This is a genomic window from Streptomyces sp. NPDC101151 (assembly GCF_044768335.1).
GTDB lineage: Bacteria > Actinomycetota > Actinomycetes > Streptomycetales > Streptomycetaceae > Streptomyces.
The window spans coordinates 375,760-422,249 of record NZ_JBIWPP010000006.1 but is presented as its reverse complement, the minus strand read 5'-3'; the positions used below and the strand labels follow the sequence as shown (position 1 = coordinate 422,249).

At 70.2% G+C, this 46,490-nt stretch carries 45 protein-coding genes and 1 pseudogene (1 of these 46 running past the window's edge); 20 read left to right on the top strand and 26 right to left on the bottom strand.

The genetic code is table 11. The annotated features are described in order from the left end of the window. Nucleotides 1-354: 354 nt before the first annotated feature. Nucleotides 355-1,005, bottom strand: coding sequence for a DNA-3-methyladenine glycosylase (locus tag ACIRU3_RS15190; RefSeq protein WP_404056221.1), 651 nt, complete (start codon nt 1,003-1,005; stop codon nt 355-357). Nucleotides 1,006-1,143: 138 nt separating this feature from the next. On the opposite strand from ACIRU3_RS15190, the gene ACIRU3_RS15185 reads away from it, so the two are divergent. From ACIRU3_RS15185 to ACIRU3_RS15175, 3 genes are all read left to right on the top strand, one after another. Continuing rightward, entirely contained in the window at nt 1,144-1,926 is a 783-nt protein-coding gene (locus tag ACIRU3_RS15185) for a sporulation protein (protein ID WP_404056219.1), read from the top strand. A 40-nt stretch (nt 1,927-1,966) separates the two neighbouring features. Beyond that, entirely contained in the window at nt 1,967-2,506 is a 540-nt protein-coding gene (locus ACIRU3_RS15180; protein ID WP_404056217.1) for a YbhB/YbcL family Raf kinase inhibitor-like protein, read from the top strand. A gap of 166 nt (nt 2,507-2,672) precedes the next feature. After that, complete coding sequence (locus tag ACIRU3_RS15175; protein ID WP_404056215.1) at nt 2,673-3,179, top strand: HNH endonuclease; 507 nt, start codon at nt 2,673-2,675, stop codon at nt 3,177-3,179. A 60-nt stretch (nt 3,180-3,239) separates the two neighbouring features. Here ACIRU3_RS15175 and ACIRU3_RS15170 read toward each other — a convergent pair whose 3' ends face one another. The 3 genes from ACIRU3_RS15170 to ACIRU3_RS15160 form a co-directional block, all read right to left on the bottom strand. Next, the gene (locus ACIRU3_RS15170; RefSeq protein WP_404056213.1) at nt 3,240-4,184 is read right to left on the bottom strand and encodes an SPFH domain-containing protein; all 945 of its coding nucleotides are present in this window, start codon (nt 4,182-4,184) and stop codon (nt 3,240-3,242) included. Between the two features lie 111 nt (nt 4,185-4,295). Beyond that, nucleotides 4,296-4,727 (bottom strand): NfeD family protein, encoded by a 432-nt coding sequence (locus tag ACIRU3_RS15165; RefSeq protein ID WP_404056212.1) that lies wholly within the window; start codon nt 4,725-4,727, stop codon nt 4,296-4,298. 59 nt (nt 4,728-4,786) lie between these two features. Then, the gene (locus ACIRU3_RS15160) at nt 4,787-5,578 is read right to left on the bottom strand and encodes an ABC transporter ATP-binding protein (protein WP_404056210.1); all 792 of its coding nucleotides are present in this window, start codon (nt 5,576-5,578) and stop codon (nt 4,787-4,789) included. Between the two features lie 149 nt (nt 5,579-5,727). On the opposite strand from ACIRU3_RS15160, the gene ACIRU3_RS15155 reads away from it, so the two are divergent. Then, the gene (locus ACIRU3_RS15155) at nt 5,728-6,516 is read left to right on the top strand and encodes a hypothetical protein (RefSeq protein WP_404056208.1); all 789 of its coding nucleotides are present in this window, start codon (nt 5,728-5,730) and stop codon (nt 6,514-6,516) included. A gap of 119 nt (nt 6,517-6,635) precedes the next feature. Here ACIRU3_RS15155 and chpE read toward each other — a convergent pair whose 3' ends face one another. The 3 genes from chpE to ACIRU3_RS15140 all read right to left on the bottom strand — a co-directional run bounded on the left by chpE (nt 6,636) and on the right by ACIRU3_RS15140 (nt 8,832). After that, complete coding sequence (gene chpE / locus ACIRU3_RS15150) at nt 6,636-6,881, bottom strand: chaplin ChpE (RefSeq protein WP_404056207.1); 246 nt, start codon at nt 6,879-6,881, stop codon at nt 6,636-6,638. Nucleotides 6,882-7,052: 171 nt separating this feature from the next. Further along, nucleotides 7,053-7,694, bottom strand: a complete 642-nt coding sequence (locus tag ACIRU3_RS15145; protein WP_404056205.1) for a response regulator — start codon at nt 7,692-7,694, stop codon at nt 7,053-7,055. After that, nucleotides 7,687-8,832, bottom strand: coding sequence for a GAF domain-containing sensor histidine kinase (locus ACIRU3_RS15140; RefSeq protein ID WP_404056203.1), 1,146 nt, complete (start codon nt 8,830-8,832; stop codon nt 7,687-7,689). The genes ACIRU3_RS15145 and ACIRU3_RS15140 overlap by 8 nt, the downstream gene beginning before the upstream one ends. A 227-nt stretch (nt 8,833-9,059) precedes the next feature. Here ACIRU3_RS15140 and ACIRU3_RS15135 point away from each other — a divergent pair, with 227 nt between their 5' ends. The 3 genes from ACIRU3_RS15135 (at nt 9,060) to ACIRU3_RS15125 (ending at nt 11,941) form a co-directional block, all read left to right on the top strand. After that, the gene (locus ACIRU3_RS15135) at nt 9,060-9,755 is read left to right on the top strand and encodes an SDR family NAD(P)-dependent oxidoreductase (protein ID WP_404056201.1); all 696 of its coding nucleotides are present in this window, start codon (nt 9,060-9,062) and stop codon (nt 9,753-9,755) included. Next, nucleotides 9,752-10,846 carry an S-adenosylmethionine:tRNA ribosyltransferase-isomerase gene (locus ACIRU3_RS15130; protein ID WP_404056199.1) on the top strand — a complete coding sequence of 365 codons (1,095 nt, stop codon included), beginning with the start codon at nt 9,752-9,754 and terminating at the stop codon, nt 10,844-10,846. Before ACIRU3_RS15135 ends, ACIRU3_RS15130 begins: the two co-directional genes overlap by 4 nt. Nucleotides 10,847-11,188: 342 nt before the next feature. After that, a complete protein-coding gene (locus ACIRU3_RS15125; protein WP_404056197.1) occupies nt 11,189-11,941 on the top strand; it encodes a transglycosylase SLT domain-containing protein in 753 nt (250 codons plus the stop codon). 80 nt (nt 11,942-12,021) lie between these two features. On the opposite strand, the gene ACIRU3_RS15120 is transcribed toward ACIRU3_RS15125, so the two are convergent. After that, on the bottom strand, nt 12,022-14,562 hold the full coding sequence (locus tag ACIRU3_RS15120; RefSeq protein WP_404056195.1) for an FHA domain-containing protein: 2,541 nt from the start codon (nt 14,560-14,562) through the stop codon (nt 12,022-12,024). Between the two features lie 240 nt (nt 14,563-14,802). Here ACIRU3_RS15120 and ACIRU3_RS15115 point away from each other — a divergent pair, with 240 nt between their 5' ends. Beyond that, nucleotides 14,803-16,563 (top strand): streptophobe family protein, encoded by a 1,761-nt coding sequence (locus tag ACIRU3_RS15115; protein ID WP_404056193.1) that lies wholly within the window; start codon nt 14,803-14,805, stop codon nt 16,561-16,563. Between the two features lie 412 nt (nt 16,564-16,975). Next, a complete protein-coding gene (serB, locus tag ACIRU3_RS15110) occupies nt 16,976-18,184 on the top strand; it encodes a phosphoserine phosphatase SerB (protein ID WP_404056191.1) in 1,209 nt (402 codons plus the stop codon). 81 nt (nt 18,185-18,265) lie between these two features. Here the strand turns inward: serB and ACIRU3_RS15105 are convergent, their stop codons facing one another. From ACIRU3_RS15105 to ACIRU3_RS15090, 4 genes are all read right to left on the bottom strand, one after another. Continuing rightward, nucleotides 18,266-18,784 (bottom strand): SixA phosphatase family protein, encoded by a 519-nt coding sequence (locus tag ACIRU3_RS15105; protein WP_404056189.1) that lies wholly within the window; start codon nt 18,782-18,784, stop codon nt 18,266-18,268. Nucleotides 18,785-18,861: 77 nt separating this feature from the next. Further along, nucleotides 18,862-19,068, bottom strand: a complete 207-nt coding sequence (locus tag ACIRU3_RS15100; protein ID WP_404056187.1) for a hypothetical protein — start codon at nt 19,066-19,068, stop codon at nt 18,862-18,864. A 201-nt stretch (nt 19,069-19,269) separates the two neighbouring features. Beyond that, nucleotides 19,270-19,386, bottom strand: coding sequence for an SGM_5486 family transporter-associated protein (locus ACIRU3_RS15095; RefSeq protein WP_404056185.1), 117 nt, complete (start codon nt 19,384-19,386; stop codon nt 19,270-19,272). A 51-nt stretch (nt 19,387-19,437) separates the two neighbouring features. After that, nucleotides 19,438-20,766, bottom strand: a complete 1,329-nt coding sequence (locus tag ACIRU3_RS15090; protein WP_404056183.1) for a CynX/NimT family MFS transporter — start codon at nt 20,764-20,766, stop codon at nt 19,438-19,440. Between the two features lie 82 nt (nt 20,767-20,848). Between ACIRU3_RS15090 and ACIRU3_RS15085 the strand changes: the two genes are divergently transcribed. Continuing rightward, complete coding sequence (locus ACIRU3_RS15085; protein WP_404056181.1) at nt 20,849-21,541, top strand: FadR/GntR family transcriptional regulator; 693 nt, start codon at nt 20,849-20,851, stop codon at nt 21,539-21,541. Here ACIRU3_RS15085 and ACIRU3_RS15080 read toward each other — a convergent pair. The 3 genes from ACIRU3_RS15080 to fabG form a co-directional block, all read right to left on the bottom strand. After that, nucleotides 21,519-21,869, bottom strand: coding sequence for a hypothetical protein (locus tag ACIRU3_RS15080; protein WP_404056179.1), 351 nt, complete (start codon nt 21,867-21,869; stop codon nt 21,519-21,521). The two genes, ACIRU3_RS15085 and ACIRU3_RS15080, sit on opposite strands and share 23 nt — an antisense overlap. 159 nt (nt 21,870-22,028) lie before the next feature. Continuing rightward, entirely contained in the window at nt 22,029-22,796 is a 768-nt protein-coding gene (fabI, locus tag ACIRU3_RS15075) for an enoyl-ACP reductase FabI (RefSeq protein ID WP_359070075.1), read from the bottom strand. Nucleotides 22,797-22,801: 5 nt separating this feature from the next. Next, nucleotides 22,802-23,506: a 3-oxoacyl-[acyl-carrier-protein] reductase gene (gene fabG, locus ACIRU3_RS15070; protein WP_359070074.1), complete on the bottom strand. Its 705-nt coding sequence runs from the start codon at nt 23,504-23,506 to the stop codon at nt 22,802-22,804. Between the two features lie 248 nt (nt 23,507-23,754). Between fabG and ACIRU3_RS15065 the strand changes: the two genes are divergently transcribed. Beyond that, complete coding sequence (locus ACIRU3_RS15065; RefSeq protein WP_404056176.1) at nt 23,755-25,281, top strand: TldD/PmbA family protein; 1,527 nt, start codon at nt 23,755-23,757, stop codon at nt 25,279-25,281. Between the two features lie 60 nt (nt 25,282-25,341). On the opposite strand, the gene ACIRU3_RS15060 is transcribed toward ACIRU3_RS15065, so the two are convergent. From ACIRU3_RS15060 to ACIRU3_RS15040, 5 genes are all read right to left on the bottom strand, one after another. Next, nucleotides 25,342-26,589, bottom strand: coding sequence for a tyrosine-type recombinase/integrase (locus tag ACIRU3_RS15060; RefSeq protein WP_404056174.1), 1,248 nt, complete (start codon nt 26,587-26,589; stop codon nt 25,342-25,344). A 47-nt stretch (nt 26,590-26,636) separates the two neighbouring features. Continuing rightward, a complete protein-coding gene (locus tag ACIRU3_RS15055; protein ID WP_404056172.1) occupies nt 26,637-26,798 on the bottom strand; it encodes a helix-turn-helix domain-containing protein in 162 nt (53 codons plus the stop codon). A 20-nt stretch (nt 26,799-26,818) separates the two neighbouring features. Next, nucleotides 26,819-28,276 carry a replication initiator gene (locus ACIRU3_RS15050; protein WP_404056170.1) on the bottom strand — a complete coding sequence of 486 codons (1,458 nt, stop codon included), beginning with the start codon at nt 28,274-28,276 and terminating at the stop codon, nt 26,819-26,821. 1,094 nt (nt 28,277-29,370) lie between these two features. After that, on the bottom strand, nt 29,371-29,652 hold the full coding sequence (locus ACIRU3_RS15045) for a hypothetical protein (protein WP_404056168.1): 282 nt from the start codon (nt 29,650-29,652) through the stop codon (nt 29,371-29,373). Nucleotides 29,653-30,015: 363 nt separating this feature from the next. Beyond that, nucleotides 30,016-31,197: a helix-turn-helix domain-containing protein gene (locus ACIRU3_RS15040; RefSeq protein ID WP_404056166.1), complete on the bottom strand. Its 1,182-nt coding sequence runs from the start codon at nt 31,195-31,197 to the stop codon at nt 30,016-30,018. Nucleotides 31,198-31,537: 340 nt separating this feature from the next. Between ACIRU3_RS15040 and ACIRU3_RS15035 the strand changes: the two are divergent. From ACIRU3_RS15035 to tyrS, 3 genes and pseudogenes are all read left to right on the top strand, one after another. Next, nucleotides 31,538-31,804, top strand: a pseudogene (locus tag ACIRU3_RS15035) (metallopeptidase TldD-related protein); the annotation flags it as partial. Further along, nucleotides 31,801-33,204, top strand: a complete 1,404-nt coding sequence (locus ACIRU3_RS15030) for a metallopeptidase TldD-related protein (protein WP_404056164.1) — start codon at nt 31,801-31,803, stop codon at nt 33,202-33,204. The pseudogene ACIRU3_RS15035 and the gene ACIRU3_RS15030, both read left to right, overlap by 4 nt. A gap of 56 nt (nt 33,205-33,260) precedes the next feature. Beyond that, nucleotides 33,261-34,529: a tyrosine--tRNA ligase gene (tyrS, locus tag ACIRU3_RS15025; protein ID WP_404056162.1), complete on the top strand. Its 1,269-nt coding sequence runs from the start codon at nt 33,261-33,263 to the stop codon at nt 34,527-34,529. Between the two features lie 54 nt (nt 34,530-34,583). Here tyrS and ACIRU3_RS15020 read toward each other — a convergent pair whose 3' ends face one another. After that, complete coding sequence (locus ACIRU3_RS15020) at nt 34,584-34,862, bottom strand: GlsB/YeaQ/YmgE family stress response membrane protein (RefSeq protein WP_404056160.1); 279 nt, start codon at nt 34,860-34,862, stop codon at nt 34,584-34,586. A 243-nt stretch (nt 34,863-35,105) separates the two neighbouring features. Here ACIRU3_RS15020 and ACIRU3_RS15015 point away from each other — a divergent pair, with 243 nt between their 5' ends. Both ACIRU3_RS15015 and ACIRU3_RS15010 read left to right on the top strand, forming a co-directional pair. Further along, nucleotides 35,106-35,489, top strand: a complete 384-nt coding sequence (locus ACIRU3_RS15015) for a DUF3099 domain-containing protein (RefSeq protein WP_404056159.1) — start codon at nt 35,106-35,108, stop codon at nt 35,487-35,489. A 234-nt stretch (nt 35,490-35,723) separates the two neighbouring features. Continuing rightward, nucleotides 35,724-35,939 (top strand): hypothetical protein, encoded by a 216-nt coding sequence (locus ACIRU3_RS15010; RefSeq protein WP_404056157.1) that lies wholly within the window; start codon nt 35,724-35,726, stop codon nt 35,937-35,939. A 207-nt stretch (nt 35,940-36,146) separates the two neighbouring features. Here ACIRU3_RS15010 and moaA read toward each other — a convergent pair whose 3' ends face one another. From moaA to ACIRU3_RS14995, 3 genes are all read right to left on the bottom strand, one after another. After that, nucleotides 36,147-37,136 (bottom strand): GTP 3',8-cyclase MoaA, encoded by a 990-nt coding sequence (moaA, locus tag ACIRU3_RS15005; RefSeq protein WP_404056156.1) that lies wholly within the window; start codon nt 37,134-37,136, stop codon nt 36,147-36,149. A 155-nt stretch (nt 37,137-37,291) separates the two neighbouring features. After that, complete coding sequence (locus ACIRU3_RS15000) at nt 37,292-38,917, bottom strand: cation acetate symporter (protein WP_404056154.1); 1,626 nt, start codon at nt 38,915-38,917, stop codon at nt 37,292-37,294. Continuing rightward, nucleotides 38,914-39,270 carry a DUF485 domain-containing protein gene (locus tag ACIRU3_RS14995; protein ID WP_404056152.1) on the bottom strand — a complete coding sequence of 119 codons (357 nt, stop codon included), beginning with the start codon at nt 39,268-39,270 and terminating at the stop codon, nt 38,914-38,916. The genes ACIRU3_RS15000 and ACIRU3_RS14995 overlap by 4 nt, the downstream gene beginning before the upstream one ends. 282 nt (nt 39,271-39,552) lie before the next feature. Here ACIRU3_RS14995 and ACIRU3_RS14990 point away from each other — a divergent pair, with 282 nt between their 5' ends. The 4 genes from ACIRU3_RS14990 (at nt 39,553) to ACIRU3_RS14975 (ending at nt 45,262) form a co-directional block, all read left to right on the top strand. Further along, nucleotides 39,553-41,079 carry a S8 family peptidase gene (locus ACIRU3_RS14990; protein WP_404056150.1) on the top strand — a complete coding sequence of 509 codons (1,527 nt, stop codon included), beginning with the start codon at nt 39,553-39,555 and terminating at the stop codon, nt 41,077-41,079. A gap of 64 nt (nt 41,080-41,143) precedes the next feature. Next, nucleotides 41,144-42,670: a S8 family peptidase gene (locus ACIRU3_RS14985; protein WP_404056148.1), complete on the top strand. Its 1,527-nt coding sequence runs from the start codon at nt 41,144-41,146 to the stop codon at nt 42,668-42,670. A 101-nt stretch (nt 42,671-42,771) separates the two neighbouring features. Beyond that, the gene (locus tag ACIRU3_RS14980; RefSeq protein ID WP_404056146.1) at nt 42,772-44,148 is read left to right on the top strand and encodes a CoA transferase; all 1,377 of its coding nucleotides are present in this window, start codon (nt 42,772-42,774) and stop codon (nt 44,146-44,148) included. A 103-nt stretch (nt 44,149-44,251) separates the two neighbouring features. Further along, nucleotides 44,252-45,262, top strand: a complete 1,011-nt coding sequence (locus ACIRU3_RS14975) for a CopD family protein (protein ID WP_404056144.1) — start codon at nt 44,252-44,254, stop codon at nt 45,260-45,262. On the opposite strand, the gene ACIRU3_RS14970 is transcribed toward ACIRU3_RS14975, so the two are convergent. Both ACIRU3_RS14970 and ACIRU3_RS14965 read right to left on the bottom strand, forming a co-directional pair. Continuing rightward, nucleotides 45,259-46,305, bottom strand: coding sequence for a zinc-dependent alcohol dehydrogenase family protein (locus ACIRU3_RS14970; RefSeq protein ID WP_404056142.1), 1,047 nt, complete (start codon nt 46,303-46,305; stop codon nt 45,259-45,261). The genes ACIRU3_RS14975 and ACIRU3_RS14970 overlap by 4 nt on opposite strands. Before the next feature lie 136 nt (nt 46,306-46,441). Next, a protein-coding gene (locus tag ACIRU3_RS14965; protein ID WP_404056140.1) for a VIT family protein crosses the window boundary here: on the bottom strand, nt 46,442-46,490 show its 3' end. The gene runs 662 nt beyond the window's last position; only the last 49 of its 711 coding nucleotides appear in the window; its start codon lies off the right edge, out of view — the gene reads right to left on this strand; it ends in the stop codon at nt 46,442-46,444.

The window sequence follows — 46,490 nt, the reverse complement described above, 5'->3', positions numbered from 1 at the left end:
TATCAGATCTTTTCTCGATCCGATTTCCTCGGTGCTTTCCAGGTTCCCGCTCTCGCGTTTCCCTTTCCGGCGGTTCCGACTCTATCAGATCCTTTTGGCATCCGATTCCCTGTCGGCGGGATTGTCTTGGCTTTTAGACTTTCGCCCGTCGGCCTTTCGACATTCTCTACGTTAGCCGATTCCCTCGGCAACTCATAATCGAGTCTCGCGGGTTCGAATTCGGGCACGCGGGCGCGCCGAAATCGACCCCGGTGAGGGGTTGTAGCTAGGTAGTGGGTTGGCCGCTCCGGCTGCTGGCGATCGCCGTACCCGGTTCAGCGGCTCGGGCTACATTACGCACCTCGCAAGGGCGCGTCAACTTGAGCGGCGCCTCGGCGCATGGGCCCGATAGGGGCTCACCGTCGGGTCGTTGGCCACCCAGAAGCGCCAGGGATGGGCGCCGCCGTTGCCGCCCTCGCCGGCGACTCCGGTCCGCGGACCGCTGCGTACCTGGTCGGGGGCCACGGGATTGCCGGTCAGCATCCTCAGTGGTGTCTCGCCCGAGGCGCACGCGTCCGTGCCACTGAGGGCCCGGTCGACCCCCAGGGCGGTGGCCAGGCGGGCCGGACCCTTGGCCAGTTCCTTGTCATTCCGGGCCGAAAGTCGACGTTTGCGGGCCGGCTCGGCGCCCTCCACGACCTCGCCGGCCCTGAGCAGTACGGCACTCGCCCGGCCCTCGGGGCCACAGACCAGATTCATGCAGTGCCACATGCCGTAGGTGAAGTAGACGTACACATGTCCGGGCGGGCCGAACATCACTTCGTTGCGGGCGGTGCGGCCACGGTAGGCGTGTGAGCCGGGGTCGTTCGGGCCGTCGTACGCCTCGACCTCTGTGAGGCGCACGGCGATCGGGCCGTCGGGGGTCGTGCGGACCAGGATGCGGCCGAGGAGGTCGGGGGCGACGTCGAGGACAGGGCGGTCGAAGAACTCTCGGGGCAGTGGCGTACGGTCCGGAGGCGCGATCATGCCGTCCGAGGGTAGTCCAGAGGGTTCGGGGCCAAGGGGTGGTCAAGGATCGTTCCCCTTGCCAGGGTGTGGCTTCGGAACCAGTCGTGACCGGATCGCGTTTGTACGGGTCGAGGGTCCATTCGTAAAGGGAGAGTCATGGCGTTCAAGAAGCTGCTCGCGAGCCTCGGGGCCGGCGGGGCCTCGGTCGAGACGGTGCTGACCGAGGTCAATGTCGTACCGGGCGGCGTGGTCCAGGGCGAGGTGCGGATCCAGGGCGGGTCCGTGAACCAGGAGATCGAGGGCCTCTCGGTGGGCCTGCAGGCCAAGGTCGAGGTGGAGAGCGGCGACGAGGAGTACAAGCAGAACATCGAGTTCACCAAGGTGCGGCTCGGCGGCGCCTTCGAGCTGCAGTCCGGTGCCGTGCACGCGGTGCCGTTCGGGCTCGAGATCCCCTGGGAGACGCCGGTCACCATGATCGACGGGCAGTCGCTGCGCGGGATGAACATCGGTGTGACCACCGAGCTGGCGATCGCCCGTGCGGTGGACTCCGGCGACCTGGACCCGATCAACGTGCACCCGCTGCCGGCGCAGAAGGCGATCCTGGACGCCTTCATCCAGCTGGGCTTCCGCTTCAAGAACGCGGACATGGAGCGCGGTCACATCCGGGGTACGCGGCAGAGGCTGCCGTTCTACCAGGAGATCGAGTTCTACCCGCCGTCGCAGTACCGCGGGCTGAACCAGGTCGAGCTGAGCTTCGTGGCCGACGAGCACGCCATGGACGTCGTCCTGGAGATGGACAAGAAGCCGGGTCTCTTCAGCGAGGGCTCGGACACCTTCCGCTCCTTCCAGGTGGGTCTGAACGACTTCCACGGGACCGACTGGGCGGCTTACCTCAACCAGTGGCTGTCCGAGGTCGGCAGCAAGCGCAACTGGTTCTAGGCTCTGACCTACTGAACGAGAACGATCAGGAGGTACCGAGGTGACCGAGCTCAAGCGGCGGCCGCTCCCCCACGACTTCCATCCGCCCGTGCCGTCGTTCACGGTGACGAGCGAGGACGTCGAGGAGGGCGCGCCTCTGGGGAGTGCCCAGGTCCACGCGGAGGGGAACCTCTCGCCGCAGCTGCGGTGGGAGGGCTTCCCGGCGAAGACCAAGAGCTTCGCCGTTACCTGCTACGACCCCGACGCGCCGACCGGCAGCGGGTTCTGGCACTGGGTCCTGTTCGACATCCCCGCCTCCGTGACGGAGCTGCCGGTGGGTGCGGGCGGCGGCAAGTTCGAGGGCCTGCCCGAGGGTGCGGTGCATGCGCGCAACGACTACGGGTCGAAGGACTTCGGCGGTGCCGCTCCCCCGCCCGGGGACGGCCCGCACCGGTACGTCTTCACGGTGTACGCGGTGGACCAGGACAAGCTCGGCCCGGACTCGGACGCCTCGCCGGCCGTCGTGGGCTTCAATCTGCGGTTCCACGCGCTCGCGCGTGCCCAGCTCATCGGTGAGTACGAGAACCCCGCCCAGGGCTGACGCACGGCACTGATTCAGCCGAGCGTTCATGGAACGTTTGCCCGCCTCCGGTCTTGGAAGTGATCGGAGGCGGGCATTTTTTATTGCGTTGTCCATCTCGGCGCGCCCGTCCAGAGTTGATCCAAGCCCGCCGGGGGTGGGCAGGTGCGCAAGGGAGGTGGGCTGGATGCACAACACGCTGGTGCTGAACGCGAGCTTCGAGCCGCTGTCGACGGTGACTCTGAACCGGGCCGTGGTTCTGGTGCTGCAGGACAAGGCCGTCGTCGAGCAGGCCCATCCAGAACTGCGGATGCGCGGTGCCGATGTGGACATACCTGCGCCCCGGGTGATCAGGCTGTGCAGGTATGTACGGGTGCCGTTCCGAAGACAAGCCCCGTGGTCGAGGCGGGGGGTGCTGGTCCGGGACCGGCACCGCTGCGCGTACTGCGGGCGCAGGGCGACGACCGTGGACCATGTGCTGCCGCGGTCGCAGGGTGGGCAGGACACGTGGCTGAATACCGTCGCCGCGTGTGCGGAGGACAACCACCGGAAGGCCAACCGGACTCCGGAGGAGGCGGGGATGGCCATGCTCCGGGAGCCGTTCGAGCCGACGCCGGCGGACGCGATGCTGCTGGCGCTGGGCCGGGACGACCTCGACGGCCTGCCGGAGTGGCTGACACAGCCTGCGGCGTAGCACGCGTGCGGCGTGGGGCCCGCCTTCTGCGGAAGGCGGGCCCCACGTCGCATACGGCGGTCAGTCGATCGACGGCTTCTCCCGGCGGTCCGTGCCGTTGTTCTGGGGCGGGACGGAGTTGCCGCCGCCCAGGGAACCGAAGTTGCCCATCGCTCCGGACAGGCCCTTGAGGGCGTCGCCGATTTCGCTGGGGACGATCCACAGCTTGTTGGCGTCGCCCTCGGCGATCTTCGGGAGCATCTGGAGGTACTGGTAGGAGAGGAGTTTCTGGTCCGGGTCGCCGGCGTGGATGGCCTCGAAGACCGTACGGACGGCCTGGGCCTCGCCCTCGGCGCGCAGGGCGGCCGCCTTGGCCTCACCCTCGGCGCGCAGGATCTGGGACTGCTTCTCGCCTTCGGCGGTGAGGATGGCCGCCTGGCGCGTACCTTCCGCGGTGAGGATCGCCGCGCGCTTGTCACGGTCGGCGCGCATCTGCTTCTCCATCGAGTCCTGGATGGAGGTGGGCGGCTCGATGGCCTTCAGCTCGACGCGGTTGACGCGGATGCCCCACTTGCCGGTGGCCTCGTCGAGGACACCGCGCAGGGCCGCGTTGATCTCCTCGCGGGAGGTCAGGGTGCGTTCCAGGTCCATGCCGCCGATGATGTTGCGCAGCGTGGTGACGGTGAGCTGCTCGATCGCCTGGATGTAGCTCGCGACCTCGTAGGTGGCGGCGCGGGCGTCGGTCACCTGGTAGTAGATGACCGTGTCGATGTTCACGACCAGGTTGTCCTGGGTGATCACCGGCTGGGGCGGGAACGGTACGACCTGTTCGCGCAGGTCGATGCGGTTGCGGATGGTGTCTATGAACGGGACCACGATGTTCAGCCCCGCGTTGAGTGTCCGTGTGTAACGGCCGAAGCGCTCGACGATGGCCGCGCTGGCCTGTGGGATGACCTGGATGGTCTTGATCAGGGCGATGAAGACCAACACCACCAGAATGATCAGGACGATGATGACCGGTTCCATCCTGTTCCCCGTACCCCTCTCCGCCTCGGCATCTTCGACAGATCTTATGGCCGTTGAAGATCTTGCTGGTCGAGTCTGACAGACCGTCGCCCAACTCGTGGGCCGGATGGCTCAGATGACGATCGCGGTGGCCCCTTCGATGTCCACGACATCCACCTCCTGGCCCACTTCGTAGGCCCGGCCGGTGTCGAGGGAGCGGGCCGACCAGACTTCTCCGGCGAGCTTGATCCGGCCGCCGGCGCTGTCTACGCGCTCCAGGACGACCGCCTGTTTGCCCTTCAAGGCGTCGATGCCGGTGGCGAGTTGGGGCCGCTGTCTGCCGTGCCGGGCCGCGATGGGGCGGACGACGGCGATGAGGGCGACCGAGACGACCACGAACGCGAGGACCTGGGCCACCGCGTCGAAGCCGAGGCCGGCGACGACCGCTGCCACGACGGCTCCCACCGCGAGCATGCCCAACTCCGGCATCGCGGTGACCACGAGCGCGATTCCGAGCGCCGCCGCGCCGACGAGCCACCACACCCATGCGTCGATGTCGTTCACAGGGTCATGGTAGGACCGCGGTCGGGCGGCGGACAGGGCGCGACGGGGGCGGAACGGGGTCAGGACAGGGGAAGGCCCTGGGCGGTCCAGCGCTCGCCGACCTGCTCGACGACGAGCGGGAGGCCGAAGCAGAGGGAGAGGTTGCGGGAGGTGAGTTCCAGCTCGATCGGACCCGCGGCGAGGACCTTGCCCTGACGGATCATGAGGACGTGGGTGAAGCCGGGGGCGATCTCCTCGACATGGTGGGTGACCATGATCATGGAGGGGGCGATGGGGTCACGGGCGAGCCGGCCGAGGCGGCGGACCAGGTCCTCCCGGCCGCCGAGGTCGAGGCCGGCGGCGGGCTCGTCGAGCAGGAGCATCTCGGGGTCGGTCATCAGGGCGCGGGCGATCAGGGTGCGCTTGCGCTCGCCCTCGGAGAGGGTGCCGAAGCGGCGGTCGAGGTAGTCGCTCATGCCGAGGCGGTCGAGGAAGGCGCGGGCGCGCTGCTCGTCGACCTCGTCGTACTCCTCCTGCCAGCCCGCGGTCATGCCGTAGGCGGCGGTGAGGACGGTCTGGAGCACGGTCTGGCGCTTGGGGAGCTTCTCTGCCATGGCGATACCGGCCACGCCGATGCGCGGGCGCAGCTCGAAGACGTCGACCTTGCCGAGGGTGTCGCCGAGGATGGTGGCGGTGCCCTGGCTGGGGAAGAGGTAGCTGGATGCGACGTTCAGAAGGGTGGTCTTGCCGGCGCCGTTGGGGCCGAGGATGACCCAGCGCTCACCCTCCTTCACCGACCAGGAGACCTGGTCCACCAGAGCCCTGCCCTCGCGGACCACGGATACGTCCTGAAGCTCCAGAACATCGCTCATGAGCGCGTTGTCTCCCCTTGCAGTGTGCCGGTCTCGGCTGTCGCGTACGCCTGTGGCTCGGTCCGCCGCGCCGGTGGGCGCAGCCCATATGAAATCTACGCCACGAGTGCGCCGCCCCATTCCATCGGTCCGGTCCTTAGGGTGGGGGCATGCTCTTGGAACCGCGTTCAGGACGCCTTGCCGCTTGGGGAAATGCCCTTTTGGCCGGACTTGTCTCTCCAGATGACGCCGTACTCGCCGTTGTGGGCGAGGACACGGTGCACCGGGTGGAGGGGCTGCCGGGTGAGCCGGAGCGGGTCGGGCTCACGCTCGCGCTCGGGCGGCTGCGGGCGCTCGGGGTGAGCGGCCTGCGGGTCGCGCTCCCCGCGCCCGGTCATCCGCTGGGGCTGAGCGGGCCGCCCGAGTTCAATGCGCGGGCGCTGGAGGCCGAGGAGGCCGTGGTCTGCTTCGGTGCCGCGCTGGGGCTGGTTCCGGAGATGTACGCGGCCGGGCCCGAGGGTGATGTGCATGTCGAGGTGGTCTGGCATGTGCTGCCGGTGCGGGAGTCGCCGCCCGCCGATGTGCCGTCTCTGGGCGAGGCCGAGCGTGAGCTGGCGGAGGCCCTGCGGGACGCGACCGAGGTGCTGTCGCGGCTGGACGTCGCCGGGTCGGGTCCGGTGGCGGAGGCGGCGATCGACGCGTACCGGGCGCGGGCCGAGCGGGGGCGGGAGGTGCTGGCGCCGGGGTATCCGCCGCGTGCGGTGCGGGTCTTGGAGCTGGCACAGCGGGTGGGGCTGCTGGTGTCCATGGCCTACGACAACGGGCACGGGGGTGCGGTCAGCTCCGCCGAGATGGCGGCGCGGTCCGAGGCGCTGCGGCCGGTGGAGCGGACGGCCCGGCGGGCGCAGGTGGCGGCGTACAACTCCGTCGTGGAGGAGCGGGAGCGGGGGGTTCGCTGACCGTGAGGGAGTTGGTTGAGCGGGGGGCCGGCTGCGAGCCCCCGTTCACGTCGCTCGGATGACAACCTGACAGGCCCCCCGGTGCGCCCGGGAGGCCTGAGGTCGTCTGCGGCGGTGGCTCAGTGGTTGAGGCCGAGGTTGCCGAAGGCCGGGTTCAGCACACCGATGACGCTCACGCTGTTGCCGACCGCGTTCACCGGGATGTGCACCGGGGCCTGGATGACATTGCCCGAGACGACACCCGGAGAGCCCTTGGCCTCACCGCCGGCCCAGGCCCCGCCCGTGGCGGAGGCCATCCCCGCACCGGCGGCCACCAGACCACCGGCCACCATCGTCACGGCCGCTGCCTTCTTCAGGTTCTTCACTGTCTAAGCCCTCCTTGGCGTTTGCCGCGGCGGTTCGCCGCAGCACGCCCTGAAGAACGGCGGAGATCGCCGGAGGATGCGCCGTCCGGGTGACATTCCCACGACGGTATGAATCTCAGCCCGGAACGGAACCATCCGCGTTGCCGCCGGTGAGGCGTTGGGGAGGGCGTTTCAGCCGGTCACGCCATGGCGTACGGCCCACAGGGCCGCCTGCGTGCGGTCCGCGAGGTCCAGTTTCATGAGGATGTTGGAGACGTGCGTCTTGACGGTCTTCTCGGACAGCACGAGGGCGCGGGCGATCTCCCGGTTGGAGCGCCCGTCGGCTATCAGCCCGAGCACCTCCCGCTCCCGTTCGGTGAGCGAACCGCCCCTTCCCTGACCCGAGTTGGCCTCCTCCTGGGAGAGCAGGGCGCCGGCGATCTCGGGCTGGAGCAGGATGTGGCCGGCGTGCACGGAGCGGATGGCGCCGGCGAGCGCGTCGGGGTCCACGTCCTTGTAGACGTACCCGGCGGCGCCCGCGCGCAGGGCCGGGACGACTGTGCGCTGCTCGGTGAAGCTGGTGACGATCAGCACGCGCGCGGGGTTGTCCAGTTCGCGGAGCCTGCGCAGGGCGTCGATGCCGTCCATGCCCGGCATCTTGACGTCCATGAGGACGACGTCGGGCCGCAGCTCCTCGGCGCGGGCGACTCCTTCGGTGCCGTCCGCGGCCTCGCCGACGACCTCGATGTCCTCCTGCACCTCCAGGAAGGTGCGGAGGCCCCGGCGGACGACCTGGTGGTCGTCGACGAGCAGCACCTTGATTGCGTCAGCCACCGGGAACCTCCATCTCGATCGTGGTGCCCTTGCCGGGCGCCGATTCCACGCTCAGCGTGCCGCCGACGCCGCTCGACCGGTCCCGCATCGAGACCAGGCCCAGGTGGCGTCCGGCGCGGCGGACGGTCCTGGGGTCGAAGCCGCTGCCGTCGTCGGTGACGCGCAGCACGGCTCCGCTGCCGCGCCGGTCGACGGTCACGTCGACATGCTCGGCGCCGGAGTGGCGCAGCGCGTTGTGCAGGGCTTCCTGGGCGACCCTCAGCAAGGCCTCCTCCTGGGCCGCGGGCAGGGCGCGGAATCCATTGCCGGTGAAGGTCACGCGCGCGCTGTGGGCGCGGTCGAGGACCTGTATCTGGGTGCGCAGGGTGGCGATCAGGCCGTCCTCGTCCAGGGCTGCGGGGCGCAACTCCACGACGGCGGCGCGCAGTTCGTCGGCCGCTTCCGCGGCGAGCGCGGCGACCTGGTGCAGTTCGCCCTTGGCGCGGGCGGGGTCGCGGTCGATCAGCGCGGCGGCGGCCTGGGCGGTCAGGCGCAGGGAGAAGAGTTTCTGGCTGACCGCGTCGTGCAGTTCATGGGCGAGTCGGGAGCGCTCCTCCGCGATGGTCAACTCGCGGCTGCGTTCGTAGAGGCGGGCGTTGGTGAGGGCGATCGCGGCGTGCTGGGCGAGGATGGCGAGCAGTTCCTCGTCCTCCTCGGTGAAGCCGCAGCTGCCCTCCGGTTTCGGACAGTTCTTGTTGGCGAGGAACAGGGCGCCGATGACCTCGTCGTCGTCGCGGATGGGCAGGCCGAGGAAGTCGACCAGGTCGGGGTGGGCGGACGGCCAGCCCTCGAAGCGCGGGTCCTTGCGCACGTCGGCGAGGCGCTCGGGCCGGGCCTCGTGCAGCATCGCGGCGAGGATGCCGTGCTGGCGGGGCAGCGGGCCGATGGCCTTCCACCGGGCGTCGCTGACGCCGTCGACGACGAACTGGGCGAAGCCGCCGTGGTCGTCGGGGACGCCGAGGGCGGCGTACTGCGCGTCGAGCAGCTCGCGGGCGGAGGCGACGATCGTCTTGAGGACGTCGCGCACCTCCAGGTGCCTGCTCATGGCCAGCAGCGCGGAGCTCACCGCGGCGAGGCCGGACCGGGGGCCTTGACTCATGTCCTCACGGTACCGGCGCGATGTGACAGTGCGGATCGGACCTGTGACGGCCGGGTCCGGGCCGATGGGCCTAGGTCCGGTGGTGTAGGTCCCTGGCCCCCTACCTGCGGCGTACGTCGAAGGACCCCGCCGTGTTGCGGCCCGCGTCCGAGGCGGCGCGGGGGGTGCCGTTCCTACGTTGGGGTCACCGCCCCGACGAGGGCGGCAAGCGACGAGGGGACGTTGTCATGCCGGTAGCGATCATCACGGGGGCCTCCAAGGGGCTGGGGCGGGCGCTGGCCGAGGCGCTGGCCGCGCGGGGCTGGGATCTGGTGCTCGACGCCCGGGGCGCGGAGCCCTTGAAGGAGGCCGCCGAGGCGGTCGCCGGGCACGGCGTGCGGGTGGAGGCGCTGCCCGGGGATGTCACGGAGGCCCGGCACCGGGCCGGGCTGGTGGCCGCCGCGTGGCAGCTGGGCGGTGTCGACCTGGTCGTGAGCAATGCGAGCGCGCTGGGTGCCGAGCCGCTGGTGCGGCTGGCGGAGCTGCCCCTGGAGGGGCTGCGGCGGGCACTGGAGGTGAACGTGGTGGCGGCGCTGGGCCTGGTCCAGGAGGCGCTGCCGCTACTGCGGGAGTCGGCCGCGGGCGCGGTGATCGCGGTCAGCTCGGACGCGGCGGCGGAGGCGTACGAGACATGGGGCGGCTACGGCGCCTCGAAGGCGGCCCTGGACCAGCTCGCCGCGGTGCTCGGCACGGAGGAGCCGGGACTGCGGGTGTGGGCCGTGGACCCCGGGGACATGGCGACGGACCTGTACGCGGCGGCCGTACCGGACGACGACGATCCGCGTCCTGCGCCCGGCAGTGTCGTACCGGCGTTCCTGCGGCTGCTGGACGAGCGGCCGGCGAGCGGGCGGTATACGGCGCCGTCACTGGTGGAGGGGCGATGACCACCTCCGTGAGGGTGCCGGAGGAGCTGTCGGCGCGGGTGCCGGCCGAGCAGCGCGGTCCCGGCCTCGACCGCGATGCCGTGCGGCTGCTGGTGTCGCGCGGCACCGAGGTGTCGCACCACGTCTTCGCCGAGCTGCCGCGGCTGCTGCGGGCGGGGGACTTGCTGGTGGTGAACACCTCGCCCACGTTCGCCGCCGCGGTGGACGGGCGGATCGGGCACGCGCGCGTGGTGGTGCACTTCTCCACGCGCGGGGACGACGGGCGGTGGGCGGTCGAGCTGCGGGAACCCGACGGGCGGGGTACTACGCGCGCGCGTCGGGCATACGGTGCGCGAAGGGGTCCGCGGAAGGGCGATGGCGGGAGAGGGGCGGGAGGGCCCGCGGGGACAGAGGTGTCGCTGCCGGGCGGGGCGCGGCTGGTCCTGGAGGAGCCGCTGAGCGGGGGCGGTGAGCGGCTGTGGTGGGCGCGGGTGTCCGGGGCGGAGGTGCTTTCGGTGCTGCGGGAGCACGGGCGGCCCATTCGCTACTCCTATACGCAGCGCGACCAGCCGCTGTCCGTCTACCAGACGGTGTTCGCGCTGCCCTCGCCGGACGGAGCGGGCAGCGCGGAGATGCCGAGTGCGGCGCGGCCCTTCACCGCACGGCTGGTTGCGGAGCTGGTGAGCCGTGGCGTGCAGTTCGCGCCGATCACGCTGCACACGGGGGTGGCGTCGGCGGAGGCGCACGAGCCGCCGTATCCGGAGCGGTTCGCGGTGCCCGCTGCGTCGGCGCGGCTGATCAACGCCGCCAGGGCGGGTGACGGGCGGGTGATCGCGGTCGGGACGACGGGCGTGCGGGCGGTGGAGTCGGCGTCCGGGCCGGACGGGGTGGTGCGGGCGGCCGACGGCTGGACCGATCTGGTGGTCACGCCCGAGCGCGGGGTGCGCGTGGTCGACGGGCTGCTGACGGGGCTGCACGAGCCCGAGGCCTCGCATCTGCTGATGCTGGAGGCGGTCGCGGGGCGGGCCGCGGTCGACCGCGCGTACGAGGAGGCGCTGCGCGGGCTCTACCTGTGGCACGAGTTCGGGGACGTCCACCTCATCCTCCCGTAGGAGGCCCCTCACACAGTGCGTTGCGACGGCAACTCCGGGTGAAACTGTTTCGCCCCCGATGTGAGCCCGCACATAGGGCGCACATCACGTACGAATGGACATAGGAGATATAGCGTCCCCGCATGAACGGGACAGACGGCCTAGTCTGTCCCGTTTTGCCCATCCCCGATCCACTACCGGGGATCGTACGTCACACCTTTGCCTCGGCATTTTGCGCCCGCTAAGAATGGCTCTCGTCGCTCAGCGCCCCGGGTTCCACACCCCGGCGTTCGTGTGGGAGGAGCCGATTCCCCCGGCGGACGCAGGAGCGACCTCCGCGCTACCTGAAGAGGTCAATCAGCCATGCCGAAGAACATCCTCAACCGTCGCCATAGTCGTACGCTGGCCAAGCAGCACAAGATCGCGATCGCCGGTGTCGGCGCCCTCGGTGCCGCCGCCCTGGCCTTCTCGGCCGTCCCCAGCAGCGCCCAGACCGTCACCACCGGTGCCCCGGCCACGACGGCCCAGCAGGTGCAGTACGCGACCCAGCCGGTCAAGGACGTCAAGGCCACGCTGACCGACCAGCTGGCCACCGAAAAGGTCAAGCTCGACGCCTTCGCCGCCAAGAAGAAGGCCGCGGCCGACGCCGCCGCCAAGGTGCAGGCCGAGGCCGCGGCGAAGAAGAAGGCCGCCGCCGAAGCCGTCAAGAAGGCCGCCCAGGAGCGCGCCGCCAAGGCGGCCGCGAGCCGTTCCGCGCAGCGCCCCCAGGTACAGCTGGTCGCCGCGAAGAGCTACTCCAACAACCTCGACGGCTGGATCCGCGAGGCCCTGGACATCATGAAGTCCAAGGGCATCCCGGGCAGCTACCACGGCCTGCACAAGAACATCATGCGGGAGTCCTCCGGCAACCCGCAGGCCATCAACGACTGGGACATCAACGCCATCAACGGCATCCCGTCCAAGGGCCTGCTGCAGGTGATCCCGCCGACCTTCAGCGCCTACCACGTGGCCGGCACGTCGTGGAACATCTACGACCCGGTAGCCAACATCACCGCCGCCGCCAACTACGCGGCCGACAAGTACGGCACGATCGACAACGTCAACAGCGCGTACTGAGGCCGGCGCGGACCTCTCACGTAACGCGGAAGGGCGGCACCCCCTGGGGGGTGCCGCCCTTGGCGTTCGTACGGATGCGGTTACTTCCGCATGACCTCCGGCTCGTGCCGGCGCAGGAACCGGGCGACGAAGAAGCCGCAGATCACACCGAGGACGATCAGCGCGACCATGTCCACACCCCAGGCCGAGGCCTGGTGGTCCCACAGCGGGTCCGTGCTGCCCGGGTCGTCCGTGTTCGGCGCGATGTTGTTGAAGTCCAGCGTGGCGCCCGCGGCGGCCACCGCCCAGCGCGACGGCATCAGGTACGAGAACTCGTTGACCCCGAGGGTGCCGTGCAGGGTGAAGAGGCAGCCGGTGAAGACGACCTGGATGATCGCGAACATCACCAGCAGCGGCATGGTCTTCTCTGCGGTCTTCACCAGCGAGGAGATCACCAGGCCGAACATCATCGAGGTGAAGCCGAGCGCCATGATCGGCAGGCACAGCTCGAAGAGCGTCGAGTTGCCGAGGACGAGCCCCTCGTCGGGGATCTCCCGGCTGGAGAACCCGATCAGGCCGACCATCAGGCCCTGGAGCACGGTGACGGCACCGAGGACGACCACCTTCGACATCAGGTAGGCCGACCGGGACAGGCCGGTCGCACGCTCCCGCTCGTAGATGACCCGTTCCTTGATCAGCTCACGCACGGAGTTCGCCGCACCGGCGAAGCACGCGCCGACCGCGAGGATCAGCAGCACCGTGGTGGCCGTACCGTTCGGGATGTGCTGGCCCGTGCGCGGGTTGACCGCCTCGTTGACCAGCAGGCCCTTGTCGCTGTCGATCAGCAGGCTGACCGCGCCGAGCACCGCCGGCAGGATCACCGTCAGGGCCAGGAAGCCCTTGTCGGAGACGATGACCGCCACGTACCGCCGGATCAGGGTCATCAGCTGTGAGCCCCAGCCCTGCGGCTTGGGCGGCCTGATGGCCTGCGGCGGAGGCATGTGTACGGACTGCGCGGCGACGGCGTCGATGTCCGCGGCGTACATCTGGTAGTGCTGCGAGCCCTTCCAGCGGCCCGCCCAGTCGTAGTCGCGGTAGTTCTCGAAGGCGGAGAAGACGTCGGCCCAGGTGTCGTAGCCGAAGAAGTTCAGCGCCTCCTCCGGCGGGCCGAAGTAGGCCACGGAGCCGCCCGGCGCCATCACCAGCAGCTTGTCGCAGATCGCCAGCTCGGCCACCGAGTGGGTGACGACGAGGACCGTACGGCCGTCGTCGGCGAGGCCCCGCAGCAGCTGCATGACGTCGCGGTCCATGCCCGGGTCGAGGCCCGAGGTCGGCTCGTCCAGGAAGATCAGCGACGGCTTGGTGAGCAGCTCCAGGGCCACCGAGACACGCTTGCGCTGGCCGCCGGACAGGGAGGTGACCTTCTTGTCCTTGTGGATGTCCAGCTTGAGCTCGCGCAGCACCTCGTCGATGCGGGCGTCGCGCTCCTGCGCGGTGGTGTCGGCCGGGAAGCGCAGCTTGGCCGCGTACTTCAGGGCCTTCTTGACGGTCAGCTCCTTGTGCAGGATGTCGTCCTGCGGGACCAGACCGATGCGCTGGCGCAGCTCGGCGAACTGCTTGTACAGGTTCCGGTTGTCGTACAGCACCTCGCCCTGGTTGGCGGGCCGGTAGCCGGTGAGCGCCTTCAGCAGAGTCGACTTGCCGGAGCCGGACGGGCCGATGACCGCGATCAGGGACTTCTCCGGGACACCGAAGGAGACGTCCTTCAGGATCTGCTTGCCGCCGTCGACCGTGACGGTCAGGTGGCGGGCGGAGAAGGAGACCTCACCGGTGTCGACGAACTCCTCGAGGCGGTCGCCGACGATGCGGAAGGTGGAGTGGCCGACGCCGACGATGTCGTTCGGACCGAGCAGCGCCGAGCCGCCCTTGGCGATCGGCTGGCCGTTGACGTAGGTGCCGTTGTGCGAGCCCAGGTCGCGGATCTCGAAGCGGCCGTCGGGCGTCGAGTGGAACTCGGCGTGGTTGCGGGAGACCTGCAGGTCGGAGACGACCAGCTCGTTCTCCAGGGCACGGCCGATGCGCATCACGCGGCCGACGGCGAACTGGTGGAAGGTGGTCGGGCTGCGGTCGCCGTAGACCGGCGGCGCCCCCGCGCCACCACCGGGCGTTTTCTGCGCGTAGCCCTCGGCCGGACCGCTCTGCTGCGGGAAGGGCGCGGGCTGCTGCGGCTGCTGCCAGTCGGCCTGCGGGGCGGACTGCTGCGGCACCTGCTGCGCCCAGCCGGCCCCCGCGCCCTGGGCGGCATACGGTGCCGCCTGCGGCTGCTGCTGGGGCTGGGCGGCCGGGGCCGCGGCGCCGGAGAGGTTCAGGCGCGGTCCGTCGGTCGCGTTGCCGAGGTGCACCGCCGATCCGGGGCCGATCTCCATCTGGTGGATCCGCTGGCCCTGCACGAAGGTGCCGTTGGTGCTGCCGTGGTCCTCGATGACCCAACTGCGGCCGTTGAAGGTGACCGTGGCGTGACGCCAGGAGACCCTGGCGTCGTCGAAGATGATGTCACCCTGCGGATCGCGTCCGAGGGTGTAGGGCCTGGACGGGTCAAGCGTCCAGGTCCGTCCGTTTGATTCCAGTACGAGTTCCGGCACTCCAGCCCCACTGAGTTGTCCCCCGAGTTACCCCCATCAGAGGGAGTCTAGGGATGTCGAACATCGTGGGGAACTATTTCAGGCTCGGCCCCATGACCGAAAGTCGGGCCTTGTGAAGGGCGCCCGCACGCGCTTCAACTCGCCCCGTTGACGGGGTTGAAACCGGGCCGGAGAGTGGTAATCCCCCGCGAGGGGGACAAGCGCGGCTGCGGTGCCGCGCCGCGGATCGGGGGGTCTGCCATGAACTCTGCCACGGGCGTCGAGACCGGACGGCGCGGCACATCGCTGCCGTGGGTGGACATCCTGCTGTCCGCGATCGCCGCCGTCAGCTGGGCGTTGATAGGGATGGCGGGCACGGCCGCGCTCGGTCTGCATCTGCTGCAGGCGGACTCGGCGGGCTCCCTGGGGCCCATGACGGCGGCTGTCGTGGCGCTCGGGGCGGGTGGTTCGGTCTCCCCGTCAGGAGATGTATCCGCTTTTGGACTGAAAGGCGCCGAGGCTCACACGGCCGTCGAGATCACGCCACTGGGGGTGAGCCTGGTCGGCGCCCTGCTGCTGTCGTGGTTCTTCCTACGGTCCCTGCGCACGGCCGGAGTTGTGATCGCGCCGTCCGAACTCCTCGCGCGCGCGGGGGCGGTGGTCGCCCTGTTCGTGGCGACGCTGGGCGGGCTGGCCTGGGCCGGGCACGACGTCATCACGATCGACGGCGGCTCGCTCGGCCTGGACGATCTGTCCGGCGGAGGCGGCAAGGGGGGCGGTCTGAGCATCCCGGGCCTGGGGGACGTCGGCGGGCTGCTGCCGGACCGGATCGGCGATCTGATCCATGCGAAGGCCGCCGTCGGTTTCACCGTGGACACCGCGCCGACCCTCCTCGGCGGCCTCGGCTGGTCCGCCGGGATCCTGCTGATCGCGCTGCTCGCCTCCCGACGCACTCCCCTGCCGCCCGGCTGGGACGCCGTGCACCGGGTGGTGCGGCCGGCCGTCTCGGCGCTCGTCACCGTGCTGCTGATGGCCGTGGCCGCCGGGCTCGCGGCGGCCGTGTACGCGGCGATCGGCGACGACCATCCGCGCCGGATCGCGGGCGCGGCCCTGCTGGGGGCCCCGAACGGGGTGTGGCTCGGCATCCCGATCGGCCTGTTCGTGCCCTGGGCCGGCAAGGCCACCGGCGCGCTGGGCACCGTGCTGCCGGACCCGCTCGACCGGCTGCTCGCCGCGGATTCCGGCCGGCCCGTCACGGTGGGGCGGCTGGCCGAGCTGGACGGGCGGGTGTGGCTGCTGGCGGTGGCGGCGGCGCTGATGATGCTGCTGGCCGGGGTGCTCACGGCGGTCCGCACACCGGTGTCCGTCCCGGGTGGTGCGGCGGGGTTCGCGGGCCGCTGCGCCCTGCGGCTCGGGATCGCGACCGCGCTCGCCCTGCCCTTCCTCTCCTGGCTGGCGGACGTCTCGGTGGACGCCTCGCTGTCCGTGCTGGGCTTCGACGCCTTCGGCGCGGGGCTCGAACTGCACGGGCACCTGGGCATGGCGCTGCTGCTGGGCGCCGTGTGGGGTGCCGGAGCCGGGGCGGTGGGAGCGCTGCTCGCCCGGACGACCGGGGCGGCGGGGTCGCGGGCGCTGTGGCCGGCCCGGGGTGAGACGCGGGGCGGGGCGGGAACAGGGGACGACGGGGGCGCCGACCGTGGGTACGGCGGTGCGGGCCCGGTGCGGTCCGGGCACGACGGCGGGGCCGGACCGTACGCGCCCAGCAGGCCTCACCGGCCGCCGAACCCGGGCACGAATCCCTATCTCAAGGTGCCCGAGGAACTGCGGGCGGTGCCCGAGGACGCGCGGCCGTCCCCGTCCAGGAACGACGTGTACGGCGCCCCCACCGTCGCCCGGCCCGTGGGCCCGCCTCCGCCCCGGCGACGTCCCAGCGCGGGTCCACGTGGTCGTGCGCCGGACACACCGGACGAGGGGCCGCCGCCTCCTCCGCCACCGCGTCCGCCCGGCGGGCCCAGGAAGTGAGCCTGCGGCGCCCCTGAGGAGGGCGGCACGGCCGTTTCGGTGACGTCGGTCGGGGTCGACGGGTGGCGGGTGGCGGCGCCACGGATGACCGGTGCCCGCGCCACGGAGAGCGGCCGGCGGTCGCGGGCCGGACGGATGGGCACCGGCGGGCCCGAGGGGGCGATCAGCGGCCTGGACGCCGCAGGCGAAGAGCGAGGTTTCGGGAACCTGACCGCTCCCCCGGGGCTGCCCGTCGCAGGCGCCGTCGTGGCACAGTCGTGGTAGCGCCGGAGGCGTACCGCGGGGGTCGAGCCGAGGAGGGCTGTCGCCGGGAGGCAAGATCCCCGACATCGGCCGGACACTCATTGTTCCGTGTCCGTCAGGCGGACCTCTCGGGCGGAAGGCACTGGGTGCCGGATACGGTGGTGACACCATGAGCGCTTCGCAGACCTCCGAGGTCCCTACTCTCCTCGTCAAGATTTTCGGCAAGGACAGGCCGGGCATCACGGCCGGCCTCTTCGACACCCTTGCCGCCTACCTCGTCGACGTGGTCGACATCGAGCAGGTCGTCACCCGGGGCCGCCTGGTGCTGTGCGTGCTGGTCACTCAGCCGCCGGCCGGCCTGGAGGGCGACCTGAGGGCCACCGTCCACAGCTGGGCCGAGTCGATGAAGATGCAGGCGGAGATCATCTCGGGGCACGGCGACAACCGTCCGCGAGGTCTCGGGCGCTCCCTGGTGACCGTCCTCGGTCACCCCCTCACCGCCGAGTCGACGGCCGCCGTCGCCGCCCGGATCGCCAAGGCCGGCGGCAACATCGACCGTATCTTCCGCCTCGCCAAGTACCCGGTGACCGCGGTGGAGTTCGCCGTGTCCGGCGTGGAGACCGAACCGTTGCGCACGGCTCTGGCGTCCGACGCGGCGGCACTGGGTGTCGACATCGCCGTCGTCTCGGCGGGTCTGCACCGGCGCGCCCAGCGGCTGGTGGTCATGGACGTGGACTCCACCCTCATCCAGGACGAGGTCATCGAGCTGTTCGCCGCCCATGCCGGCTGCGAGGACAAGGTCGCCGAGGTGACGGCGGCGGCGATGCGCGGGGAGCTGGACTTCGAGCAGTCGCTGCACGCGCGTGTGGCACTGCTGGAGGGGCTGGACGCCTCGGTGGTGGAAAAGGTGCGCAACGAGGTACGGCTGACGCCGGGCGCGCGCACGCTCATCCGCACGCTGAAGCGTCTGGGCTACCAAGTCGGGGTCGTCTCCGGTGGCTTCACCCAGGTCACGGACGATCTGAAGGAGCGGCTGGGGCTGGACTTCGCGCAGGCCAACACGCTGGAGGTCGTCGACGGGAAGCTGACCGGGCGGGTCACCGGCGAGATCGTGGACCGCGCGGGCAAGGCGCGGCTGCTGCGCCGGTTCGCCGCCGAGGCCGGGGTGCCGCTGTCGCAGACGGTGGCGATCGGCGACGGCGCCAATGACCTGGACATGCTGAACGCGGCCGGTCTCGGTGTCGCCTTCAACGCCAAGCCGGTGGTCCGCGAGGCCGCGCACACGGCGGTGAACTTCCCCTTCCTGGACACGGTCCTCTATCTGCTGGGAATCACCCGCGAAGAGGTCGAGGCGGCCGACACCCACGACGAGGGCTGAGCCGACCCGGAGCCGTCGCGCACCGGACGTGAGGAGGGCCCGGCACCACCGCGGTGCCGGGCCCTCCTCGCGCGTGTGCCGTCACTCGGAGGGTGCCCAGTAGTCCGCCAGGGTGGCCGCGCCCGGCTCCAGGGACTTCCAGATGCCGTCGAAGGTCAGCAGCGCGAAGCCCGCGGCGGGGAAGCCGCGGCGGCTCATCCGATCGCGCGCATCGCCCTCGGACCCGCCGGCCAGGATCTCGGCCAGACCGTGCAGGCCCGGGTTGTGTCCGATCAGGATCACGCTCTGCGCGTCGTCCGGGATCTCGTTGAGCACGGCGATCAGCTCGCCGGGCGAGGCCTCGTAGACCCGCTCCTCATAGATGGTTTTCGGCCGGTGCGCGAGTTCGTGGACGGCGAGCTTCCAGGTCTCGCGGGTCCGGACCGCGGTGGAACACAGGGCCAGATCGAAGGTGATACCGGTGTCGGCCAGCTTGCGCCCGGCGACTGCGGCGTCCATACGGCCCCGCTCGGCGAGCGGGCGCTCATGGTCGGACACCTGGGGCCAGTCGGCTTTCGCATGCCGGAAGAGGACGATCCTGCGGGGTTCTGCGACGCTCATGGGCCCAGCTTCGCACGAAACAGGCCACGTGGCGCAGGGAGTTGACATGCGGATTCACCGCGTGCGGAGGCTCCGCGTCAGCGCGCGAGGAGCTGCCGCACGCGCTCGAAGAACTGCGTGATCGCGGGGTCACCGCTCGCCGCGTGGGCGTCCGACGGGTTCAGTATCAGCGCGAGCAGCGCGATGAAGGCGAGCGCGGGCAGGGCCAGCCCCCACCAGGGCAGCCGGATGTCGACGCTGCCCGAGGTCGCCGGGTGGGGCGGGGTGTGCGTGCGGGCCGGCATGATCGCCTCCGTGGGTCCTCGAGTGGTGCTGGCCGCCTGCCGCGGTCATATCTCGAAGCTACGGAAACCGGGGCCACCAACCCATCCGGAGATCCACCCACTTGACCCTGACCCTGACCCCCTAGGGGATGGTGGGGCCAGCCCCACCATCCGGGCGCGGAGCGGGCCGGATCGAGCCGGGACGGATCGAGCCGGGACGGATCAGGGCGAGGCGATCGTCGCGATGACAGCGATGATCACGAAGATGGCGAAGAACGCGCCGAAGACCACCATCATCTTCTTCTGGCCGTTCTGCGGGTTCGGGTCGAGCACTGGCATGCGGCCAGTCTCGCACCCCGCGCGCGTGTGTCTGCCTCCGGGGTCGGAGCATCAGCGCGGCGCGGCCTCGTCCTCCACGATCCGGTCGCGGCCCGCCAGGCAGCCCACCGCCATCTGGGGCAGCATCAGGCCCGCCATGAGGGCGATCGGCACCCCCCAGCCGCCGCTGTGCTGGTAGAGCACGCCGACCAGCAGCGGGCCGGGGATGGAGATCAGATAGCCGGTGCTCTGGGCGAATGCGGACAGCTGGGCCACGCCCGGCCCGGTCCTGGCCCGCATGCCGACCATCGTCAGGGCCAGCGGGAAGGCACAGTTGGAGATGCCCAGCAGGACGGCCCAGGCCCAGGCGCCGGCGGCCGGCGCGAAGTACAGGCCGGCGTATCCGGCGAGGCCGCAGGCGCCCAGGACCAGCACGATCGGGCCCTGGTGGGGCAGCCGGGTGGCCAGCCGCGGGATGACGAAGGCCAGCGGCACGCCCATCACCATGGTGACGGCGAGGAGCACGCCCGCGGTGCCCGCCGCGACTCCGGCGTCGCGGAAGATCTGGGCCATCCAGCCCATCGTGATGTACGCGGCGGTGGCCTGGAGCCCGAAGAAGACGGCGAGCGCCCAGGCGGTGCGGCTGCGGGTGATGCGCAGCGGGGCCTGCTGCCGCTGCCCGGCCGGCCGCCGCGGCTGGTCCCCCGCCATGGGCACCGGCCCCCGGGCGGGGGCGGCGCCGCGCTCCCGCACCAGCGGCAGCCAGGGCAGTACGGCGACGGCCGCGAGCCCCGCCCAGACGGCGAGCCCGGGCTGCCAACCGCCGCCCAGCGCGTCGGTCATGGGCACGGTCACGGCGGCGGCGAGGGAGGTGCCGAGGGCGAGGGCCATGGAGTAGAGGCCGGTCATGGAGCCGACCCGGTCGGGGAACCAGCGCTTGACGATGACCGGCATCAGCACGTTGCTGACGGCTATGCCCATGAGGGCGAGTGCGCTGGCGGCCAGGAACCCGGCCGTGCCCCCGGCGAAGGGCCGTATCAGCAGGCCCGCGGTGATGGCGGCCATGCCGGCGCAGACCACCGCGGCCGGTCCGAAGCGGCGGGCCAGCCTGGGTGCGGTGACGCCGAAGACGGCGAAGCAGAGCGGGGGCACCGAGGTGAGCAGCCCGGCCACGCTGCCGCTCATGCCGAGTCCGTCGCGGACCTCCTCCAGGAGCGCTCCGAGGCTGGTGATGGCCGGGCGGAGGTTCACCGCGGACAGCACGATGCCGACGACGACCAGCCGGGTCGCCCACGCGCGCGTGCGGGGCGTCCGACGTGCGTCCGCTGCGGTGGTCGCACCTCGTCCGGGCACAGACGGCTCCGTACGGGTTTCCGCGGTCCGGGTTTCTTCGCTAGCCATGCCGCCCATCATAGAATCATGGGATGATTGGTTGTCCATTCCCGGGACGTCACCGTCCGGGCCTCTCGTGCGAAGGTGGGCCATGCCCCTGAGCCACCCGCGCCGTTCGGCGCTCTCCGAGCAGGTCATCGCCGAGCTGCGCAGCCAGATCGCCTCCGGCGAGTGGCCGGTCGGCTCGCGCATTCCGACCGAGCCGGAGCTGGTCGAGCAGCTCGGGGTCGCCCGCAACACCGTCCGCGAGGCCGTACGCGCGCTCGCGCACAACGGTCTGCTGGACATCCGCCAGGGCTCGGGCACCTACGTGGTGGCGACGAGCGAGCTGGCCGGCGTGATGCACCGCCGGTTCGCGGACGCCGACCCCCGGCACATCGCCGAGCTGCGCTCCACGCTGGAGTCGGCGGCGGCCAAGCTGGCCGCCGAGCGGCGCACCGAGAAGGACCTCAAGCAGCTGGACGCGCTTCTGCTGCGGCGCGAGGAGGCCTGGGAGACCGGCGAGGCCGAGGCGTTCGTGACCGCCGACGCGACCTTCCACCTGGCCGTGGTGGCCGCCTCCCACAACGACGTCATGACGGCGATGTACGCCGACCTGGGCGAGGTGCTCCGGGACTGGCTGCGCGCCGACGTCGGGGCCGAGCTGACGCCCGAGGCCCATATGGATCACGCCCGGCTGGTGGACGCGATCCGTGCGGGCGACACGGAAGCCGCCGCCACGGAGGCCGCGAGCTACCCGTTCCTGTGCCGCCCGGGCAGGTTCAGTGCCCCTTCTGGTGGCTGATCCACACCGAGCGGACGTCCTTCCAGCACCGGCCGGTCAGCCGTACCGTCATGGCGGGCCCCGTGTCCACCGGAGCGCTGTCGGTGTCGATGTCCCACCAGCGGGCGCATTCGATGTGCAGCCGCACCCGGTCGGTGTCGACGTAGGGGTTGTGGCAGTACGCAACCACGTGGGAGCCGCTGATGTCCGTACGGCACGCGGCGCCGAACAGCTTCGGTGCGGGCGGCTTGCCGTCGCCCGCGCGCGCGTGGGGCATCGCGTCGTACGGCAGGGAGAGCACGAGGGCTACGGCCACGGTCACCGAGGCCAGGCTGCGGGACAGGCGCACAAGGGGACCTCCTCGGCCGGGCTGCGGAGGGATGCGCGGGGTGGCCGCGTAATCCAGAGTGCGCCGTCGGCACCCGCCCCCGCCCGGCCGGGTACGCCGAACGAGTGACGCCCCGCTCCCGCACAGTGCGGGGAACGGGGCGCCGACGTCAGACGGGGGTCACGCACCGATGGCGTGCAGACCGCCGTCCACGTGGATGATCTCGCCGGTGGTCTTCGGGAACCAGTCGCTCAGCAGGGCGACGACACCCTTGCCGGCCGGCTCCGGGTCCTTGAGGTCCCACTCCAGCGGGGAGCGGCTGTCCCACACGGAGGCCAGCTCGCCGAAGCCCGGGATGGACTTGGCGGCCATGGAGCCGATCGGGCCCGCCGAGACCAGGTTGCAGCGGATGTTCTGCTTGCCCAGGTCGCGCGCCATGTAGCGGCTGGTGGCCTCCAGGGCGGCCTTGGCGGGGCCCATCCAGTCGTACTGCGGCCAGGCGAAGGAGGCGTCGAAGGTGAGACCGACGACCGAGCCGCCGTTCTGCATCAGCGGCAGGCAGGCCATGGTCAGCGACTTCAGGGAGAACGCCGAGACGTGCATGGCGGTGGAGACCGACTCGAACGGCGTGTTGAGGAAGTTGCCGCCGAGCGCGTCCTGCGGGGCGAAGCCGATGGAGTGGACGATGCCGTCGAGGCCGCCCAGCTCCTCGCCGACCACGTCGGCCAGGCGGGCGAGGTGCTCGTCGTTGGTGACGTCCAGCTCGATGACCTTGGTCGGCTTCGGCAGCTTCTTGGCGATGCGCTCGGTCAGCGTGGGCCGCGGGAAGGCGGTCAGGATGATCTCGGCGCCCTGCTCCTGGGCGAGCTTGGCGACGTGGAAGGCGATGGAGGACTCCATCAGCACACCCGTGATCAGGATGCGCTTGCCCTCGAGGATTCCGCTCATGGTGATCAGTGACCCATTCCCAGTCCGCCGTCAACGGGGATGACGGCTCCAGTGATGTACGAAGCGTCGTCCGAGGCGAGGAACCGCACCGTCGCGGCGATCTCCTCCGGCTGCGCATAACGACCGAGCGGGACCTGCGACACGATGCCGGCGCGCTGCTCGTCGCTGAGCACCTTGGTCATGTCGGTGTCGACGAAGCCGGGCGCGACGACGTTGAAAGTGATGTTGCGCGACCCCAGCTCACGGGCGAGGGAGCGCGCGAAGCCGACCAGGGCGGCCTTGGAGGCGGCGTAGTTCGCCTGCCCCGCCGAGCCGAGCAGGCCGACCACGGAGGAGATCAGGACGACGCGGCCCTTCTTGGCCCGCAGCATGCCGCGGTTGGCGCGCTTGACGACCCGGAAGGTGCCGGTGAGGTTGGTGTCTATGACCGAGGTGAAGTCCTCCTCGGACATGCGCATCAGGAGCTGGTCCTTGGTGACGCCGGCGTTGGCGACGAGGACCTCGACCGGACCGTGCTGGTCCTCGATCTCCTTGTAGGCCTGCTCCACCTGCTCGGCGTCGGTGATGTCGCACTTGACGGCGAGGAAGCCGGCCGGCGGCTCACCCGAGCGATATGTGATCGCGACCTTGTCGCCGGCGTCGGCGAATGCGCGGGCGATGGCGAGGCCGATGCCCCGGTTTCCTCCGGTGACGAGAACCGAGCGGCTCAACGGATCACCCTTTCGATAGCGGTGTGATGCGGTCGGACAACCCGCCCGAACACCTGGATGGCAGGCGGCTTCATCGAAAACCTATCGGTAGCGCCCCTTCCGCGGGCAAGCGGGCACCGACAGTGGCGCGTCGGCGTCGCTGTCGGGTCCCTACAGAAACGGCCCGCACCGAACCGAAAGATGTGGTCCGCCGGGCCCCTCCCGCGACATGATCGGATCCGACAGGCCACGACAGCAGGGAGACCTCCGTGCCTCATTCCATCGACGAAGCCTTCACGGCGCTTCCGCTAAGGGCCCTGGCCGACGCCGCGCTGGCACGTGCACGTGCGCTCGGGGCCGAGCACGCGGACTTCCGGTTCGAGCGGGTGCGCAGCGCGTCCTGGCGGCTCAGGGACGCCCGGCCCGCGGGATCGTCGGACACCACCGACCTCGGGTACGCGGTCCGGGTCGTGCACGGTGGTACGTGGGGTTTCGCGTCCGGCGTGGATCTGACCCTGGACGCGGCCGCCAAGGTCGCCTCGCAGGCGGTGGCGATGGCGAAGCTGTCCGCGCAGGTGATCAGGGCGGCGGGGTCCGACGAGCATGTGGAGCTGGCCGGCGAGCCGGTGCACGGAGAGAGGACGTGGGTCTCGTCGTACGAGATCGATCCGTTCTCGGTGCCCGACGAGGAGAAGGCCGGGCTGCTGGCACAGTGGAGCAGGCGGCTCCTGGCGGCGAACGGCGTGAACCACGTGGACGCCTCGCTGCTCACCGTGCACGAGAACAAGTTCTACGCCGACACCGCGGGCACGGTCACCACCCAGCAGCGGGTGCGGCTGTATCCGCAGCTGACGGCCGTGTCGGTGGACGAGTCGAGCGGTGAGTTCGACTCGATGCGGACCATCGCGCCGCCCGTCGGGCGCGGCTGGGAGTACCTGACCGGGACCGGCTGGGACTGGGACAGCGAGCTGGAGCAGATCCCGGAGCTGCTCGCCGAGAAGATGCGGGCGCCGAGCGTGGAGCCGGGCCCGTACGACCTGGTGGTCGACCCGTCCAACCTGTGGCTGACCATCCACGAGTCCATCGGGCACGCCACCGAACTGGACCGGGCGCTCGGCTACGAGGCCGCCTACGCCGGCACCTCCTTCGCCACCTTCGACCAGCTGGGCAAGCTGAAGTACGGCTCCGAGCTGATGAACGTCACCGGTGACCGCACCGCCGAGCACGGCCTGGCGACCATCGGGTACGACGACGAGGGCGTCGAGGCGCAGTCCTGGGACCTGGTGAAGGACGGCACGCTCGTCGGCTACCAGCTGGACCGCAGGATCGCCAAGCTGACCGGTTTCGAGCGGTCCAACGGGTGCGCGTTCGCCGACTCCCCCGGGCATGTGCCGGTGCAGCGCATGGCCAACGTGTCGCTGCGGCCGGATCCCGCCGGGCTGTCCACCGAGGACCTGATCGGGGGCGTCGACCGGGGCATCTACGTTGTGGGCGACCGGTCCTGGTCGATCGACATGCAGAGGTACAACTTCCAATTTACGGGTCAGAGGGCATACATGATCCGGAACGGCCGCCTTGAAGGGCAAGTCAAGGACTTTGCATATCAGGGGGTCACTCCTCAGTTCTGGGGCTCCATGGAAGCAGTCGGAGGCCCCCAGACCTACGTACTAGGAGGGGCCTTTAACTGCGGAAAGGCCCAACCCGGGCAGGTTGCCGCCGTGTCCCACGGATGCCCGTCCGCAATGTTTCGGAGTGTGAATATCCTGAACACTGCGAACGAGTCCGGCCGCGACTGAGAAGGCGACCGTTCCGGCTCGAAGTCTGCACCAGGCCGACACGCGATCACAGTGAACCACTTACGCCACGTCGTCCCAGTCCTCGATGTCATCCTCCGTGGGCGTCAGCGAGGGCGGGACGATGAGGCCCTTGAAAGGCTCCAGCTTCAGCCCCAGACGGTTGTGCATCGTGCGGGCACCCCGGTCCATGGCGCGGCGGACGAGGTGCCCGTAGACCAGCTCAGTCGTCCTGGTGGTCCGGTGCCCAACCCACGCCGCGACCTCGAACAGCGGAATCTGAGCGTGGATGGCCTCCGAGACGAAGAAGTGCCGGAAGCTCTTCGGGGTGTACTGCGGAGTCCCGGCCACCTTGGCCGCCGCCTTGAACTGATCCAGGAACCAGTCATACGACGGGTGGCGATCATTCAGCCGGGGAGACTCGAAGAACCAGCCGCGATCTCCCCATGTCCCGAAGGCGTCGATGTGATCGTTGAAGATCTCGTTGATTGAGTCGGGAACCGGAGTCTTCCGCGCCTGTTCGAAGACGCGATGCTTCGTACCCCGCTTCACGCCGCGCCGGTAACCAGAGATTTCCTGGCAGCCGTAGGCCGAGACTTGGTGGTCCACGGCGAGGATGCTGCGCTCCCATTCCATGGACTCATCGGAGAGCGCCAGGGACTCCCCCGGACGCGTCCCGCAACCCGCCATGGCCCAGAAGCCAGCCCGGATCAGCTTCGGAGTCTCCGCGATGATCCCCAGAACCTCTTCCATGGTCGGGATGTCTTCGTCGGTGACCGGGGTTACTTGCTGCCCCGAGCGCCGACGGGGATTCGCCTTCTTGCACGGATTGCGGCCGATGATCTCAGCTGCTACCGCATAGTTGAAGACAGATGAGAGGACGTTCTTACGTCCGTTGATTCCGGTTTCCTTGTAGCCGCGCTCCTTCTGGTCCGCCTCCCATTCCAGAATGGTTGTCGGCGCGATACTCCCGATGGGCTTGTTCCCGAAGAACGGCCCGTAGTGGTTGTCGTAGACGCTCTGGTAATTCCTTTTTGAGGACTCTTCCAGAGTTCCCGCCTCAACCCACTCATGCCAGACCTGTTGGAACGTCCGCTGTCCCGCCTTGGGGTTGATATAGGTCCCCAAGTCCTTGTCCCGCTCGACCTTGACCGCGAACGCTTCCGCGTCTTCGAGCTTCTTGAAGGACACCTGTCGCGGCTTGCCCGCCCTGCCCCCGGGCTCCCGGTACGTCACCCGGTACGGCTTGTGAGGGCAGGTGGGCTTCTTGCGCCGAGGGCAGGAGCAGTCTTCCTTCTTGATGGTCGCCACGCTTGTTGACCCTCCGCATGTTGATTGGTTAGTGACTGAGCGTCAGCCTAGCCTTGCCGCATGCGGTCCTCAACCCAGTTGTGGAGATCGCGAGTTCGGAACCGGACATGTTTGCCGACCTTCAGGTACGGGATGCCCCAGCGCCGGTACGAGTCCATGAGGACCCGCTTCGTCACGCCAAGCTCCGAGGCCGCCTCGTCCGGCGTCATGAGCAGGTTGCTGCCACCCCTCACAGCTTCCACCCCAGACCCTCGTCCTCTATCGCTTCCCGAGCGAGTTGGCGGCTCATGACGTGGTCTTCAGCGATTCCGGCAGCGACCAGGGCGGCGCCGGCGGTGTAGCCGGAGCCGACGTAGCGCCAGTTCGAGTCCGTGATGACGGCAGGATTGTCAGTCGGCCCTGTATCCCCCCGCCGGTATTCGGCCCGTTCCTCGCGAAGGGCCGTGTACGTGGTGGAGTAGCGGCGGGATTTGGTGAGGATGTGGCCCCGGTAGCCGAGCGTGTGAGCAGAGGAGCGCAGCCGGAGGTGTTCAAGTTCCGGCAGGCCGCCCAGGCGCCAGCACGTAGCCATCAAGGCCCGCGCGTGCGTCGTGACCACGGCCGCATGGATGTCGCCCAGGCTGGTGACGCGGTAGTCCAGTCCGGCGCCGGTTTCGGCCGTTCCCTTGGAGACGTACTTGGCCACGTAGGCAGCGACCGCGTCATCGGTGGGTCCCTCGTCGTCGGCGAAGGACCAGATCGGCCGTACGGCCAACTGTTCGCCGAAGACGAGGAGTTCGGTTCCGTAGGCGTCCGATTCCGGGACGCGCACGTTCGCCGATGCGGCAGCCGTGTGTACGGCGTCAGTGAGCAGTTCGGCCGTGGCCCAGTCGGGGGAAGGGTCGCCGGGACCGGCCGGACCATCCAGGCGCACCACCCCGTGGAAGTGGATGGCTGCCCGCTTCTGGTACTCGGCGACCTTGGCGAAGGACACCACCAGATGGTCACGGAGCTTCGAGCGCGGGATCCCTGCGGCGGAGGCTAGGTGCCGCCGTGCAGCGGTGGTGAACCGATCCCAGAGGCGCCCGGCGTGCGCGTGCCACAGCACATGGGCCACGTGGTCGTAGCAGTGCGGGCACAGCGGACAGCCCAGCGCCGCGTCATCCTCGGCGTGCACCAGGCCGCAGCCGACCGGAAGCCCGTGTTCGCACTCTCCGCCGTCCCGGCGCGGTCGGCATCGCTCACCGTCCAGGAAGCGATGGACCGACCCGAATGAGGGCGCCGTCAGCGTGACGAACAAACGGGGCTGATCGCGCACTACATCGGGCACGTTCTTGCCACCGGACAGTCCCGCACGGATCAGCTGATAGGTGTCGCCTGCATGCAGGTAGGAGCACGGTTGACAGACCGACGACCGGCGGTTACGGCAGCGCACAGCCAGCCGCTCACCCGGCTCCCCGGCAGTCGAATAGGAAGAGATCAGCTCACCCGTCAGCGCATCCCGCGTGACCGTAGAGCCAGACAGATAGATCGGATGGGCACAACCCCCAATGGCCCCGATCTGCTCCAGCCAGCGCGGAAACAGGGGGTCGTTGGCCAAGCGGATGATGTCCCGATCGGCATCGGAGAGCATCCGCAAACGCTTTTCACGTTCCAGCTGAGCGGAGCGAATATTCGGAGTGGTCACCTCGCGCGAGGCGTTAAACACAGAGCACCTCCAAAACGGATGGACAGGGAGGAGCGCGAGCAGAGATGTAGGCGTGAGTCATGTATGAAATCTCCTTGGCTTTGAATTGGCTTTAATAGATGCAGCGTCAGAAATGAGAGCGTATGTCGAGGCAGCGTGAGAGAGAACGAAGACAGAGAAGGCAGAAGAAGGCTGAAGGCGTGATATCTGCTGAAGAAAGTCTGTGTCTATGTCTGTGTCTGAGATTCGCTGAAAGAAGGCTCGTCGCTCGAACGCCCATGATCCCAGAGGCACCCGGGGGCCGCCATCGAATTACCGCCGCAGGCAGACCACTTGCGGCACCGCCGGAGAGAACCCATGGGGACCGTACCGAGTTGCCTGGGGAGCTTGGTCAGCAGGTTGCGCCCCGGACCATGCGCGCGCCGGGAAGCGGGAGCGGGCAGCGGTGCAGGGCAGGTGTCGGAATCTGTCTTCACTTCCTCCAGGCGCGCCTTCGGCGCGCCGCCGGGGCGGCTTGCCGCACCCCGGCCCGGCATGCGGCCTTCGGCCGGTCCGGTCCGGGGCGCCACCGCCCCGGCGCACACCAGGCGACCCCGAAGACGTACGCCAGACCCAGCACGCCCCACCTTGCCCGCCCCGATCCCGAGGACTGTGGCCCGAGACTCACGGCCTCCAGCAGCTCAGCCACCACCCCGGACCACGACACCCCCACCGGCCAGCCCCAGACGCCCCATCCCGCGCGATAGCGGGAAGCTCGACCCCACCCGAGCCGCCGGAGCCGGGTTCCTTCTCTCGGGCTGGGGCCGACGGCCTACGAGGCTTTTAGGCAGCCACCATGGGGCGAGCCTCTAACAACAGGGGGCCGATCGGGCTATTGCGGGCAGGTCCCAAGGACTGCCCGATCCGCTGGCGAGCGTAAGGCCCCCTGTTCACTCGCCCCATGGCAGCTCCCGCCCAAAAGCCTCTACGGCCGGCGGCGTGCCCACAGCGCGCCATCACGGCATCACACGCTCAAACAGCAGAGAACCCCGCCCGTGACCCACCGGGGGGGAAGGTCACAGGCGGGGCAACCGACACGCTGAACCTCTATTCGCCGTCATTCAGCGCGCCGGGGTCTACACCTCGCGAGTCACGCGGGCGAGATCGGCCACGACACGGCCGTCCGGCGCCGCCTGGACGTGCGCAGGTGACGCCATCAGATGCGCCGCTACCTTCTGCACCACGTCAGCGTTCCACGTCCCCACGGCCACCATCGGACGGCCGTCCGGCGCTACGCGCGGAGCCAGCCAGCCAAGGTCCCGGCTCGGAATCCCGATGGCCAGCAGTGCCTGCCGCAGCGCCTCATGCGCGTCAGTAGCGGCCTTTTTGCTGCTCTTATAGACCTCCATCGGAATCACTGCCCCGTCTCCTTCGGCGCGCAAGCCGTGTGCCAGTAGGCCACGACCGGAGACGAGTCCCGGCGAGCCAGCATCCCCCGACGACAACTCTCAAGGCTCTTGATCAGCTTCCCGCACGCCGGGCAGATCTCACCAGCGGGGGCGTAGGTCGTGTATTCCCACTGCCGCGCATCGCTGGCCACGGCTCCCTGTCGGAGCCTGCAGAGTCTGGTTGTAGCTTCGGGCACTGTCGTCCTCCTACCAGTCGGCGGCCACGTCCCCGAGCCGTGGGCTTTGAGTCGCCGTGCCAATGACGCTACGTAGTGACACGAACACGCCTCAATGGCACTTTTGCGCGGCGCCAGCAGGAAGTGCCACACAGGGTCAGACGGGCACCCCGATCGCGTCAGCAAGGTCCCGCATCTCAGGCGTCAGCGTGCGCCTTCGTGCGATCACCCGACCGAAGATGTCCCGCGCGTACCGCTGGTTCGGCAGCCACTGCGGAGCGTCCGCGCGAATGCCCTGCAAGACCTCAACCGTCTTCGCGTAGTCGCGCGAGCGGGCATGCGCCTCCGCTACATCCAGCAGGTGACGGTTTCGATTGTTGGAGGTGGGCCGCATGCCGCCGGTAGGGATGCGCGCCGAGAGCTTGAGCACGAGATCCGGCTTGTCCACGATCATGGCGTTCTCAGCCCGCTTCAGCGCCACCGTGACTGGCCCAAACGCTTGCAAGAAGTCGTCGCGCGGAGCGAACTCCCGCCCCATGGCGACCGCCGCCGAATTGGCGTAGCGCAAGGCGTCCTCGGCCTCTCCGGACCGGTTGTCGCGGATCGCAGCAGCGGAAGTCCTCAGCAGCAGCCAGCCCCACGCGCTCAGCTCCGCCGGAGTCGCCCTGGAAATGCGAGGCTCCACCTCATCCGCCCACCGCGTTGCCAGCTCTCGTGCCTCAGCCAGCCGACCGCGCCGCAGCAAGAGCCAGCACTGTGTACTCACCGTCGCAGCCGCCTGAAGCCGATCCGAAGACTCCTCCAGCGACCGGGACAGCGAGATGTCGGCCGCCTCGAACTGCCGAGTCTGAGTGAGCAGCCAGCCAGTCAGCTGTGAGAGCCGGACGCGTACGGCCCGCCCCTCCGGGCCGCTCTCGGCGACGAGATCAGCGTCCCGCAACAAGGGCGGAAGGATCACGCTCAGCTCTGCGAAACGATCACCAGAGAAGAGCGGCAGGGCCGATTCCACGGCGTCGCGCACGCCATCGACAGTCGGCTCTTCGGTCGGCCCAGTCGCCCGCACCGGAGCCACGAGCGCACGCCGGACAGGCTCCCAACGATCATCAGCCCCAGGCGCGGCCTCCGGCTCGTCTTCGTGATCAGCGATGAGGTTCGTCGTTGGTACACGCAGGGTCTGCGCCAGTCGGCGCGCAGTCTCCAGGCGCGTGTCAGCCCGCTCCCCTTGTTCCAGCTTCCGGATCAAGGACAAGGACACGCCGGACTCAATAGCCAGCTGACGCTGCGTCAGTCCGCGGCGCTTGCGCACTTCCTGAAGCCGCTTGCCAATCTCGGCGCTCATGATTCGAGCGTACGGCGCACGACGCCCATCCGTACGGCCTTCCCCGCTCATCACTCCCCCAGCGAGCACGCCCGTACGGCTGGAGAGAGCCTCAGGTCAGGGCGATATTCGCATCCCAGCCCGTGGGGCGGTGGGTAGTCTCTGATCCGATCTAGAGCCAAGCCTCCAGGACCCGCGTCGGACTGCCCGAAGCGGGGTGTGGAGGTCGACACCAAGTCATCACCAGACCCCGTACAGTCCGGTTTCACCCCGTATGAACAGGGATTGAGGGCAAACCTTGCGTAGCCGCCTGACCTGCACAAACGCCGTTCAGAGACGTATGCCCCCTGACCCTGCGGTGAACTTCCAATTTACGGGGCAGCGCTTCTTCAAGATCGAGAACGGCCGGATCACCGGGCAGCTGAAGGACGTCGCCTACCAGGCCACGACCACCGACTTCTGGGGGTCGATGGCGGCCGTGGGCGGTCCGCAGACCTATGTCCTGGGAGGCGCCTTCAACTGCGGCAAGGCCCAGCCGGGCCAGGTCGCCGCCGTGTCCCACGGGTGCCCCTCCGCCCTCTTCAAGGGCGTCAACATTCTGAACACCACGCAGGAGGCCGGTCGATGAGTGCGCCCACCAACAAGGCGAACAAGCCGCACGAGGTCGTCGAGCGGGCGCTCGCGCTGTCCCGGGCCGACGGCTGTGTCGTCATCGCCGACGAGCACTCCACCGCCAATCTGCGCTGGGCCGGCAACGCGCTCACCACCAACGGTGTCACCCGCGGCCGTAGCCTCACGGTGATCGCCACCGTGGACGGGCAGGAGGGCACCGCATCCGGTGTCGTCTCGCGGTCCGCCGTGACCGCCGGGGAACTGGAGCCGCTGGTGCGGGCCGCCGAGGCCGCGGCACGCGGAGCCGGGCCCGCCGAGGACGCCCAGCCGCTGGTCACCGGGGTCCCCCAGTCCCCGGACTTCACGGACGCGCCCGCCGAGACCTCCTCCGCCGTCTTCGCGGACTTCGCCCCCGCGCTCGGCGAGGCCTTCGCCCGCGCGCGTGCCGGCGGCCGTGAGCTGTACGGATTCGCCAACCACGAGCTGGTGTCGACGTACGTGGGCACGTCCACGGGACTGCGCCTCAGGCACGACCAGCCGACCGGCACGCTGGAGCTGAACGCCAAGTCCCCGGACCGCACCCGCTCGGCATGGGCGGGCCGGTCCACGCGGGACTTCAAGGACGTCGACCCGGGCGCGCTGGACGCCGAACTGGCCGTACGGCTCGGCTGGGCCGAGCGGCGCGTGGAGCTGCCCGCGGGCCGGTACGAGACCCTGCTGCCGCCGACCGCGGTCGCGGACCTGCTGATCTACCAGCTGTGGTCGGCCTCGGGCCGGGACGCGGCCGAGGGCCGGACGGTGTTCTCCAGGCCGGGCGGCGGCACCCGCGTCGGCGAGAAGCTGACCGAGCTGCCGCTGACCCTGCGCAGCGACCCGAACGAGCCGGGCCTTGAGTGCGCGCCCTTCGTGGTGGCCCACTCCTCCGGCGGCGACCAGTCCGTGTTCGACAACGGGCTGCCGGTGCGTCCCACCGAGTGGGTCGACGAGGGCGTGCTGAAGCGCCTGACCACCACCCGGCACAGCGCGGGCCTGACCGGGCTGCCGGTCTCCCCGACGCTCGGCAACCTGGTCCTGGACGGCGGGCGGGACCGCTCCCTGGAGGACATGGTCGCGGCCACCGAACGCGGGCTCCTGCTGACCTGCCTGTGGTACATCCGCGAGGTCGACCCGGCGACGCTGCTGCTCACCGGCCTGACCCGGGACGGCGTCTACCTCGTGGAGAACGGGGAGGTGACCGGACAGGTGAACAACTTCCGGTTCAACGAGTCGCCGGTCGACCTGCTCGGCCGGGCCGCGGAGGCGGGGCGCACCGAGAAGACACTGCCTCGCGAGTGGAGCGACTGGTTCACCCGGGCCGCGATGCCCACGCTGCGGATCCCCGATTTCAATATGAGCTCTGTCAGTCAGGGCGTATAACCTCGTAGTCGGCTGTCACCCGACTGCCCCAGGATCACCGAGGAGACACGAGAACCGTGACGGACATCGTCGACGAGCTGAAGTGGCGTGGGCTGTTCGCCCTGTCCACCGACGAAGACGCACTGCGCAAGGCGCTCGCGGACGGTCCCGTCACGTTCTATTGCGGCTTCGACCCGACGGCGCCGTCGCTGCACGTGGGGCATCTGGTGCAGGTGCTCACCGTGCGCCGGCTCCAGCAGGCCGGGCACCGGCCGCTGGCGCTGGTCGGCGGTGCGACGGGCCTGATCGGTGACCCGCGGCCCACCGCCGAGCGCACGCTGAACGACCCGGAGACGGTGGCCGGCTGGGTCGGCAAGCTGCGCGGCCAGATCGAGCCGTTCCTGTCCTTCGAGGGCGAGAACGCGGCCGTCATGGTGAACAACCTCGACTGGACCGCGGGCCTGTCCGCGATCGAGTTCCTGCGGGACATCGGCAAGCACTTCCGCGTCAACAAGATGCTGACGAAGGACTCGGTGGCCCGCCGCCTGGAGTCCGACCAGGGCATCAGCTACACGGAGTTCAGCTACCAGATCCTGCAGGGCATGGACTTCCTGCAGCTGTACCGGCGGTACGGCTGCACGCTCCAGCAGGGCGGCAGCGACCAGTGGGGCAACCTCACGGCCGGCCTCGACCTGATCCATCGGCTGGAGCCGGACGCCGAGGTGCACGCCCTGGCCACCCCGCTGATGACCAAGGCGGACGGCACCAAGTTCGGCAAGACCGAGGGCGGCGCCGTCTGGCTCGACCCGGAGATGACGACGCCGTACGCGTTCTACCAGTTCTGGCTGAACGTGGACGACCGCGACATCTCGAAGTACATGCGGATCCTGTCCTTCAAGTCTCGCGAGGAACTGGAGGAGCTGGAGCGGCAGACCGAGGAGCGTCCGCAGGCGCGTGCCGCGCAGCGCGCGCTCGCCGAGGAGCTGACGACGCTCGTGCACGGCGCCGGCCAGACGGCCGCCGTGATCGCCGCCTCCAAGGCTCTGTTCGGCCAGGGCGAGCTGACGGAGCTGGACGACCGGACGCTGGCGGCGGCGCTGTCCGAGGTGCCGCACATCCAGGTCGCCGAGCTCGGCCCGGTGGTCGACCTGTTCGCCGAAGTCGGCCTGGTGGCCAGCAAGTCGGCCGCGCGCCGGACGGTCAAGGAGGGCGGTGCCTACGTGAACAACGGGAAGGTCACCGCCGAGGACGCTGTCCCGGCGAAGGAGGACCTGCTGCACGGACGGTGGCTGGTGCTGCGCCGGGGCAAGAAGAACCTGGCGGCCGTCGAGGTCACCGGCGCGTAGAAAAGGCCGAAGGGCGGTCCCCGATGCGGGGGCCGCCCTTTGCCGCGTCTGCCGTCAGACCTGCTGTTTCTTCTTGCCCAGTGTCGCCATGTAGAGCATGTCCACGAGGAATACGATGATGATCGCGGCGACGAGCTGGAAGGCGTGACGGCTCCAGTCGATGCCGCGGGTCTCCGCGACGCCGAAAGCGCCGGCGATGGCGTTGCCGGCGATGGCGCCCAGCATGCCGCAGATGGTGGTCAGCCAGAGGGGGCTGTGCTGCTTGCCCGGGATGAGCGCCTTCGCGATGAGGCCCAGCACGAATCCCACGATGATCGCCCACAACCAGCCCATGGCTGCCTCCTAGTACGGCTCGACGTGAGCATTACGGTCAGTCTCGGTCCGTCCGCCGTACGGCGCATGTCGGGTACACCCGTACGCGGCACGGCCGAAGACGTTCGCGCGGGCGGGAGGCGACCCGGTCTCGTGGGCGGTGGAGGTGCGGCGTAACGTGGAGGTGTCCTGGTCCGGTTCCCCGTCGGGCGCGGACGCAGGTGCGGGCCGGGAGAGTCCGATGCGGGCGGATGGTGGAATGTGATGCGGAAACAGCACGGCGGCAGCGTCCAGGTGTTCCGGATCACCGGTGCCCGGACCGGCCTGGCCGAGGACATCCGGGGCCGGCAGCGTCGGTACATCATCTCGATGACGGTCCGCACCGCTTCGGTGATCCTCGCTGCGACGCTGTGGAACGTCGAGCGCCATGTCGCCGTCGTGGCGCTGGTGCTCGGTGCGCTCCTCCCCTATGTCGCCGTGGTGATCGCGAACGCGGGCCGGGAGCGGCCGCCCTCTCTTCCGTCGACCTTCGTCGCCGCCCCGACACGGCCGATGATCGCGCCGCCGCGCGCGGAGAAGGAAACCGGGCGGACTGGTTCCGTTCCGGAGGACGGGGGCGGCGGATCCGACGGCGGGAGCGCGCGGTGAGCGGCCCGAAAGGGCGTGACCACGGGGGACGCGGAGGCCAGGGGTGTGGACGCCGCGTCAAGCTCAAGAAAAGCTCAGATCAATCGTGCAGTTCCAGTGCCGGGCGAAGGGTGACCCGTGACATACTGCGTACGCGCTCCGCATCCCCCGTCGGAGCGACAGACCGACGCCGGGCAGCTCCCCCCGTGGCTGCTCGGCGTCGCCTTGTTTGCACCCGTTCTGTGAGACGAACCTGTGAGTGACACGCCTATCTGTTCCGCCAAGGGCTGCCGTGCCGATGCCGTGTGGGTGCTGGCGTGGAACAACCCGAAGCTTCACACGCCGGAGCGGCGGAAGACATGGCTCGCCTGCGAGGAGCATCGCGAGCATCTCTCGCAGTTCCTCGGGGTCCGGGGCTTCCTGAAGGACGTGGTGAAGTTCGAGGACTGGGAAGCGCCCGAGGCGTCCTGATCCGCCGGTCAGGCCGGCTCCAGGCAACGGTGCCCCATCAGCACAGGTGAGCGGGGCCTGGGGCGTCCAGCTGCAAGGCGGAGGAGGGCGTCGACGCGGAGCGTCGGCAACCGACGACAACGCCGCGGGGGGTACCCCCACGCCCTTGAGGCAGTGGGGGAGGGCGCCCCAGGCCCCGCGATTCCGGCATGATCCGCCGGACAGTCCCTAACCGCCGATCGCCGACATCGGGCGGTCCGGCTGCACGAACGAGGGATCGTCCAGGCCCGCACCCGCCTTCTTCCCCCACATCGCCAGGCGCCAGATGCGGGCGATCTCCTCGTCGGGGGCGTCGGAGCGCAGCGCGGCCCGCAGGTCCGTCTCCTCCGTGGCGAACAGGCACGTTCGTATCTGACCGTCGGCGGTGAGCCGGGTACGGTCGCAGGCCGCGCAGAACGGGCGGGTGACCGAGGCGATCACGCCGACCCGCTGCGGACCGCCGTTCACCAGCCAGCGCTCCGCCGGTGCCGAGCCGCGCTCGTCCGCGCCCTCGGGGGTGAGGTCGAAGCGGGTGCGCAGGGAGGCCAGGATGTCCCCGGCGGTGACCATGCCATCGCGCTTCCAGCCGTGCTGGGCATCGAGGGGCATCTGCTCGATGAAACGCAGCTCGTACTCGTGCTCCAGCGCCCAGGCCAGCAGGTCCGGGGCCTCGTCACTGTTGAGGCCCGGCATCAGGACCGAGTTGACCTTGACCGGGGTGAGGCCGGCGTCGCGGGCGGCGTCGAGGCCCTCCAGGACGTCCTTGTGGCGGTCGCGCCGGGTGAGAGTCTTGAAGACGTCCGGGCGGAGGGTGTCCAGGGAGACGTTGACCCGGTCCAGGCCCGCCGCCTTCAGGGCGGACGCGGTGCGCTTGAGGCCGATGCCGTTCGTGGTGAGGGACATCTGCGGGCGGGGGGCGAGAGCCGCGACGCGCTCGACGATGCCGACCAGGCCGGGGCGCAGCAGGGGCTCGCCGCCCGTGAAGCGGACCTCCTCGATGCCGAGCAGGCGGACCGCGATGTCGACCAGGCGGACGATCTCGTCGTCCGTGAGCAGGTCGGGCTTGGCCAGCCACTGCAGGCCCTCCTCGGGCATGCAGTAGGTACAGCGCAGATTGCACCGGTCGGTCAGCGAGACCCTCAGGTCGGTGGCCACTCGGCCGTAGGTGTCGATGAGCACGTGGGCCCCCTCCCTCGATCCGGAGTACAAATCTTCCGTCACCTGCGAGCCTACGTGACAGCACTGTCATCGACAGCGGCCCGATCTTACGAGGTGGGACGCGGCCGCGTCGTAGGACCGTACAGTCCTGGACGACGCGGCCGTCCGTGCGAACCTCAGTGGGCTCCGGTCCCGGTCAGGGACCTCACCTCCAGCTCCGCGTACTTGCCGGCGTCCGGCACCTCCTTCGACAGCAGGGTGCCCACGGCACCCAGCAGGAAGCCGACGGGGATCGAGATGATGCCCGGGTTCTCCAGCGGGAACCAGTGGAAGTCGACCTCGGGGAACATCGAGGTCGGCTTGCCGGAGACCACCGGGGAGAACAGCACCAGACCGACCGCGGTGACCAGGCCGCCGTAGATCGACCACAGGGCGCCCGAGGTGGTGAACCGCCTCCAGAACAGGCTGTAGAGGATGGTCGGCAGGTTGGCGGAGGCGGCGACCGCGAAGGCGAGGGCGACCAGTCCGGCCACGTTCAGGTCGCGGGAGAGAGCGCCCAGGAGGATCGAGACCGCGCCGATGCCGACGGTCGCGTAGCGGGCCGCGTTGATCTCCTGCTTCTCGGTGGCCTGCCCCTTCTTGATGACGTTGGCGTAGATGTCGTGGGCGAAGGAGGAGGACGAGGCCAGGGTCAGGCCCGCGACGACCGCGAGGATCGTGGCGAAGGCGACCGCGGAGATGGTCGCCAGCAGGATCGCGCCCCAGGTGGAGTCCACTCCACCGAGATGGAGGGCGAGCAGGGGTGCCGCGGTGTTGCCGGCCTTGTTGGAGGCGATGATCTCGTCCGGTTTGATCAGCGCGGCCGCGCCGAAGCCGAGGGCGAGGGTCATCAGGTAGAAGGCGCCGATCAGACCGATTGCCCAGATCACGGACTTGCGGGCGGCCTTGGCGGTCGGGACCGTGTAGAAGCGGATCAGGATGTGGGGCAGGCCGGCGGTGCCGAGGACCAGGGCGATGCCGAGCGAGATGAAGTCCAGCTTGGTGGTGCCGGTGGCGCCGTACTTCAGGCCGGGCTCGAGGAACGCGGAGCCCTTGCCGCTGCTGTCGGCGGCCTTGCCGAGCAGGTCCGAGATGTTGAAGTTGAACTTCAGCAGGACCAGGAAGGTCAGCAGCAGGGCGCCCACGATCAGCAGCACCGCCTTGACCATCTGGACCCAGGTGGTGCCCTTCATGCCGCCGATCGTCACGTACACGATCATCAGCACGCCGACCAGGGCGACGATGCCGATCTTGCCGGCGTCGCTGGTGATGCCCAGGAGCAGGGAGACCAGGACGCCCGCGCCGGCCATCTGGGCGAGCAGGTAGAAGATCGAGACGACGATCGTGGACGTGCCGGCGGCCGTACGGACGGGCCGCTGCCGCATCCGGTAGGCCAGGACGTCGCCCATCGTGTAGCGGCCGGAGTTGCGCAGCGGTTCGGCGACCAGGAGCAGGGCGACGAGCCAGGCGACGAGGAAGCCGATGGAGTAGAGGAAACCGTCGTAGCCGAAGAGGGCGATGGCGCCGGCGATGCCGAGGAAGGACGCGGCGGACATGTAGTCGCCGGAGACGGCGAGGCCGTTCTGGAAGCCGGTGAACTGGCGGCCGCCGGCGTAGAAGTCGGCGGCGTCCTTGGTCTGCCGGCCCGCCCAGACGGTGATGACGAGGGTGGCGGCGACGAACACCGAGAACAGGGTGATGATCAGCGGCCGGTGCTGGCTCGCCTCGCCGGCGGCCAGCAGGGTGTGCTGCGCGGGGGTCATGCGCCGCCCTCCATCCGGGTCTTGATGGCTTCGGCCTTGGGGTCGAGCTTGGCCGCGGCGTGCCGCGCGTACCACCAGGCGATGAGGAACGTGGTGAGGAACTGGGCGAGGCCCAGGACGAGGGCCACGTTGATGTTGCCGGCCACCTTGGTGCCCATGAAGTCGCCCGCGTAGTTGGAGAGCAGGACGTACAGCAGGTACCAGGCGATGAAGGCGACGGTCAGGGGGAAGGCGAAGGAGCGGTAGGAGCGGCGCAGTTCACCGAACTCCGCGCTCTGCTGCTCCTCGACGAACTCCTCGGTGGAGGGAAGGGAGGCCTGGGGCCTCGCGGGGGGCGGTGTCTCGGTAGCCACGGAGTCTCCTCGCGTCACGGACATGCGCTTTCTGACCTCACAGGACGGGGATCACATTACCGGGAGTCACTGATCGACTCCCAAGTGTCATCCCGGCGGGCCACGATCCTGATGGGCCCTTCGTCCACGGTCACGGCGCCACGCACGCAGTGGTTCAAGTACGCCTGGCTCTTTCGGAGATCAGTCTGTGGAGATAGCTTCGCCCTGCACCACCCGTCATGTACCTGCCCGAGCACCACCTGTGTCTCGGGCGGTTTTGTATCCGGATGATGTGGAGATCCCATGGCTCATCTGCGCTCCAGACGCCGGCTCGCGCTCGCCGTGCCGGTCGTGCTGTCGCTGACCGCCTCGCTCGGTTTTCTGCCGACGGCGGCCTCGGCGGCGGTCCCGGCGGCCACGACGGCGCGGGCGGCGGACGGTGTCGACCTCGCTTATGTCGTCAACACCAGGACGGACCACCGCACGATCGCTTCGGTGCGACAGGCGATCACCCGCAACGGCGGTACCGTCGTGGAGAGTTACGACCGGATCGGCGTGATCGTCGCACACTCCGCGAATCCCGACTTCGGCCGGCTGATGCGTGCCGTACGCGGTGTGCAGTCGGCGGGTGCCACGCGTACCGCTCCGCTGACCGCGGCCGGGACGACGGACGAGGGCGGGGTGCAGGTCCTGTCGAAGACGGAGGCCGCGAAGATCGCCAGGAGCGCGGCAGCGGGCCAGGAGCCCCTCGAGGCGGACCAGTGGGATCTGCGGGCGATCGGCGCCGACAAGGCCGCGAAGATCAACCCGGGCAGCAGGAGCGTGACCGTCGGGGTGATCGACACCGGCGTAGACGACACCCACCCGGACATCGCCCCGAACTTCTCCGCGTCGCAGTCGGCGAACTGTGTGAGCGGCAGGGCGGACACGACGTACGGCGCCTGGCGGCCGGTGGATGCCGACCACTACCACGGCACGCATGTGGCGGGCGAGATAGCCGCGGCCCGCAACGGGACGGGCGTGGCGGGTGTGGCACCCGGAGTGAAGGTCGCGAGCATCACCGTGGCCCAGCCGGACGCGAACTCGCTGTTCTACCCCGAAAGCGTGGTCTGCGCCTTCGTGTTCGCGGCCGACCACGGCATCGAGGTCACCAACAACAGCTACTACGTTGATCCGTGGCTGTACAACTGCATGGACGATCCCGATCAACGTGCCATCGTTGACGCGGTCAACAGGGCCCAGCTGTACGCACAGCGCAAGGGCACGCTCAATGTGGCCTCGGCCGGCAACTCCAACGACGACCTCGACTCGCACGCCCTGGTGGACGACTCCAGCCCCGACGACGCCACCCCCGTGCCCCGGACGGTCGACCCGCACGAGTGCTTCGACGTGCCGACCCAGCTGCCCGGCGTGGTGACCGTGAGCGCGGTGGGCGTCAAGGGCGCCAAGTCGTACTACTCCAGCTACGGCAGGGGCGTCGTGGACGTGGCGGGGCCGGGCGGCGACAAGTACCAGATCCCGGACACACCGTCGAAGGACGGCCGCATCCTGTCCACGCTGCCGAACGACCAGTACGGCTTCCTGCAGGGCACGTCGATGGCGTCCCCGCACGTGGCCGCGGTGGCCGCGCTGCTGAAGTCGGCCCACCGGCACGCCTCCCCCGCCCAGCTGCAGGCCCTCCTGAAGGCCCAGGCGGACAACCCGGGCTGCCCGACCGAACCCTACGACGGGAACGGCGACGGGGTCGTGGACGCGACCTGCGTCGGCGGCCGGCACGTCAACGGCTTCTACGGCTTCGGGGTCGTCGACGCGCTGCGCGCGGTCCGGTAGACGCCCTCGGCACGGCTTCCCGCACGACCCGCTCGTACCGCGAACGAACTGGAGAGACAGACACATGACAGCGCCCCAGTCGCGCTACCGCCGTGCCATGGCGATCCCGGTCGGGATGGCCATGGCCACGGCCCTCGCGTTCCTGCCCGACGTCACGGCGTCCGCGGCCGACGCCACGAGCACCACGAGCACGGCGGCCACCGACGGTCCCTCGCTCAGCTATGTCGTCAACGTCCGCCCCGGACACGGCGTTCCGGCCCATGTACGGAAGGCCGTCGCCGAGGCCGGCGGCTCGGTGGTGACCACGTACGACCGGATCGGCGTGATCGTCGTCCACTCCTCGAACCCGGACTTCGCCAAGCAGATCCGCACGGTGCGCGGGGTCGACTCGGCCGGTGCCACGCGCAACGCTCCGCTGCCCGCCCAGTCCACCACCGACGTCGGCACGCCGAAGGTGCTGAGCGCCGAGGAGGTCGCCGACGCGAAGGCGGCCGACGGGCAGGATCCGCTGGAGCCGCTCCAGTGGGACCTGCCGGCCATCAAGGCGGACAAGGCGCACGAGAAGACCCTGGGCAGCCCGAAGGTGACGGTCGCCGTCATCGACACGGGCGTCGACGACACCCACCCGGACATCGCGCCCAACTTCGACCGTGACGCCTCCGCGAACTGTGTGTCGGGCAAGCCGGACACGACGGACGGAGCCTGGCGGCCGAGCGCGTCGGAGAGCCCGCACGGCACGCATGTGGCGGGCGAGATCGCGGCCGCGAAGAACGGCGTGGGCGTCACGGGTGTGGCACCGGGCGTCAAAGTGGCGGGCATCAAGGTCGCCAACCCGGACGGGTACTTCTACACGGAGGCCGTGGTCTGCGGCTTCATGTGGGCGGCCGAGCACCACGTCGACGTGACCAACAACAGCTATTACACCGACCCGTGGTACTTCAACTGCTCGACCGACCCTGACCAGAAGGCCCTCGTCGACGCCATCACCCGGGCTTCGCGGTACGCGGAGAAGAAGGGCACGGTCAACGTCGCGGCGGCGGGCAACGAGAGTTACGACCTCGCGTCCGACTCGATCACCGACCCGGTCTCCCCGAACGACGGCACCCCGTCGGACCGGGTGATCGACCCGCACGAGTGCTACGACATCCCGACCCAGCTGCCGGGTGTGGTGACCGTGGCGGCGACCGGGGCGAAGGGCCTGAAGTCGTCCTTCTCCAACTACGGCCGCGGGGTGATCGACATCGCCGCTCCCGGCGGCGACTCGACGGCCTACCAGAAGCCGGAGCCCCCGGCGACCAGCGGTCTCATCCTGGGCCCGCTGCCGGGTGGCAAGTGGGGCTACATGGCCGGCACGTCGATGGCGACGCCGCATGTCGTCGGCGTTGCCGCATTGATCAAGTCAACCCATCCGCACGCCCCCGCCGCCCTGGTGAAGGCTCTGCTGTACGCCGAGGCGAACGCCACGCCGTGCACGGATCCGTACGACATCGACGGGGACGGCAAGGTCGACGCGGTGTGCGAGGGCTCGAAGAACTACAACGGTTTCCACGGCTGGGGCATGGCTGACGCGCTGGCCGCGGTGACCAACTAGACGGGCAGCGGTGTCTACGTGGACGGGTGGGCGTGTCCACATAGACAGGTGGAGACGCATTCCTCCGTATATTGATTCAATCAATACTGCATAGTGCAGTCATGACTGCAATCAAGTACGCATGGTCGGCCCTGGGCGGCGATCCCGTCCTGGCCGAACGAGTCACCCCCGTGCTGCGGGAGGGCGTGCTTGCGGCACGCCTTCCCGTCCGGCAGCTGGCGCGCGCGTGCGTCGGCGCGTGCGCGCTGGCCGGCGCCGAACTGGCGGCTCGGCGGGCCGGGCTAGACGAGGTGCCGGCGGTCGGGGTGGACGACGGTGCGGTCGCCGCCGCCTTCCACAGTGAGCGGCTGCTGCGGGTCGACGGGCGCGCACCGGTCGCCTTCGCGCCGCTGTCGCGGTTCTGGCGGACGGCCGACGGCTGGGTGCGCACCCACGCCAACTACCCGCACCACCGCGCCCGGTTGCTCCGCGCGCTGGGCCTGCCGGCGGACGCCCCGGTCGCGGAGGTGGCCGCCCTGATCGCCGAACGCACCGCCCTGGAAGTGGAGGAGACGGTGTACGGCGGCGGCGGTCTCGCCGTGGCCCTGCGCTCCCCGAAGGAGTGGTCGGCGCACGAGCAGGCCGCCGTGCTGGCCGCCCGCCCCCTGGTCGAACGCGAGCGACTCGGCTCGGCACGCGCGCGCGTGCTCCCGCCGCTCGATCCGGCCGCCGCTCCCCTGCTGCCCGCCGCCGGTCTCCGAATCCTCGACCTGACCCGGGTGCTGGCCGGGCCGGTCGCCACCCGGACGCTGGCCCTGCTCGGCGCGGACGTACTGCGCGTGGACGCCCCGCAGCTGCCCGAACTCGCCGACCAGCACGCCGACACGGGCATCGGGAAGCGGTCGGCGACCCTCGGCCTCGGCACCGACCGGGACACCTTCGAGGAGCTGCTGGCCTCGGCGGACGTCGTGGTCACCGGCTACCGGCCGGGTGCCCTGGACCGGTTCGGGATCTCTCCGCAGGCGCTGGCCGAGCGGCGGCCGGGGCTGGTCGTGGCGCAGGTGTCGGCGTGGGGCGCGTACGGCCCCTGGGGCGGGCGGCGCGGCTTCGACAGCCTCGTGCAGGTCGCGACCGGCATCGCGGTGACCGAGGGCTCGGCGCAAGAGCCCGGCGCGCTGCCCGCCCAGGCACTGGACCACGGCACCGGGTATCTGCTGGCGGGGGCCGTGCTGCGGGCGCTGACCGAGCAGTCGTACGACGGAGGCGGCCGGCTCGTCCGGCTGGCGCTCGCCCGGACCGCGCTCTGGCTGACCGACGGGATCCGGCCAGGCCCGGCCGAGGGCGGTGCGTCGTACGAGGGGCCCGACGCCTGGCTGGCCGAGCGGGACAGCCTCCTCGGCCGGCTGCGGTACGCCCTGCCTCCGGTGTCCTTCGCGGGCGGGCCCGCCGACTGGGCCCAGCCTCCGGTGCCGTGGGGTTCGGACCCGGCCTCCTGGTGATGAGCGCGCGGGCGGCCGGAAACGTACGTATGGGTGGAATGCCGTGGCGCCGGTTGTTTTCCTGGACTTGCCCGCTTCTGCCACGGCTGGTGAGGATCTCGGGGTGACCTTGATACGACCGACTGCCGGGGCTGCCGACGCGGACGGCCCGGCCCGACGGTCCGCCACCGTCCGGGCCGTCGCCGTCCTGGTCCTGGTGACCGAGGCCGCCCTGGTCCCGCTGCTCGGGCCGTCCGCCGCGCTGGACGGCACCGGGGAGGCCGCCGCCCCAGGGGTGGGCGGGATAGCGCTCCTGCGCGGGGTGCTGTTCGCCGCGCTGTGCGTGCCGCTCGGCGAGCTGTTCGTGCTCCGGCTCGCCCGGCGCCTTCCGGGTGCCCCGTCTGAACGGCCGCGCAGCTGGGCCCCGTTGGCGACCGGTGTGGGCTTTCTGGCCGCGCTCGCCCTCGCCTCGGTGGTGTCCACCGGCAACCTGGTCCCGCACAGCCTCGGCCAGATGGATGCGGCCGGCCTGTACGACTCCCGCGACGGCAAGCTGGCCCTGCTGGAGGTCAACGCCTTCCTGCTGGCGGCGCTGTGCGCGTTCGCACGCCGCCCGGCGGCGCAGGTGTGGCCGCTGGCCGCCGTGGTGGTCGCCGAGGCGCTGCGCGCACATCCCACGGCCGAGCAGAATCCACTGATCGGCTCGGGTCTGACGCTGGTGCACCTGACTTGCGCGGCGCTGTGGGTGGGCGGCCTGCTGCACGTGCTGCGGACCATCGGGCCGTGGCACGGCCACGCGGCCGGGGCGGCACTGCTGGGGCTCTATGCGCGCGTGGCCGCCGTTCTGCTCGCGGCCCTGACCGCGACCGGGGTGTGGAGTTCGCTGCGGCGCATGCCGGCGGCGACGCTTCTGGACCAGCTGACGACGACGGCGTACGGACGCACCCTGCTGGCCAAGGTGATCCTGGTCGCCGTCGTCGCCGTACTCGCCCTGTGGGCGCGGATCCGGCTGAGCCGGGCGGCCGACCCGCTGACCGCCTACGCCCCCGCGCGGGCCGAAGTGATCGCCCTCGGCGCCGTGGTGGCGGTCTCGGGTCTGCTCACGGCGCTGCCGCTGCCGATCCGCTGGTCCTAGCCGTTGGTGACGAGCACCTTGAGGGCGGTGCGCTCGTCCATCGCCTTGTAGCCGTCGGGGACGTCCTCGATGCCGACGGTCATGTCGAAGACCGGCGAGGGGTCGATCGTGCCGTCGAGGACGTCGGGCAGCAGGTCGGGGATGTAGGCGCGGACCGGCGCGACACCGCCGCGCAGGGCGATGTTCCGGTCGAACATGACGCCGAGGTCCAGGCCGGTGCCGCTGCCGTGGGGCACGCCCACGAACCCGATCGCGCCGCCGTCGCGGGTGATGTTCACGGCCGTCCGCATGGACTGCTCGGTGCCGACCGCCTCGACGACGGCGTGCGCACCCTGGCCGCGGGTGAGTTCGCGGACGGCCTCGACGGCCGCGTCCCCGCGCTCGGCCACGACGTCGGTGGCGCCGAAGCGGCGCGCGATGTCGGTGCGGACCTCGTGGCGGCCGAGCGCGATGATCCGCTCGGCGCCCAGCCGCTTGGCGGCCAGCACCGCGCACAGGCCCACCGCGCCGTCGCCGACCACGGCGACCGTGGCGCCCGGCCGGGCACCCGCGCCGAGGGCGGCGTGGTGGCCGGTGCCGAGCACGTCGGAGAGGGTGAGCAGGGCGGTCAGCAGATGGTCGTCGGAGGCCGCCTCCTTGGGCAGTTGGACGAGGGTGCCGTCGGCGAACGGCACGCGTACGGCCTCGCCCTGGCCGCCGTCGTAGCCGACGGAGCCCCAGAAGCCGCCGTGCTCGCAGGATGTCGTCAGGCCCTCGCGGCAGTAGTCGCAGACGCCGTCGGACCACATGAAGGGCGCGACCACCAGGTCGCCGCGCCGGACGGTGGACACCTCGGAACCGGTCTCCTCGACGACGCCGAGGAACTCGTGCCCGATGCGCTGTCCCGGCTGCCGGGCCGCCTCGCCCCGGTAGGCCCACAGGTCGCTGCCGCAGATGCAGGCGCGCAGCACCCGCACCACGGCGTCGGTGGGCAGCTGCACCACGGGCTCGGGCACGTCCTCCACGCGCATGTCGTAGGGGGCGTGGATGGTGGTGGCGCGCATGGCGAGGATCCTTCTCGTGCGGGGTGCGTGCGGTTGCGCCCAGGGGGTGGTCGAGCGCACTTCACCGTACGCCCCGGCCGCCGCGGGCCGCTCGCCGAGGGTGCCCCGGACCAGGCGGTACGGCGCGGCAGCCGCGCTACACGCCCGCCGCTCCGAGCAGGCTCCCCGCCGCGTACGTCACCCCC

Bases quoted from the DNA above. Each gene is read 5' to 3' on its own strand.
- ACIRU3_RS15190 (WP_404056221.1), bottom strand. From the start codon at position 1,005: ATGATCGCGCCTCCGGACCGTACGCCACTGCCCCGAGAGTTCTTCGAC.
- ACIRU3_RS15185 (WP_404056219.1), top strand. From the start codon at position 1,144: ATGGCGTTCAAGAAGCTGCTCGCGAGCCTCGGGGCCGGCGGGGCCTCG.
- ACIRU3_RS15175 (WP_404056215.1), top strand. From the start codon at position 2,673: ATGCACAACACGCTGGTGCTGAACGCGAGCTTCGAGCCGCTGTCGACG.
- ACIRU3_RS15170 (WP_404056213.1), bottom strand. From the start codon at position 4,184: ATGGAACCGGTCATCATCGTCCTGATCATTCTGGTGGTGTTGGTCTTC.
- ACIRU3_RS15160 (WP_404056210.1), bottom strand. From the start codon at position 5,578: ATGAGCGATGTTCTGGAGCTTCAGGACGTATCCGTGGTCCGCGAGGGC.
- ACIRU3_RS15155 (WP_404056208.1), top strand. From the start codon at position 5,728: ATGCTCTTGGAACCGCGTTCAGGACGCCTTGCCGCTTGGGGAAATGCC.
- ACIRU3_RS15140 (WP_404056203.1), bottom strand. From the start codon at position 8,832: ATGAGTCAAGGCCCCCGGTCCGGCCTCGCCGCGGTGAGCTCCGCGCTG.
- ACIRU3_RS15135 (WP_404056201.1), top strand. From the start codon at position 9,060: ATGCCGGTAGCGATCATCACGGGGGCCTCCAAGGGGCTGGGGCGGGCG.
- ACIRU3_RS15130 (WP_404056199.1), top strand. From the start codon at position 9,752: ATGACCACCTCCGTGAGGGTGCCGGAGGAGCTGTCGGCGCGGGTGCCG.
- ACIRU3_RS15125 (WP_404056197.1), top strand. From the start codon at position 11,189: ATGCCGAAGAACATCCTCAACCGTCGCCATAGTCGTACGCTGGCCAAG.
- ACIRU3_RS15115 (WP_404056193.1), top strand. From the start codon at position 14,803: ATGAACTCTGCCACGGGCGTCGAGACCGGACGGCGCGGCACATCGCTG.
- serB (WP_404056191.1), top strand. From the start codon at position 16,976: ATGAGCGCTTCGCAGACCTCCGAGGTCCCTACTCTCCTCGTCAAGATT.
- ACIRU3_RS15105 (WP_404056189.1), bottom strand. From the start codon at position 18,784: ATGAGCGTCGCAGAACCCCGCAGGATCGTCCTCTTCCGGCATGCGAAA.
- ACIRU3_RS15100 (WP_404056187.1), bottom strand. From the start codon at position 19,068: ATGCCGGCCCGCACGCACACCCCGCCCCACCCGGCGACCTCGGGCAGC.
- ACIRU3_RS15095 (WP_404056185.1), bottom strand. From the start codon at position 19,386: ATGCCAGTGCTCGACCCGAACCCGCAGAACGGCCAGAAGAAGATGATG.
- ACIRU3_RS15090 (WP_404056183.1), bottom strand. From the start codon at position 20,766: ATGGCTAGCGAAGAAACCCGGACCGCGGAAACCCGTACGGAGCCGTCT.
- ACIRU3_RS15085 (WP_404056181.1), top strand. From the start codon at position 20,849: ATGCCCCTGAGCCACCCGCGCCGTTCGGCGCTCTCCGAGCAGGTCATC.
- fabI (WP_359070075.1), bottom strand. From the start codon at position 22,796: ATGAGCGGAATCCTCGAGGGCAAGCGCATCCTGATCACGGGTGTGCTG.
- ACIRU3_RS15055 (WP_404056172.1), bottom strand. From the start codon at position 26,798: ATGACGCCGGACGAGGCGGCCTCGGAGCTTGGCGTGACGAAGCGGGTC.
- ACIRU3_RS15040 (WP_404056166.1), bottom strand. From the start codon at position 31,197: ATGAGCGCCGAGATTGGCAAGCGGCTTCAGGAAGTGCGCAAGCGCCGC.
- ACIRU3_RS15030 (WP_404056164.1), top strand. From the start codon at position 31,801: ATGAGTGCGCCCACCAACAAGGCGAACAAGCCGCACGAGGTCGTCGAG.
- ACIRU3_RS15020 (WP_404056160.1), bottom strand. From the start codon at position 34,862: ATGGGCTGGTTGTGGGCGATCATCGTGGGATTCGTGCTGGGCCTCATC.
- ACIRU3_RS15015 (WP_404056159.1), top strand. From the start codon at position 35,106: ATGCGGAAACAGCACGGCGGCAGCGTCCAGGTGTTCCGGATCACCGGT.
- ACIRU3_RS15000 (WP_404056154.1), bottom strand. From the start codon at position 38,917: ATGACCCCCGCGCAGCACACCCTGCTGGCCGCCGGCGAGGCGAGCCAG.
- ACIRU3_RS14990 (WP_404056150.1), top strand. From the start codon at position 39,553: ATGGCTCATCTGCGCTCCAGACGCCGGCTCGCGCTCGCCGTGCCGGTC.
- ACIRU3_RS14985 (WP_404056148.1), top strand. From the start codon at position 41,144: ATGACAGCGCCCCAGTCGCGCTACCGCCGTGCCATGGCGATCCCGGTC.
- ACIRU3_RS14980 (WP_404056146.1), top strand. From the start codon at position 42,772: ATGACTGCAATCAAGTACGCATGGTCGGCCCTGGGCGGCGATCCCGTC.
- ACIRU3_RS14970 (WP_404056142.1), bottom strand. From the start codon at position 46,305: ATGCGCGCCACCACCATCCACGCCCCCTACGACATGCGCGTGGAGGAC.